The organism is Protofrankia sp. BMG5.30, assembly GCF_001983005.1.
In the GTDB taxonomy this organism is placed as follows: domain Bacteria; phylum Actinomycetota; class Actinomycetes; order Frankiales; family Frankiaceae; genus Protofrankia; species Protofrankia coriariae.
Map to the genome: position 1 here is coordinate 1 of NZ_MOME01000040.1, position 57,671 is coordinate 57,671.

Genomic DNA, 57,671 nt, shown 5'->3' on the forward strand with positions numbered 1-57,671 from the left:
CCAACCGAGTAACGACCAACTGTCTCATTTGACTTGACATCTACCGGGGTACGTCGCGCGAGGGCTGACGAGGATGGCAGGAGCGGAGCAACGGGAGACTGTYACGCTCCGTTCTGCGGGAGCCCAGGGGCGCGATTCTCCCGGGCCACCCGACCTGAGAAGCAGGGTGCTACAGATGGCGCGGCATTCCCGTGCACCGGATGGGAACAACCCGACCAAGCGATGTCATTATTGATTTGGTAACAATCCAGAGGAGGCCCTGTGTCGGCTCGGCGACGACGGCTGAAGGCTTATGACCGACGCCTGCTGGCGAACCAGCCCGTCAGTGAGAAACAACGCACCGACTACCCGGTCGGTTGGTACTTCGCCCGCTACGGTGAGGATCTCAAGCCGGGCGACGTCGTTCCGCTCGAGCTGATGTCACACCAGTGGGCGCTGTTTCGTACCAAGAGCGGCAAGGTCGGCATCATCGACTCCCTGTGCTGCCACGCCGGCGCTGACCTGGCCCGATCCGGCTGGGTGACCGAGGACCGGCTGGCCTGCGGATACCACGCCTGGGAGTTCGAGACCGACGGCCGCTGCACATCCATGCCGCGTGTGCCGACGGACAAGATTCCGGCCCGAGCGCGACAGCGCTCAATCCCGGTGATCGAACGGGCCGGGAACATCTACTTCTGGTACGGCCCGGAACCCGTCCGCGCGTTCGTCGACCTGTCACACTTCGAATCCGACCGGTTCGAGAACGTCAAGGGCCAGATATACATCGGCCGTGGCGATCCCGAGCGTATTTCGGAACACATTGTCGATTCCTATCACTTTCCGTACAGCCACAAAATCAAAGTGCCGGTCGAGTACTCCGTGCTGGCGAACGAGGGAAACCGGTTCGAGTTCCAGCTCCACCCACTGAGCAACGCCGGAGACGCCCGACTTCAGGCGATCAGCACCCACGCCTTTGGTGAGATGGCCGCCCCGTGTATCGGCGTCTATCGAACCCAGACCAGCACAAAAATCAACAGGAAGACCCCGCTGCTGACGGTGCTCACCGCCGCGACCCCGATCCGTGAGGGCCTGTTCACCTTCTCCTGGCGCATCGCCGTCCGCAAGATCGGTCCGGACCGCTACTTCCTGCCACTGAACAAGGCGTTCGCCCGCTTCATGTTCTTCCTGGTTCGCTGGAACTACTACTCCGACATGGAAGTCCTGAAGTGGATGCGCAATCCACCGGCCAAACCTCTGCTGGTCAAGCCAGACGGCCCGGCCATCCGTGAGTTCCGGCAGTTCTACCGACGCCACGTCATCCCCGGCTGGCGCTGGGGTGATCCGGCGCCGGAGGGTTGGACGGGCTCGAACGGCGGGGTGAAGAGCACCGCGCTTGCGGGGGTCTCGGTCAACGGCGAGACCGGCACCGTTCCGGCAACCAGGGCCGTCGCGCCGAACCCGACGGTGCCGGTGAACGGGACGGCCCCTGTCAACGGGGCCATCCCGACCCCCGAGACCCGGCCCGGTCCGATCTTTGCCGGGAAACAGGGAGGCCCCAGGTAGGGGCCTACTCGGGGCCTCGATGAGGGCGGTCTGGCGTCTGCGCCTGGCCGTGTACCGCTTCAGCGGCCCTGCGTGTCACGATCGAGATGGCCCCCGCCACACAGGCGGGGGCCACGTGGTGCGTGTAGCCCAGGCTGCGTCATGCCTGCCGCGTGGGCCAGCTCAGCCTGGCGCCAGCCGCGCCGCTGGCGCGGTTCCCGCACAGCCGGCCCAGCTCGAACGCCAGCTTGGCCGCCGGGTACGCCTCCCGCGCACCCGGCTCACCCATCCGCCGTTCCCCCAGCTCCACCCGTGTCTGTCGGTTGTTTTCGTGCGCATCCGACGAGCCCTCTCTTGACAACAAACACTTGTTTGTAAACGCTGACTGCACCTGACGAGCAGGCAGCCTCACCGCCTTGTTGTCCGTGGCCGGGGCCGGAGCGGGAGGCCAGAGCAGGAGAGGAGCCGCATGACCATCAACGTGGACCCGAGCGGTCCTTTACACACACAGTCACGACTTGAACGCTTCTGGAGCACGACGAACGTGGGGGAGGCACTCCCGGGCGTGGCAACACCCCTGGGTTGGTCGCTGTGGGGCCCCGCGGTCGACGTCGGGGTCCGTGACTGCTTCGCGCGTATGGGTGCGMTCGCGTCCGGTGATGTCCGTGTGCAGGACGATCCCAACGACGCCGTCGCCGCCGTCTTCTACGGCCGCGCCGCCCTGAACGTCAACTTCTTCTGTGAGATGGGCGGGCTGCTGCCCGGCTCGGGGCCGGACGCGATCGCGCGCCAGCTGCTCGGCGAGGTCCCGGCGGGCATCCCGTTGGCCCGCTCCAGGCGCCGCCTGCCGTTCGTCGCGGTCAGGATGCCCTACGCGCTGGCCACCATCCGCCGGGACGTGATCGCGCGGACCGGGCCGACGAAGGCCTGGTGGCAGGCCTGGGTACCGCGTTTCGACACCCTCGACGAGGCCGGCGCCCGGCACGCGCTGGCCGAGGGCCGGGACCGCTTCACGGAGATGATCCGGGTGCAGGCCGGTGGCGTGTTCATCGGGGTGCAGGCGGTGTACGACCAGCTGCTCACCCTCATCGAGAAGGCGGGCCTGGACCACGCGCAGGCCAACGCGCTCGTCGCCGGCCAGGGCTCGCACGCCGAGACCGACATCATCTTCGACCTGTGGCGGATGGGGCGTGGGGAGCTGGATCTCGACGCCTTTCTCACCGAGCACGGCTACCACGGACCCCGCGAGGGCGAGGTCTCCGGGCGGGTCTGGCGCGAGGACCCCACGCCGGTGCTCCRCCTCGCCGCGCAGTACGGCGAGCGCGACGACGCCCAGGACCCGGCGCTGGCCGCCGCGGAGCGGACCCGGGCGCGCGAGCGGGCCGAGCGTGAGCTGCTGGCCGGGCTGCCCGCCGCGCAGCGGCCGGGGGCGAAGCTCGTGCTGAAGCTGGCCGTGTCGCGGATCCCGCTGCGCGGGGTCGCCAAGGCCGCCTACCTGCAGGCTCTCGACGTCGCCCGCGGAGCCGCTCGGAGGCTGGGCACACTGCTGGCCACGGACGGGCGTCTCGACGATCCCGAGGACGTGTTCCTGTTCGAGGTCTCCGAGCTCGTCGACGGGCTGCCCGCCGGGGCGAAGGAGATCGCCGCCCGGCGGCGCGCCCAGCGCGCGGACTTCCTGCGTCACGATATCCCCACGCACTGGCAGGGCCGGCCCGCGCCCTTCGAGCTGGCGCCCGCGGACGACACGTCTGGTGCCTCGGACGCGCAGGACGCGCAGGCCACTGTCAGTGGCATCGGTGCCAGCGGCGGGATCGCCGAGGGCTTCGTACGCGTGGTCCACGACCCGACCTTCAACGACATCGAGCCCGACGAGGTGCTCGTGTGCGTGACCACCGACCCGAGCTGGGCGTCGGTGCTGTTCCTCTCCTCGGCTCTGGTGGTCGACATCGGCGGCCTGCTCAGCCACGCCGCCGTGGTCGCGCGCGAGGTCGGGGTGCCGTGCGTCATCGGTACGGGCAACGGCACCAGGGTGCTGCGCACCGGCGACCGCGTCCGGGTCGACGGCAACAAGGGAACGGTGGAGATCCTCAGGCGGGCCGCGGAAGGCGCGGACCGCGACGGCGTGACCCGTGGCAGCACAAAAAGTGACAGCACAAAAAGTGACAGTGTGATCCGTGACAGTGAACTGGAGAGCACCGCATGAGCACTCCCACGGCCACCAGTGCGACCACCGGCACGGCCACCGTGTCGTCCCGCGGCGTCCCGGCGGAATGGTTGCCCCGCCCCGAGGACGAGCTGTTACACAAGCCCTTCGGCGACGAGTCCTTACCGTGGAAGGAGACCTTCTTCATCACCGTCCGTGATGACATCCTCAACGCGAACATCAACATGCACATGACGGTCAGCGCCAATCGCTCGCCGAACACCCGGTGCGCCATCGGAGTCGCGCAGGGTAACAACTCGGTCATCCAGGTGCTGCGGACCGACGGGACGCACAACGACCGGCAGGTCGGCAACGAGCTCGCGCGGCTGGAGGTGGTCAACCTCTCCTGGGACTCCAATCACGAGCTGCGGTGGGTCGGCAGCCTCGACGAGGTCGAGTTCGACCTGACGCTGAAGGGGAGGCACTTCGCGCCCCTGTGGGACACCATGTTCAAGGGCTACTACGCCACCGGGGAGAGCGGGCAGGTCTACTGCCACACCGAACAGGTCGTCACGGCCAACGGGACGATGCGCTGGCGCGGCGGGYCGGAGCTTGCGTTCTCCGGCTTCGGCTGGCGCGACCGCGGCTGGGGCCGGCGCAAGACCCAGCTCATGTGGAACACCGGCTGGGACCTCCTGTCGGCGATCCTGCCGGACGACAGCGTCTTCTCGGTCATCGCGCTGCGCAGCCACGAACTGCCCGAGCCGGCTCCCATGCCGGTCGCCGGCTGGTGGTCGGACGCGCACACGCTCGTCCCCTGCGTGGGCGGCGTCTACCACAAGGAGGCGACCGCCTGCCCGAAGCACTACGAGCTCGAGTTCTCCAACGGGCACCGCATCGCCGGTGACCTGGTGCGTCCGACGGGGCGGGTCGCGGTGGCGATGCAGGAGTCCGAGGTCGGGCTGGACGCCCCCAACTGGGCCGCCACGATGCAGGACTACTACGCGATCTTCGTTGACCCCGAGGGGCGGGAGTTCCCGCTGTTCACCCAGAACGGCTACATCCACAAGGTCGACGTGTTCCGTGGCGCGCAGTTCGTCCACGCGGGCTCGCCGCCCCGCCGGGCATGATCGGGGCGGTCGTCTTCGACGTGGGCGGGGTCCTGTGCCCGAGCCCCGTCGGAGAGTTCGAGAAGGTCGACGCCGAGTACGGCCTGCCGGCGGGCACGGTGATGTCCTTCGTCCGCGGCGGCGAACTGTTCGCCCGCTGCGAGACGGGGCGGATGCCGATCGCCGAGTTCTACCGCCGGTGCTCCTCGGCGATTGCCGAGAAACATCATGTCGACGTGCCGGCACAGCGTCTGGACGCGATGCTGTGGGCGTGCATGGGCGACAGCGTCCGGCCCGAGATGGTCGCGCTGGTCGTCGAGGTCAAGGCGGCCGGCTACCAGACCGCGTTGCTGACGAACATCTTCGCCGAGCGGCGTGACTGGCTGCACACGCTGCTGCCCGCGGGCACGATCGACGCCTACGGCGACTCGTCGGAGCTGGGGCTGCGCAAGCCCGATCCCACGATCTACCGCAGGCTCCTGGCGATGCTCGGCCGCGGGCCACGGGAGGTGGCCTTCGTCGACGACTTCCCCGAGAACCTCGTGCCCGCGCGCGACCTGGGGATGGTCGGCGTCCTGTACGAAAGCTCGCGGCAGGTGCGCCGGGCGCTGGTAGAAGCCGGCGTGCGGATCACCCTCGATCCGCTGGACGGCCGCACGGGCGAGCCGGAAGCGCGTGAGCCGGGAGTACGTGAGTCGGAAGCGCGTGAGCCGGGAGTACGTGAGGTGGGAGCGCGTGAGGCGGGAGCGCGTGAGGCGGGTGGGAGCCCGCGAGGCCGGGCCGTGGCCCCGCCCGAGCGGGTCGGCGCTTCATTCGAGCGGCCCGGCGCCCCGTCCGAGCGGGCAGCAGTTCCATCCGAGGAGGTGGCCTGATGGATCTCGCGGTGTTGCAGGCGGTGCGGTTGAAGGGCGGGCTGGCGGACGCGTCCACGGTGATCTGGCTGGCCGGCGGCGACGAGGCCGCCGTGCGCCGCTCGCTTGGGTCGCTCGTCGCGGCCGGGCAGGTCCAGGAGCGCCGCGGCCGCTATCGGCTCATGCCCGGCGGGCGTGACATGCTGCGGGCGGCGCTGGCCGCCGAGCGCGCGGGCCTGGACGTGACCGCGCTCGACCTGGTCTGGGAGGAGTTCAGCGCGCACGACCACACGCTGAAGGTCATCCTGCGGGACTGGCAGCTGCGCGACGGGGAGCCCAACGACCACTCCGACGAGGCGTACGACGCCGTGGTCATCACCCGGGTCGAGGCGCTGCACGGCGACGTGAGCCGTCTCGCGACGCGGGCGGCCGCCATCATCCCCCGGCTGAGCCGCTATCCCGGCCGGCTGGAGATGGCGCTTGTCCGGCTGCGCGGCGGCGACCGGCGCTTCCTGACGCATCCGATGGTCGACAGCTATCACACCGTCTTCCACGAGCTGCACGAGGAGCTCTACGGCGCGACCGGACGCGACCGGGCGAGCGAGGAGGCCACGACCGGATGACCACGATCACCACCGCGGTGCGCCCGCTCGTCCCCGACCTCGACGGCGACCGCGCCTTGCTGGGCGGCAAGGCGTGGGGCATCCAGCGGATGCTCGCGCTCGGGGTGCCGGTGCCGCCGGCCTTCGTCGTGACCACCGAGGCGTGCGCGCGCCACCGCGCCGGCGGTGGCCGGCTGCCCGCCGACGTGCGCGCGGCGTTGCCCGCGGCGATCGCTCACCTCGAGGAGGTCACCGGCCGCACCTTCGGCCGCGGGCCCGCGCCGCTGCTGGTGTCGGTGCGTTCGGGCGCGGCCGTATCGATGCCCGGAATGATGGACACCGTCCTGAACCTGGGGATGACGCCGCGGGCGCAGGTGGCGCTGGCCGCGTCGACGGGCAACGCCCGGTTCGCGGCCGACACCGCCCGGCGTTTCACCCGCCAGTTCGAGGCGGTCGTCGGTGTCGCGCCGCCCACCGAGCCGGCCGCGCAGCTCGAAGCCGCGGTGAGCGCCGTGTTCGCCTCGTGGGACTCGCGCCGCGCCCTGGCCTACCGGCGCGAACGCGGGCTCGACGACAACGCGGGCACCGCGGTGACCGTGCAGGCCATGGTGTTCGGCAACCTCGACGACGCGTCCGGGACGGGCGTGCTGTTCACCCGCGACCCGCTCACCGGGGATCCCGAGCCGTTCGGGGAGTGGCTGCCGCGGGGGCAGGGGGAGGACGTGGTCGCGGGCACCCACGACCCGCTGCGCCTCGCCGAGCTGGCCCGGGCGCAGCCCGCCGTGCACGCCGAGCTCATGGCGCTCGCGGCGACGCTCGAGCGGGAGTGCCGTGACGTGCAGGACATCGAGTTCACCGTCGAGTCCGGGCGCCTGTGGCTGCTGCAGACCCGCGCCGCGAAACGCTCGCCGGTCGCCGCCGTGCGGCTGGCCGTCGCGCTCGCGGAGGAGGGGCTCATCGGCGAGCGCGAGGCCCTGGACCGGGTCTCTCCCGCACAGGTCGCCGCCGTGCTGCGCCCGCACATCGAGCCGCACGCGCGCGCGGCCGCACGCGTGCTGGCCTCGGGACGCCCCGCCTGCCCGGGGGTCGTCAGCGGCGTCGTGGTCTGCGACACCGAGGTGGCTCAGGATCGCGCCGACGCCGGTGAGGCCGTCGTGCTGGCCCGTCCGACCACCGACCCCGAGGACGTGCCGGCGATGTCGGCCGTCGCGGCGATCCTCACCGAGCTCGGTGGCGCGACGTCGCACGCCGCGGTGGTCAGCCGCGAGCTTGGCGTGCCCTGCGTGGTCGGCTGCGGCACCGGGACACTGATGGGCCTGGCGGGCACCGAGGTGACCGTGGACGCAGCCGCGGGCGAGGTGCTCGAGGGTGTGCTGCCCGTCGTGGCCCCGGCCGGGGCCGGGGACGAGCCTGACCTCGCGCGGCTGCTGGCCTGGGCCCGCGCCGAGCCCGGCGCAGATCCGGCCGCCTCACTGCCGGACCTGCTCACGGCACGCGACCGCACCAGGTAACGCGGCCGCACCAAGCGCCTTGAGCGCTGGCCAAGTAGCGCGAATCCCGTCCGCAACCATCCACACAGGTCATGATCGGCGTCCATCGACGCGACGCTGACCATTGCCGTCGGCCCGCTGGCCGCGCGGGTGCGCCGGGGGCCGGGTGGGCTGTGGACAACTCTCGCCGTACCGCGTGCCGCCGGCTGCCCCGGGAGCGCCTCACGGGCTGGTGCCCTGTGGGTCGGCGTCCACGGGTGTCCTACGAGCTGGCGTCTCACTGGCTGGTGTCACCGGTGCGGGAGTGCGCGAGAACGCCGTGGCGGGCGAACAGTGCACACCGATGGTCAGCGTCACGCGTGTCATACGGGTCATGCAGGTCGTACATTGCCAAGTCGCGCGCTGCCGGTTCGTGCGCCGCTGGGTGGTCGGTGTGAACGGTCGCGGTGATCAGCCGCGGCACGGCGTGGGTGAGGGCATGCTCGGCGGCCATGGCGATCGCGTGCGCGTCGACGACGGTGAGCTCCCCGGGGACGACGATGTCGGCCTCGGCGTGCAGGCGGTGGCCGATCCAGCGCAACCGGACCCGGCCGACGGCGCTGACACCCCGGGTGGCCCGTAGCGCGGCCTCGGCCGCGTCGATCAGATCCGGGTCGACGGCGTCCATCAGGCGTCGGTAGACCTCGCCGGCGGCGTCGCGGAGCACGGCGAGGATCGCGACGGTGATGACCAGGCCGATGACCGGGTCGGCGGTGTCCCAGCCCACGGCCACACCGGCGGCGCCCAGCAGCACGGCCAGCGAGGTGAACCCGTCGGTGCGGGCATGCAGCCCGTCCGCGACCAGCGCCGCCGACCCGATCCGCCGGCCGATGCGGATCCGGTGTCGAGCCACCAACTCGTTGCCGGCGAACCCGACCAGCCCGGCCGCGGCCACCGCCGGCAGATGGGTGACCACACGGGGATGCAGCAGCCGGTCGACGGCCTCGTAGGCGGCGAAGCCAGCGGACGCGGCGATCGTCGCGAGGACGGCGACGCCGGCCAGGTCCTCGGCGCGGCCGTAACCGTAGGTGTAACGGCGGGTGGGCGGCCGTCGGCCGAGGACGAACGCGATGCCGATGGGCAGCGTGGTCAGCGCGTCCGTCGCGTTGTGGATGGTGTCCCCGAGCAGCGCCACCGATCCGGACAGCATGACGATGACCATCTGAAGAGCAGCGGTCGTCCCGAGCACGGCCAGCGATATCCACAGCGCACGGATCCCCGCGGCGGACGTCTCCACCGCCGAATCCACCCGGTTCGCCAAATCATGGGAGTGCGGCACCAGCCAGTGAGGCAGTCGTCGCCGCCACCACACGTCATGCGTGTGCACCGTGCCGTCCCCGGCGCCACTGTCACCATGACCGTGATGGTGGTCATCGTGACGGCTGTTTCCACCTCCGCGGCCACCACCGCCATGCCCGTGGCCACCGCTGTCACCACCACCACCGCCGCCACCATCGTCATGACCACCGCCACCACCGTGGCCGTGGTCATGACGATGACCATGTCCATGGTCATCGTGGTACTGCTCGCGGTCACCGTGGGAACGGTCACCACGGTCCCTGTGGATGAAGCGGACGAAACGGTGACCATGGGCGGGGTGGTCGCTGTGGGCGGAACGGTGACCATGGGCGGAACGGTCATCGTTGGCGGCRTGGACGGCACGGTGACCATCAGCGTCATGTGGACGGTGACCACTGGCGTCATGAGGATGGCGAGCATCGCGAGAACGAGCATCGCGAGGATGAGCATCGTCAGGACGAGGGTGACCGCTGGGGTCCGGGACACGCTGTTCATGCGCCATACCCGTACGCTGCCACGAAAGGATCATTGCGGCGACGGCGCACCACACCGCCATACGCAGATACGGATTCCCCGTAGATGACCGTCCCCGCAGGTGCGACAGCGTCGCAGGCGGGGCGCGGCCGGCGGTGTCCGCGAACGGAGCCGTGACGTCGAGAACGMGGGGTGAGGGGGAGCGGAAACCGCGTCACCGCTCCGTTCGCGGGCTCTTCTTTCGCACCCTCGCTCCCGCTCGCCGGTCGGGAAACAGGATGTGTGGTCGGTCCGGTGGGGTTGGTGGGCGGGCGGCGGCCAAGGGTGTCGAGGGGAAGCCCGGGCGCCCTGRCCGGGGCGGTCCGGTGAGGAGCGGAAAAGCGCGCACAGCGGCGAACTTGTCCAGATCATGGTTTGTGTGGGTGGCCCCGCACGGGTATACGGCCAGGAGCGGGCAGGCCGACGGCCGTCGCGTCCGAGCCGGACCAGACAGCCATCGTCGGGGTGCGTGCGAACCGGTGGCCGATCGTCCTGACGGGTGTGCGGCTGGTCAGCCGGGTGCGGCCGTCGGGGGCCGGCCGTGCTGGAGGTAGGCGGTCTGGCCGGTGCGCAGGGCGTCAGCGCAGGCGTGGACGCGTCGGGCGATGTACGGCGCGAGAAGCTGATCGCGTTCCGCGGGGGTGCACAGCCGCCATGCGATCAGCTCGTCGGCCTGTAGGCGCAGGTGTCGCTCGGCGTCATCGAGGGTGAGCACCCCGCCGTCAAAGACGAAGTTGGCCAGCGCTGGCCGTCCGTCGTCCTGGGGCGGTATCCAGTCGATCGCCAACAGCCGTCCGAGCCGCAGGTCCAGCCCCAGCTCTTCCTTGATTTCCCGTCGTGCGGTCTCCCACGGGTACTCTCCCTCCTCCATGTGACCGCCGGGCAGGAGCCAGGAGTCGGTGCGGTAGGACGGCTGGACGAGCAGGATCCGACCATCGGGATCATGGAAGAGGGCGCTGGCCCCGGCGATCGAGCGCGGGAGCGTCGCATAGAACTCCGCTGGTGGCAGTGACATCTGCTTCAGATTAGCGGAAGGCGTAGGTGGCAACCGCCGCTATGACGGCGCTTTCCACCTACAGACGTGGAAGCCGTGGGTGGAAATAGTCGTTATGGCGACGGAAACCACCTACGCTCCCCATCCGTTGTTGGTGGGATGCTGGGCACGTGACCGACGGGGGCGCCGATGAGGGCCGCTGGGACTTCTTCGTCTCGTATGCCGAGGCGGATCGTGAATGGGCGGAGTGGCTCGCCTGGACGTTGGAGGAGAACGGGTACCGGGTTCTGATCAGGGCATGGGAGTCCGTCCCGGGGACTGTCTGGTCCGCTCTGGAACAGGAGGGCCTGCGCCGAGCGAGCCGGCTGCTGGCGGTGGTGACACCGGCCTATCTCGAGTCGGATGACGGCGGCGCGCAGTGGCAGGCGGTACGGGAATCGGACCTGAAAGGAGATGCCCGGCGGCTGGTCCCGATTATGATCGAAACCTGTGCTCCGGGCAGCCTCGGAATGCTGGGGACACGCGGACGGATCGACCTGACGGATCTGTCGGGGCCGGCTGATGAACGGGTGGCGCGGATCCGGCTGCTCGACGGGTTGCGGGACGCACAGGCTGGGCGGAGGAGGCCGGACAGCCCGCCCACGTTACCGGTCCGGAAACAGGCCACGGCAGGCCGCATGAGACCGGCAGGTCCGATGCCGTTCCCGGAACGGGTAGCCCGCGCGACCGAGCGGGGAGCTCCGGGGCCCGGGTCAGGGCTGTCGAACGATGCGGATATCGCCCCGGCGGGGACTGGAGGCGGGGCCGGAGGCGATGTGCCCTCGACCTTTCCGGGCATTCCGTCCTCGAAACCGGCCACATGTTCTGGCCGTACCCGGGTGGGGGCGCACACGGATCTCGACGGCGGCCGGGACGCCGACGAGCTCCGCCGCCTGGGAACCGAAAACCCCGGCGGTCCCGGCGAGCCGGCCAACTGGCCCGCATATGAGGCTCTGGTCTCTCGTGCCACGGCCCCCCACGTCCTGGCCGTTGCCGGCCGGCTTGCCGCGACGGCCGGCGAGCCGCCTGAATTCCGTCGTCTTCTTCTCGGCCTCTGCCGTTACCACTACGCGCGGGGGCGGTTCGGCGAGAGCCGTGACCTCGCCGAACGTGCCCGCCGCCACTGGCTACCGGTGCTCGGCCCCGACCATCTCGACACCCTGGCCGCGGGTCATCATCTGGCCCGTGCTCTCTTCGCCCTGAAGAGGGACGACCACCAGAGGGCCTACGAGCTGGACCAGGATATCCTGAGTCGGCGGCGGCGGATTCTTCCGGCCGACCATCCCGACATCCTGGCGTCAGCCAACAGCATTGTCATGGATCTGCGTGCCCTGGGCCGTTTCGACGAGGCGTACACGTTGGCTCTGGACACGTGGGAACGTCGGCAGCGGGTTCTCGGCGATGACCACCCGGACACCCTTTCCAGCGCGGCGAACCTTGCCGGATGCCATTACCTGCTCGGTGACCACCCGKAGTCGCTGCGCCTGAACAAGGATGTCTGGGAGCGCCGGCGCCGGGTTCTCGGTGACCATCATCCCGACACGCTTGCCTCCGCCATCAACACGGCGATGGACCTGTACGCCCTCGATGACCGGAGGCCGGCCCGAACGGCCGCCGAGAAGGCGTTTGTGCGCTGCCAGGAAGTTCTCGGCCATGACCATCCGTGGACGCGGACGGCTGCCGGCCTTCTCCGGGAGTGGCGTGAACAGTGATCCGGAGTATCCGTCATGGCCGTTCGTCCGGCCCTCGTTCGTCGTCCCGTGGGGCAGGAATTTCTGGAATATCAGGGAAAAGGTCGGCTGCCGAGCGCGTCGCCCGCATCCATTCTGACAGGTCCCGGTCCGGAGCGGGTGCCCGTTCCGAGGCGCGTTCCCGGATTCGGGTGACTACTGTCGCGGCCTCGCGTGGGGGGTATACCTCGTCGGCGTCCGGCAGTTCCTCGGCGGTGAGGACCGTGCCCCGGAGTTCGTCCCCGACCCGGGCCGTGACCAGCGGACCGATCACGAGCGAGATCGACTCCAGGGCGCGGGTGGCGGTGAAGAAGGCCCGGAAGGCCGTGGCATCGATGCCGTCCCTCCCGGGGAACGCGACTGGCGTTCCCGCCGCGCGGTTGGGCGCGATCGAGTCGAGAACGCCTCGGGCCCGCTCCCGGACGTCCTCGAAGGTGCTTTCCGCCGGTGGTACGAAGTAGAACGTCTTCTCCCAGGATCCGGACATTATCGGCCCGTCGTAGGTAATCTGTGTGCCCTGTCCTCCCACGGCGGCGGCCAGGGGGCTGGAGAGCGAGTCGARCAGATCGCTCAGCTCTGGTGAGATGTTTTCGGAGGTGTACACCGTTCCTTTCAGCTCCTCCTCGACCCTGTTCGCCCCGTAACGATGTGGCCATCGTCGCACCCGGCGAGCCCTGGGCTTTTTTGTCCCGGTTGTCCCGTGGCGACGACGCGGATCTCGTTTCGTCTGTCCGATGTTGTCACCGGTCACCCGACGATCCCGGGATGCCGAGTAGTGATGGCGCAGATCTCGTTTCGCCTGTTCGGCCCGCAGCCGGATCTCCATGAGATCGACGTCCTCGTCGGCCCTGGACGAGGCGAGCATGACCCGTAGCCGGGAACGGCTCGCGGCGGCGACGGAGATCTCGTAGGCGCTGTTGCGGCCGGCCAGCTTGATGAACAGCACCGCGAGGTCGAGAGCTATGAGCAGCAGAGAGATCATTACACAGACCAGAAGCGCGTGCAGGTTGTGGCGGAGTACGGTCAGCAACGCGTCCTGATGGTCGAGAACGCCGGCGGGCGGCGGTGCGCTGTCGTTGTTCTCCGCCGTCTGTCTCCTGGCGTCACCGTTGATCCGTTCGATGTTCGCCGACCTGTTCGACTGTGCGGTGGCAAGGGTTTCCGCGGCCTCGTTCTGCCGGGCGACCGCCTTTGCGTAGTTATCGTTGAGAAGCTTGAACACGGGGCCGTTTCCGGCCAGGCCGGTGGCTCCTCGGCCCTCGCGCTCGTCCGTGACCGCGGTGAATGCCTCCCTGACGGCCGTACTGGCGGCCTCGAGTTGGTTCTGGTCATTTTTGATCTCATCGTCGAGCGCGGCGAGCCGAGCGGTTCTGGCCTGCTCGACTGCGGCGTTGAGCGTGGCCGTCCGGTCGGTGTGCCGCCGGCCGAGTTCCGCCGTGATCTCGCTGTCGAACATCTTCAGGACCAGCGGGTCGGTCACGATGACCGCGATGAGCAGGGTGATCACGACTCTGATCGCGTAGCTGCCGATCCTCGGCCGGCCGCGCGGTCGCGCGTCCTCCTCGTGGAGGTCGGAGAAGTCGACGCTCACCTGGGACAGCAGGAATCTGTCGTAAACCACCACGGCCGCCGCGACCAGCAGGCCGACGAGCACTCCGGGGAAAATCCCGCCCCCGGTCGCAATCATCAGAAAGAACGTGCAGCCGGCCGTCGCATAGACGTAGTAGAGCGCCATGAACAGGGCGGCACAGGTGTACCGGGCCCGGTCGGTGAACACGGTGACGTGCGCCGGGTCGATCCCGGCAACGACGAGTAGACGGTTCACGTTTCACCGGCCGGCCGCGCGTTTCCGACGGCTGGCACGCGTCCCACGGCCACTGGATCAGGAAATTTCATACATGATCTTCGTAAATCCAGATGGACCTTCATTCAGAGCTCCCCGCCGTGCTCCATGACCGGGAACGACGCCTCCCGGGACGACAACTTTATACCTGTGTCCACACGGTGGCCGGATTCATCCGTGATGTCCGCCGGGGGCACGCTTCTGGATGCTTCGTCCGCGGGCCGTTCGTCGTCTTCCCGAAGCCACGACGGTGCGCGGGGACGGCGACGGCCGGTATCGGTCCAGCGGACGGAGAGCGGTGGACGGAGGACGGCGAGCTACAGGCCGTATTGTTCGAGGAGGCGTAGCCAGATTTCGCTGACGGTGGGGAATGACGGGACCGCGTGCCACAGGCGGTCCAGGGGTACCTCGCCGACGATGGCGACGGTCGCGGCGTGCAGCAGTTCCTGGACGTCCGGGCCGACGAACGTCGCTCCGACGATCACCGATCGTTCGGAGTCGATGACCAGTTTGCTRGTCCCGCTGGACGTGGTGCTGGCGCGGCCGCGCACCTGGGCGCCGGCCACGTCGCCCGTACCGTAGGTCACGCTCCGTACCGGCAGGCCGGCGTCCCGGGCCTGCTGTTCGGTCAGGCCCACCGCGCAGACCTGGGGATCGGTGAAGATCACCCGTGGTACCACGTCCGTGGCAGCCGGGACGTCGCGGCCGAGGATGACGTCGGCGGCGAGCCTGCCCTGGTACTTGCCCATGTGCGTCAGCAGCGCCCGGCCGTTGCAGTCACCGACGGCGTAGAGCCAGCCCCCGTCCACCCCGGTGGCCCGCATCCAGCCGTCGACGTCGACGAACCGGCCGGGGGTCAGCCCGACCACGTCCAGGCCCAGATCCGCCGTTGCCGGTCGGCGACCGACGGCGACGAGAATCTCCTCGGCGCTGATCCGGCTGCCGTCGGCCAGCGTCGTCACCACCGCCGAGTCGCCGTCCTGCCTGCGCGCGGACGCCAGCGGCACACCAGTGATCACTTCTATGCCCGTGGCCTGGAAAGCCGCGCGCAGTTCCTCCCCTGCGAACGGTTCCTCCCGCGCGAGCAGCCGCCCGGCGGCCTCGACGATGGTCACCCGTGGGCACCCGAGACGGTGGAACGCCTGTGCCATCTCCACCCCGGTCGCGCCGCCACCGACCACCAGCAGCCGGCGCGGCACGTAGGTTGCCGCGGTGGCGCTCCGGTTGTTCCATGGACGCGCGTCGCGCAGGCCGTCGACCGGCGGGACGACCGCGACCGTCCCGGTCGCGACAACCACCGCCCGTCTCGCGGTCAGCCTTCTGGCTCCGTCATCGCCGGTGATCTCGACTGTCCGGGTCCCGACCAACCGGCCGGCCCCGCGGAACAGCGTGATCTTCTTGCTGTCCAGCCAGGGCACCTGGCCGCCGTCGTCCCAGCCGCCGGTCATGTAGTCGCGCCACGCGAAGGCCGCGGCGGCGTCAACGGTACCGGTGACCGCCTGTGCGGCACCGGGAACACGGCTGGCCGCGGCGAGCACGTCGCCGGGGCGCAGCAGCGTCTTGCTCGGAATACATCCCCAGTACGAGCATTCCCCGCCGACCAGCTCGCGCTCCACGATCGAGACGGTGAGCCCGTTGTCCGCGCATCGGCCCGCGACGTTCTCCCCCGCCGGGCCGCCTCCGATCACGATCACATCGGCCTCGTGCGTGTCGACCTCGTGCATGCMGGCCCCCTTGTGCGCCTGCGGACTGTGCCCGGTAGACCAGGAGTACCCGCTGGATGGCCGGAGGCAGCGCGATCATGTTTTTCGCGCTCGGACGCGCGTCCAAAATTCGATCTTGGAAGTTCTGGGAAAAACTCGCTCCTCGGGCGCTTCGAGGGTGTACGGACGGGACGGGCCGCCACCGATCGCTGTCAGCGGGTCTCGGTCTCGGTCTCGGGCCAGGGGACGGGCACGGCGGTGCTGGTGGCGGACCGTGACCCGCGCGCGGACGCGAAGGCGTCGGCGCCGGCATCCCAGGTTCGTCGCAGGTCGGAGCCGGTGGGGAAACGCTGGTCCAGCTCAAGGATGACCATGCCGTGGGCGAAGGCGAACATGGCCTGCGCCACCTGCGGGTCGCCGGTCGCCAGGAAGAACGGTTCGCCGGACCACTCCTCCAGGCCGGGTGTTGTCGAGCCACGGGGCAGGCGGGAGCTGGTGGCCAGGCGGTACAGATTCGGGTGGGCAAGTGCGTACTCGCGGTAGGCGGTCAGGACGCTTGCGATGCTGCCCTCCGCTCCAGGGTGGCGCACCGCCTGATGCAGAGCCTGGCCGATCTCGGCCAGTGCTTCGTCGACCAGGGCCAGTTCGACGGCGTGCTTGCCCGGCAGGTGCTTGTAGATGGAGGGCGCCTGGATGCCGAGATCGGCGCCCAGCCGGCGCATGGTCAGGGCGTCGGCTCCTTCCGCCTCGAGCAGTCGCCTGCCCGCGGCGATGATTTCCGCGGCGCGGGGGCTGAGCGCACGCGACCGGGACGGTGCGCATGGGGCGGAATCGGCACGCTGGGAGGAGTCGGCRCACGGGGAGGGAACGGACCGCGTCATGCGAGCGGGTCGAGGACGAACACCGGATGCCTCGGCGCGATGCGGGCGAGCTCCTCGTCGGTCGAGTCCGCGCTGACGCCGTCGAAGAACACTCCGACCTCGGCTTTCCAGCGGCGGAGGTAGGCGCGCAGGATCGGCGCTTTGTCCGCGTCCGCCACCTCATGGGCACTCCGGTGCTCCCGGCGGCGCCCGAGCAGGATGTCGAGGTTGCCGTCGGCGGCGCGCAGGTTGCGTACCCACTGGGTCTCGCCTCGTGGCGCGACCAGGTACTGCCCGCCCTCATGGTTGAGGAGGTTGACCGGGACCCGGCGGGGCTGCCCGCTGGTCCGTCCCTTCACCTCCAGGACGCGGCTGCCCCAGATGCTGACACCGGCCCGGGTGAAGCCCGCGACCAGGTYGTTGAAGACATGTCGGGTGAACCGACCGGGCTTGCGATAGTAGATCTTGTCCGCTTCGGACATGACTGATCTCCTTCGGGCGCGGTGATGTCACCGCATGGTTGATGTTGGTGGCCACAGGTGTGGCTAACGGTGTTAGCCGATCCTATCGCGCAGATTCGGTTCGTCACGCGGTTCAACCGCGCATGCGCCTGCCTGCCCGGGTCGACCGGCAACGTCGCCGCGCCGGGGCGGAGCGCGGTGGGTGCGGCAGAGGTGTCGTACGCGGCCGGCGCGGATGTCCGCGCCGGCGTGACGAGACGTCACAGCGGGGTCGCGGCACCTCCCGTGGTCCCACTGGATACGCTGTCGGGCAGCCAAGCTTCGATCTGGTGAGCTGGCGGGCGGTCAGTAACGCGGACGGTCGTGACCGCGTTGCTCTTCGTCGGTCGGGCCAGCCGGGTCGGCGCTGGTCCGTTGTCACTTCGAGGAGTGCCCGGTCGAGGCGGGAACCGAATCGGCCGCCAGCCGCCTGGTATCCCGAGCCGCTTCCGGAGGCCCGCCATCGTGTTGACCGCGTCCACGCTTGCTTCGACGACCCTCGCGCTCGGCCCGAGCTTCCTGGACACGGAGCATCTGGCCAAGGCCGGTCTGTTCGTCATCCTGCTGATCGTCTTTGCGGAGTCCGGGCTGCTGATCGGCTTCTTCCTGCCCGGTGACTCGCTGTTGTTCACGGTGGGGCTGCTCGTCTCCAACGGCACGCTGTCGACCCCGCTGTGGCTGGCCTGCGCGCTGATCTCCGTTGCCGCGATCGCCGGTGACCAGACGGGCTTCCTGTTCGGGCGCAAGGTCGGCCCCACGCTCTTCCGGCGCCCGGATTCCAGGCTGTTCCGGCAGGAGAACGTGGAGAAGGCCCATGACTTCTTCGAGCGGTACGGCCCCCGCTCGGTGATCCTCGCCCGCTTCGTCCCGATCGTGCGGACGTTCACCCCGATCGTCGCCGGGGTCAGCGGCATGAACTACCGGCTGTTCGTCACGTTCAACATTGCCGGCGGGCTGCTGTGGGGTACCGGTGTGACGGTGATCGGCTACTTCCTCGGGAAGGTCGATTTCATCGCGCACAACGTCGAGAAGATCTTTATTGGGATCGTGCTGCTGTCGGTGATTCCGATCGGGTTCGAGCTGCTGCGGGCCCGGCGCCGGGGTGGGCGTTCCGGCCCGGGCGCGGCGCCGGTCGGGGCCCGGCACTCCGCCCGGTCCCGCCGGACCGCCGGAACCGACTGATCAGCAGGCCCCGCCGGATCACCGGAACCAGCTGATCACCGGAACCGGTTGATCCGGTGGCCCTCGCCGGATCAACCAGCCGGCGGGGCCACCGGATCAACCGGTCGGCGAACCAATCGGAAACCGACGGGGGAACGCGGGGAACGAATGATCGGCGATGGAATCGGCCGCAACAGGGGGAGCCGTCACAGCCCAGGTAGTTGGGCCGGGCCCGCGCCGGAAACAACCGGCCTGAAAACAAAGGGTCCCGATGGGTGGCCACCGACACGGGGGGAGTCGGTAGTCGCCCCACCGGGACGTACCCCACCTTAGCCGTCCAGGGTCCGCCGCGTCCCACCCCGGTGCCAAAAACCTGGCTGGGGCTTCCCAACGTGCTGTTGGGCCGCTGGTGCGTCCCGCCCTGGTGCGCAAAGTCGCAGCGTGGCCCGTCGCCTGTCGCGGCCAGGACGGACATCCACATATGGCCTGATTTTCTTTTCGGGAGGCCGCTTCAGGAGACCGCGTGGGAGGCTGCCACTCATCCCCTGCGTGTCCGGCCATGGTCGGTGGGTGGTAGACGGGTGACGGTATTTCCCGGGGCGGCCGGGGCGGACACGGGCGATCTCCGGTACCGGCCTGTCGGAGAACCACGACAACCACAGGAACCACAGGAATTACAAAAGTTCGGTTGGAGAACTACAAGAAGTGAGGTTGGCTGATGTCCCTGCTCGACCGCGGTACTCCCCCGGATCCGTTCGACGTTCTGCCCGTCGTACCGTCGTTCACCCTTACCAGTGACGACTTCGCGGACGGGGACGCGCTCACCAAGGAGTTCGCGCACACCTCGGCCGACGGCGCGAACGCCTCGCCACACCTGCGCTGGTCCGGGTTCCCGGCACAGACGCGCGGCTTCGTCGTCACCGCCTTCGACCCGGACGCCCCCACCGGCAGCGGCTTCTGRCACTGGCTCCTCGTCGACATCCCGGCCAGCGTGACCGAGCTGGCCCACGGGGTGGCAAACGGCGATCCAGCCGGCCTGCCGGCTGGGTCCTTCCACGTGCGCAACGACTACGGGACGGCCGATTTCGGAGGTGCCGCACCGCCTCCGGGGGACCGTCCACACCGTTACGTGTTCGCGGTGCACGCCGTCGACGTCCCCTCGCTCGGTGTCGACAGCTCCGTCACGCCCGCGGTCGTGGGGTTCAACCTGGCGTTCCACACCCTTGCCCGGGGCGTGCTGCGGACCACCTACCAGCGCTGACGCCACCAGCGCTGACCGGCAGCTCTGGACATGGCAGGGCTGGCATGGCAGGGCTGGCACGGCAGCCGTCGACGCCGCCGGCGCTGACGGCTGCCGGTCACAGCCGGCTGTGGGCTTCCGGCATCACGGCGGTGGGCAGGATGGCCGGACGCGGGTAGGTTGACGGACATGCTGCGTAAGCTCGCCGTTCTCGCGGTTGTCGCCGGTGCCGGTGCGGTGGCGACCGTTGTCCGTCGCAGGCGGGGCAGGGACGAGGTCGACCTCTGGCACGAGGCGACCACCGCCATCAACGCGAGCTGATCCGAAGGTTCTCGCCCCTGATCCCTGATGCCGTGACGGGCCGGGTCCGGTGTGACCCGGCCACGCGGTTTTGTGGTGCTCGGGAACGGCACCGCCGCGACGCGGTCACGGGCGGCTGGTGAGGTATCCACCCATGGTGCGGAAGTACTCGGTGGCGGGGTATTCGGCGCCGTCGTCGGTGCGTATTCGGCGGATCACCAGGCCGTGGTTGTGCCCACGGCGGGCGTCCGCGCCGGCCACGATCACGATGCCGTCGCCTTCGCGGATGAAGATGCGGCCCGGCGTGCCGCCGTAGCGTCCCTGCGACACCGCCGCCGACAGGATCCGGATGCGCTCGCCGCGGTGGAACGTGAAGGCGTTCGGGTACGGGTCGGACTGCGCGCGGACCAGGCGTTCGATGTCCTCGGCCGGCCAGGTCCAGTCGATGCGGCTGTCCTCGATCGACCGCTTGTGGAAGAAGCTGGCTCTGGAGCGGTCCTGCCTGACCCAGTCGGTGTGGCCGGAGGCGATGAGCGCCAGCCCGTCGACGGTGATCGGCCCGAACAGGGCCAGCGTCTTGTGGAACAGGTCGGTGGCGGTGTCGGTCGGCTCGACGGACACAGCCCGCTGCAGCACGATGTCGCCGGCGTCGAGCTCGTCGTCCATCATGTGCGCGGTCACGCCGACCTCCCGCTCGCCGTTGATCAGAGCCCAGATCAGCGGGGCGAAGCCGGCGTACGCGGGCAGCAGCGAATCGTGCACGTTGAGYGTGCCGTGCCGGGGCAGGGTGAAGACCTCCGGGGGGATCCAGGTGCGCCAGTTCGTGGCCACGATGATGTCCGGTTCGACCTTCTCCAGCTGGCGTACCAGGTCCTCGTCGGGGCGGCTGCGGATCAGCATGGGAACCCCGTGCTCCTCGGCCAGGTCGGCCACGGAGTCGTCCCAGATCTTCTCGTAGGCGTGGTCGCTGCGGGGATGCGTGACGGCGAGGGCCACCTMGTGCTCGGAGTCCAGCAGGGCTCGCAGAGTGCGATGTCCCCAGGTCTGGTAGCCGAACGTGACGACCCGCATGGGGCTCCTCCTTGACGTGGACAGCCGCTTGGCGCCCTTCGTGGGCGGGAAATTCGATAGAAAATTCTTAAGGTAACCTTACCTAAGCTTTATCGACATGTCTGCTTGAGTCCCGGACATCCCGCCGGCGCCCGCTCGGTACCCATCCGTCATCCGTCGGCTGTCATCCGCTCGGGGCCGGAGCGGCCGCGGGCCTCAGGACTTCAGGGCGGCGGCCGGCCGCGGGCTGTGGTGGCGTCCCATCGGGATGACCAGCGGGGTGCCGCTGACCGGGTCGGCCACCACCTGGCAACGCAGGCCGAACACCTCCTCCACCAGCTCGGCGGTCACCACCTCGGCGGGTGGCCCCTGGGTGACGATGCGGCCGGAGCGCATCGCGATCATGTGGTCGGCGTAGCGGCACGCCTGGTTCAGGTCGTGCAGGACCATCACCACCGTGCGCTTCTCCCGCCGGTTCAGGTCGACGACCAGGTCGAGGACGTCGATCTGATGGGCGAGGTCCAGGAAGGTCGTCGGTTCGTCCAACAGCAGCACGGGGGTGCCCTGGGCCACCGCCATCGCGATCCACGCCCGCTGGCGCTGGCCGCCGGAGAGCTCGTCCACCGGCCGGCCGGCCAGCTCCAGCATGGCCGTCGCCCGCAGCGCCTCGGTGACGGCCTGTTCGTCCGCAGCGGACCACTGGCGCCACCAGGTCTGGTGCGGGGAACGGCCGCGGCCGACCAGGTCGACCACGGTCAGCCCCGCGGGCGCGACCGGGGACTGCGGGAGGATCCCCAACTGCCGGGCGACCTGCCTGGTCGGCATCGAGTGGATGGACCGCCCGTCCAGGTGCACCGCGCCCGCCCGCGGGCGCAGCAGCCGGGCCAGCGCACGCAGCAGCGTGGACTTGCCGCAGGCGTTGGCGCCGACGATCACACTGATCCGGCCGGCGGGGACGAYCAGGTCGAGGTCGTCGACGACCACTGTGCTGTCGTAGGCCAGCCGCAGCCCGCTCGCCCGCAGCTCGGGCAGGCCCGGGCCACGCTCGCCCGTGGGGCTGCCGTCCGTGGCGGTGCCGCTCGTGGAGCGGCTGCTCGTGGGGCAGCTGCTCGTGGAGCCCGTGTCGGGGAGGTCAGCCGGTGCCGTCGGCCAGGATGGTGGCTGGAGCGTCACGGGATCAGCCTCCGGAGTCGGCGCGGTTCGCCCGGCCGAGCAGCCAGAGCAGGAACGGTGCGCCCAGCACGCCGGTCACCACGCCGACCGGCAGTTCGGTTTCGGGCAGGAGCTGGCGTCCGATCAGGTCGGCGGACAGCACGATCAGTGCTCCGGCGAGACCGGAGGCGAGCGGGGGCGGCCAGGCGAGGTTCGCCAGCCGCTGCGCGATCTGCGGGGCGGCCAGCGCCACGAAGACGATCGGCCCGGCCGCGGCGGTCGCGAAGGCGACCAGCCCGACCGCTGTGATCATAAGTGCCAGCCTGGTGCGCTGGACCGGGACCCCCAGCCCGGACGCGACCTCGTCGCCGAGCTGGAGGGTGCGGGTGACCCGGCCGAGCGCCAGCGCGACCGGGACGAGCACGGCCATGGCCAGTGCCAACGGGCGGGCCTGGTCGAAGCTCCTGCCGTTGAGGTTGCCGACCAACCARCCCAGGGCCTGCCCGGCCTCGGCGAGGYGGGCCCTGGCCAGCAGGTAGTCGGTGGCGCTGCTGCACAGCCAGGACACCCCGATGCCCACCAGGATGATCCGGTATCCGGAGGTGCCGCCCTTCCAGGCCAGCAGATAGATCACCAGCGCCGTGGCGAGGCCGCCGATCAGGCCGAGCAACTGGCTGCCGAGGCCGGCACCGAAGCCGAGCACGATGCCCGCGACGACCGCGGTCTGCGCGCCGGCGGTTATCCCGATCATGTCGGGGCTGGCGAGCGGGTTACGGGTCATGGTCTGGAACACCGCACCGGAGATGCCGAAGGCGACACCGACGAGAAGCCCGACCAGGGCCCGGGGCAGCCGGAGCTCACGCACGACGAACAGCGCTCCGGGGTCCCCTGACCCCCACAGCGCCGGGACGACCTCGGCGATGCCGATCGGATAGTCACCGAACGCGATCCCCAGGCAGAAGACGGCGAACGTGGCGGCGGCCAGGACGGCACAGACCGTCACCAGCCGTGGCCGCAGCACGGCGGACGCGGCGGGCCGGGCCAGCCGCACGGCGGTGCGGCCGCCGACACGGCTCAGGCTGAGCGGACCGTAGGTCGTGGTCACGGCTGTGCTGGCCGCGGCCGTGGAGGCAGCCGCAGCCGCAGCCGCGGAGGTGGCCGTGGCCGCGGACGCTGGCCTGCTCGTGCTCGTGGTCGGGGTGGCCATCGGCTAGAGCTCCGCGAGACGCCGGCGGCGGACCAACATGACGAAGAACGGCGCGCCGAGGAAGGCGACGATGATGCCGACGTTGATCTCCTGTGGGCGGGCGACCACCCGTCCGACCACGTCGGCCGCCAGGATCAGGCAGGAGGCCAGCGCCATCGAGGTCGGCAGCAGCCACCGGTGGTCGGTCCCCGCGATCATCCGGGTGGCGTGCGGGACGACCAGCCCGATGAAGACCAGCGGCCCGGCCACGGCCACGGCACCCCCGGTGAGCACCGTCACGGCGACGGCGCCCTGCAACCGGATGAGGCCGACCCGCCGGCCGAGGGCGGCGGCGACGTCGTCGCCGAGCGCGAGGCTGTTCAGCCCGGGCGCGAGCATGAGCGCGAGCACCACCCCGGTCAGGACGAACGGCGCGGCCTGCGCCACGAGCGTGCCGTCGCGGCCCGCGATGGATCCCGCGGACCAGTACCGGTAGCGGTTCAGCGCCTCCGGGTTGGTCAGCGCGATGGCGCTGGTCAGCGAGCCGAGCAGGGCGGTCACCCCGACCCCGGCCAGGGCGAGTTTGACGGGGGTCGGGCCGGAGCGCCCGGCGGCGCCCAGCAGGTACACGAGCACGCTGGCGGCCAGTGCGCCGGCGAAGGCGAACCAGATGTAGCCGTAGAGCGAGGTCAGCCCGAACGCTGACACGGACAGGACGACCGCCAGCGTGGCGCCGGCGCTCACCCCGAGCAGCCCGGGATCCGCCAGCGGGTTGCGGGTCAGCGTCTGCATGATCGTGCCGGCGAGACCGAGGGCGGCGCCGACGAGCAGGCCGAGCAGGGTGCGTGGGACGCGCAGCCCCCACACGATGGCCTCGACGTCCCCGTCGTCACGATGGATCAGTACTCGCAGGACCTGGTCCAGTGGTACCGGTCGGCTACCGATGGCGATCGACAGGGCGCACAGGAGCGCCAGGACGCAGAGGGAGGCCCCCAACAGGACCGGTCGCCGTGCCGGGTGCAACCCCCGCCGTCCCGAAGCGGCCCGGGGAGCGGGCCTTCCTGTGACCGGCCCGTCCGCCGGCGCGGCACTCGTCGGAGCAGGGCTCGTCGGAACGGAGTTGGGCGGGGCGGTTGTCCCCGTTGATGCGACCCGGAGCCTGTTGGTCACGCGGTCCTCATGGTCACAGAATCTTAGGGCAGGTATACCTAAATAATCAATCGGCGGGAAGTCCTTGTTATTTAGGTAAGCATAACTTTAGTATGCGCTCCGCCAGGTGTCGGACCCGTGGCCTTCGGGTCACGGATCCGGCTGAACCCGAAGAGGAGCAGATGTTCACTACGCAGCCGCGTGTCGCGCGTGTTCCCACCGTTTCCCGCTTGCTACGGTGCGTCGTTGTCTTTGTGGCGATCGCGCTGGGACTCGCCGCCTGTGGCAGCGACGATACGGATACCACGAGTCCCCAGCCGTCGTCCGTCCAGAGCGGCCAAAGTGCGTTTCCGGTCACAATCGCTCACAAATACGGCTCGATCCGGATCAACGCCCAACCCGCCCGGGTCGTCGCGGTCGGCCTGACCGACTCCGAGCCGTTGCTCGCGCTCGGCGTGAAGCCGGTGGGCGTCGTCGACTGGTTCGGGGAGCGTCCCTACGGCAACTGGCCGTGGAGCGAGAAGCTGTGGGCCGGGACGGCCCCGGAGATCGTCGGTGAGCGCAACGAACTCAACTTCGAGAAGATCGCGGCACTCCGGCCGGACCTGATCCTCGCGCTGTACTCCGACATCACCCAGGAGCAGTACGACACCCTCTCCAAGATCGCTCCCACCGTCGCCCAGTCGAAGGAGCATGACGACTTCGCCACCCCGTGGAAGGAGATGACCCGCACCGCCGGCCAGGCGGTCGGCCTGGAGGGCAGGGCCAACGACCTGATCGCCGCCATCGACAAGAAGTTCGCGGACGTGCGCCAGGGCAACCCGGACTTCGCGGGCAGGACCACGGCCATCGTGGACCCGTACGAGCCGGGTCAGTACGCGGTGTTCGCTCCCAGCGACCCCCGGTCGGTGTTCATGTCGGAGATCGGTTTCAAGGTGCCCGACCAGATCGGCCAGCTCGCCGGGTCGGAGTTCGCCGCCGAGATCAGCTCCGAGCAGCTGAACATCGTCGACGTCGACCGCCTGCTGTTCGTCACGGACGCGTCCGACGCCGAGGCGCGGGTGAAGGCGGATCCCGTCTACAGCCGGCTGAAGGTTGCCACGGAGGGCCGGGCGCTGTTCGTGCCGTACGAGGATCCGCCGGTGGGCACCGCGCTGACCTTCAACACCGTGCTCAGCATCCCCTACGCCATCGACCAGTTGGTGCCGCTGCTGAAGACGCCCGGCTCGGCCGGGTAGCGACCCCGCGGGCCCGCCGGCTCGGCTCCCGCGCCTGCCGGATCGACGTCGTCGGTCCGCGGCGGAGGCCGATCCGGCGGTACCCCCGGGAAGCCGGGAGCCGGGTATGGCGGGCCAGCCGTCCAATGGCCTTGCCGATCGACTGACGGTGACCGATAAAGACTGACGGTGACCGACAAGGTCAAAAGTTGGGATATGCGAACTGTTTCATCCTGGGTCGGGAAAGTTCGGTCGGACTTCTCTTTAAGTAAGGATTACTTTAGTATCTGCTCTCGTGCGTCTGGGGTTACAGCCTGAACAGGGCCCGTCTCCCGGACGCGGGTGCCATTGAAGATCAGACAGTAAAGATCAGAAAGGCAGGCCCTGGCGGTCCTGTGTCCGTCAGGGCCGCTGGTCGTGTGCCAGGAACGCCGATCGCGTGCTCGGAAGCTCACGATCGGCGGTCGATGCTGTTCGACGGCTACTGCTGCCGGACGGTCAGTGCTGTCGGGACTGCTGTGGAGGCGTGGTTATCGGTGTCCGGTAACGAAGTGGTGACCGACGTGCGGACCGCCGATGGTGGGTACGAGGAGACGGGCCAGCCGCTCTCCGGGGCGCCGGCGGGGGACGACCTGAGGGACGGGCCGGGGAGCGAGCCGGGAGGCGGACTGTCGCCGCGGGAGCGGCGGCGAATCCTCGTCGAGTGGAACGACACCGCGTGCCCGGTCCCGCCGGGGACGCTGCCCGAGATGTTCGAGGCGCAGGTGCGCCGCGACCCCGCCGCCGTGGCCCTGGTGTTCGGCACGGCCGCGCCCACCGGCACTGACAGCGGCGGCGGCACTGACACCGGCGGCGGCGCCGAGACGTCCGCCGGTGACGACACGTCCGCCGGTACCGGCACGTCCACTGTTACGAGGCTGACCTATGCGGAGCTCAACGCGCGGGCGAACCGCCTGGCCCATGCGCTGGTCGCGCGTGGCGTCGGCCCCGAGCGGGTGGTCGCGCTGGCGCTGCCCCGGTCGGCGGAGATGATCGTGGCCGAGCTCGCGGTGCTCAAGGCCGGCGGTGCCTACCTGCCGCTGGACACCGACTACCCGGCCGAACGCGTCGCCTACATGCTCGGCGACGCCGGGCCCGTCTGCCTCGTCACCACCGCGTCGCTGGAGCCCCTGGTCCCCGACGCCCCGGGCATGTCACGGCTGGTGCTCGACGACCCGGCGACCGCCGCGGCCGTGGCAGGCGCGTCCGCGGCGAATCCCACCGATGCCGACCGGCACGGGCCGCTGCACGTCCTCAACACCGCGTATGTGATCTATACCTCCGGCTCGACCGGCCGGCCCAAGGGAGTGGTGCTCTCCCACTCCGGCGTCGCCAAACTGGTCGCCACCCAGCGTGACCGGCTCGGTGTCGGCCCGCACAGCCGGGTCCTGCAGTTCGCCTCGCCCAGCTTCGACGTCGCCTTCTGGGACCTGTGCCTGGGCCTGCTCTCGGGCGGGCGGCTGGTCGTCGTCCCGGCCGAGCTGCGGGTGCCGGGCGCGCCGCTCGCGGACTACGCCCGCGAGCACGAGGTCACCTTCATGATCCTGCCGCCGGCGCTGCTGGCGGCGATGCCGGCGGACGCGGCGCTCCCGCCCGGCGCGACCCTGCTCGCCGGCACCGAGCGGGTCTCGCCGGAGCTGGTCAGGCGCTACGGCCGGGGCCGGCGGATGCTCAACGCCTACGGCCYGACCGAGGCGACGGTGAACTCCACCCTCGGTGAGTGCGATCCCGACGGCCCGTCGGAATCCACCGTGCCGATCGGGCGGCCCGACCCGGGCACCCGCGCGTACGTGCTCGACGCCCGCCTCGGCCCGATCGCGCCCGGGGCCGTCGGCGAGCTCTACCTCGGCGGCTCGGGGCTGGCCCGCGGCTACCTCGGCCGGCCGGACCTGACCGCGCAGCGGTTTGTCGCCGACCCGTTCTCCGCCGCGGGTGAACGCCTCTACCGCACCGGTGACCTGGTGCGCTGGCGCCCGGACGGCCGGCTGGACTTCGTCGGACGCGCCGACGACCAGGTGAAGATCCGCGGCTACCGGATCGAGCTCGGCGAGATCGAGTCGGTGCTGGCCAGGCACGCGTCCGTCGCGCAGGTGGCCGTCGTCGTGCGGGAGGACACCCCCGGCGTCCCCAGGCTCGCGGCGTACGTCGTCCCCTCCGTGCCGGTGGCCGCCGCGTCGGAGCCGTCGCAGCCGCCGAAGTCGTCGGAGCCAGCGCTGTCCGTGCCGGCGCCGCTGGCCCCGTCCGACGACCGGCCGGCGTGTTCGTGGGACGTGGCCACGCTGGTGAGGTCCCTACGGTCGCACGCGCGGCAGTGGCTGCCCGACCACATGGTGCCGACCGCGTTCGTGCCGCTCGAGCGCCTGCCGGTGCTGCCGAGCGGGAAGCTGGACCGCCGGGCCCTGCCGGTCCCGGACAGCCCCGTGCCGGTCTCCGGACGGCGCCCGGGCAGCGCGCGCGAGGAACTGCTGTGCGCCCTGTACGCCGAGGTGCTCGGCCTGCCGGAGGTCGGCGTCGACGACGACTTCTTCGCCCTCGGCGGCGACAGCATCGTCTCGATCCAACTGGTGGTCCGGGCCCGCCGCGGCGGCCTTGTCATCACACCGCGGCAGGTCTTCACCCACCGGACGGTCGCGGAGCTCGCGTCGGTGGCCACCGTCGCCGAGAACGTGGCCGTGGAGGCGCCGGGCGCGGGCGTGGGCGAGGTGCCGTTCACACCCATCGTCAGATGGCTGGACGAGTGCGGCGGCCCGATCGACGGCTTCAGCCAGTGGATGCTGATCACCCTGCCGGTCGGGGCGGACGGGGRGCGGATCGCCGCCGTGCTGCAGGCGCTGGCCGACCGGCACGACCTGCTGCGTTCCAGGCTGCTGCGGGCCGGGCCCGGTGCCGACGGGACGCTGCGGGTGGCGCCCGTGGGCTCGGTGCGGGCCGGCGAGTGGCTGCGCCGGGTGACCGTGGGCGAGGCGGCCGGCGACCGGCTACAGGAGATCGTCGAAGCCGCGGCCGATGACGCGTGCGCGCGGCTCGCCCCCACCGACGGGGTGATGGCGCAGGCGGTGTGGTTCGACGCGGGGGAGACCCGTCCGGGGTCGTTGCTGCTCGCGGCGCACCACGCGGTCGTCGACGGGGTGTCGTGGCGGATCCTGCTGCCGGACCTGGCCGCCGCCTGGGAGGCCGTGGCCGCCGGCCGCACCCCCGGCCCGGAGGACCTGGAGGCTGTCGGGACGTCGTTCCGCCGCTGGGCGCACCTGCTCGTGGACGAGGCGCGCCGGCCCGGGCGGGTCGCCGAGCTGCCGCTGTGGACCGACATCCTCACCGGCCCCGACCCCGCGCTCACGGCGCGGCCGCTGGACCCCGTCGGCGACCTGGCCGGCGTCGAGCGGTTGACCCTGAGGTTTCCCGTGGAACACACGCTCGCGCTGCTGACCAGCGTGCCGGCGGCGTTCCACGCCGGAGTCAACGACGTGCTGCTGACCGCGTTGGCGCTGGCGGTGCGCCAGTGGCGGCGGGACCACGGCATCGAGGACACCCGGTCGGTGCTGATCGCGCTCGAGGGGCACGGGCGGGAGGAGGAGATCGTCGAGGGTGCCGATCTCTCCCGGACGCTGGGCTGGTTCACCAGCATCTTCCCCGTCCGGCTCGACCCCGGGCCGGCCGTGCTCGACGACCTGCTCGGCGACGTCGCCGGCGACGGCCTCGGCCGGGCGCTCAAGCGGGTCAAGGAGCAGGTGCACGCCCTGCCCGACCACGGTGTCGGGTTCGGCCTGCTGCGCTACCTCAACCCCGAGACGGCCGAGGCGCTGCGGGACCTGCCCGGGCCGCAGATCAGCTTCAACTATCTCGGCCGTTTCCAGACCGACGGCGCCACAGATGTGCCCGGGACGGCCGCGCCCTGGACGGCCCTGCCCGGGTTCGGCGTGCTCGCCGGAGGCTACGACGCGGCGATGCCCGTCGCCCCGTACCCACTGGAGATCAACGCCTTTACAGAGGACCACGCCGACGGGCCGCGGCTCGGCGTCACCTGGGCCTGGCCGCGGGCGCTACTGGCCGGCACGGCGGTGCGCACGCTCGCCGAACGCTGGTTCGCCGCGCTCGGCGCGCTGGTCGCCCACGCCGCCACACCGGGGGCCGGCGGCTGGACACCGTCGGACTTCCCGCTGGTCGAGCTGACGCAGGACGACGTCGACGAGCTGGCGGCCGACGTCCCGGGCCTGGCCGACGTCCTCCCGCTGTCACCGTTGCAGCAGGGCTTCTTCTTCCACACCCTGCTCGACGAGACCTCGGCTGTGGACCGGACCTTGCCTGTGGACGGGACCTTGCCCGTGGACCGGGCCGCGCCTGTGGACACCACGCCTGTGGACAGAGCCCCTGTGGGCAGAGCGTCCGTGGACGCGGCCGTGTCGGTGGACGGGAGCGTGCTGGGGGACCGGACCGGCGACCCCGAAGACGCCGATCCGGACGTCTACATCGTCCAGGTGGTGGCCGAGCTCGCCGGCGACGTCGACGCGGACGCCCTGCGCGTGGCGGCACAGGACCTGCTGGACCGGCACGCCCCGCTGCGCGCGTCCTTCCACCAGCGGCCCGACGGGCAGGTCGTGCAGGTGATCGCCGACGGGCTGAGCATGCCCTGGCAGGTCGTCGACCTGTCACAGGTGGACGCGGCGGAACGCGCCGAGCGGGCGCGGGCGGTGGCCGCGGCCGAGTTCGCCCATCGCTTCGACCTCGCCCGGCCGCCGTTGGTACACGCCACGCTGCTGCATCTCGGCGACGGGCGCCACCGGCTACTGATCACCCACCATCACATCGTGGCCGACGGCTGGTCCGTCCCGGTCATGCTGCGTGACCTGCTCGCGCTCTACGACCCGCACCGCGGCCGGGACGCCATCGCCGGGGTGTCGGAGCGGGCGGCGCGGCTGCCCGCCGTCACCCGTTACCGCCAGTACCTGCGCTGGCTGTCCGGCCTCGAGCGGACGCAGGCCAGGCAGGCCTGGCGGGAAGCCCTCGCGGGCCTCGGCGAACCGACCCGGCTGATCGCCGACGACCAGCCGCCCGCCCGGTTCCGGGCCGGCCGGCGCGGCCTGGAGCTCCCCGAGGACGTCACCGCGGCGCTGCTCGCGCGGGCCCGCGACAACGGCCTGACCCTCGCGACGGTCGTGCAGGGCGCCTGGGGCCTGGTGCTCGGCCGGCTGCGCCGCCGCACGGACGTGGTCTTCGGCACCACCGTCTCCGGCCGGGGCGCCGACGTCGCCGGGATGGACGCGATGGTCGGCCTGTTCATCAACACCCTGCCGGTGCGGATGCGCTGGCGCGCGGACCAGCCGCTCGCGCAGGCGCTGGCCCGGCTGCAGGCCGAGCAGTCCGACCTGCTCGACCATCAGCATCTCGGCCTCGGGGAGATCCAGCGGCTGGCCGGGCTCGGTGACCTGTTCGACACCGTCGTCGTGCTGCAGAACTGCCCGATGGACGCGGACGCCACCGACCCGACGGGCACCCCGCGGGTCACCGACGTCGCCGACTTCGGTGTCGGGCACTTCCCGCTGGCCGTTCTGGTGACCCCGGGCCGGCGGCTGGACGTCCAGTTCAAGTACGACGCGGCCCGGCTCGACGACGCGACCGTCGACCGGATCGCGCGGCGGTTCGCCCAGGCGCTGCACACCCTGGCCGACGATCCCGAGCTGCCGGTGGGACGGGCCACGGTGGTGGCCCCCGACACCAGGGCCCGGGCCCTCGCGGCCCTGGCCGGTGGTGCGCTTGCCGGGGACGCGCTCGCTGGGGACGCCGGCAAGGTGTGGAGGATTCGTTCTCCACAGGTCCCGGGGGACGCGCTTGCTGTGGACACGTTCCCTGTGGACACCCCGGCCGGAGATGTGCTGACCGGGGAGGACCGCGCCCGGCCATATCCGACGCTGGTGGACGCGTTCGCGGCGAACGTCGCCCGCACCCCCGAGGCGACCGCGCTCGTGTTCGAGACGGACGCGCCCTCCTACGCCGAGCTCGACCGACGCACGACGGCGCTGGCGGCACGGCTGCGGACGCTGGGCGCGGGCCCCGAGCGGGTTGTCGCTGTCGCGGCCGCCCGGTCGGTGGAGCTGGTGGTCGCCGTCTTCGGTGTGCTGAAGACCGGCGCGGCCTATCTGCCCGTCGACGTGGACTACCCGGCGGAACGGGCGATGTTCATGGTCGCCGACTCGGGTGTGCGGGTCGTGGTGACGACCGCGGACCGGTATGCGGAGCTGCGCGACCGGCTCGCCCCGGTCGACGGCCTGCGCTGGGTCGTCCTCAGCTCCGGCGGCACTGGCGGCACCGGCGAGCCGACAATCGAGATCCTGGACGCGGATCCGGCTTCGGCCACGGCCGGGGATCCGGCCACGGCCGGGGATCCGGTTACAGCCAAGGATTCAGCCGCCGCCCTGGGGACGGCCGAGGCGTTGGCGACGGCCGAGGCGCTGGCGGCGGAGCCCCCGGAAGCCGACGTCCGAGGGCCCGGGCACGCCGGCCCGGCCGCGCCGGGAGCGGACCATCCCGCCTATCTGATCTACACGTCCGGGTCGACCGGGCGGCCCAAGGGCGTCGTGGTCAGCCACGGCGCCGTCCTCGGCCTTGTCGCGTCCCTGCAGAGCGCGTTCACCCTCGGCGGGGACGACCGGATGCTCCAGCAGACCTCCACGAGCTTCGACCCCTCCGTCATGGAGATCTTCTGGCCGCTGTGCTCCGGCGCCGCCGTGGTGCTGCCGCGTCCGGACGGCCACCGTGACCCGCGCTACCTCGCCGAGCTCGTCCATGACCAGCGGGTCACCACGCTCGCGTTCGTGGCCTCGACGCTGGCGGCGTACCTGGAGTACGCCGAGATGACCGGCGACCGGCGCGGGGTCGACGGCCTGCGCCGGGTCATCACCGGTGGGGAGGTGCTGACCACCGACCTGGCCACCCGGTGGTACGAGCTGACTGGCGTGCCGCTGTCGAACGTCTACGGGCCGACCGAGACGACCGTGCTGGTCACCCGCTGGGAGTTCGGCGCCGCCCGGACGGGCACCGCGGCGGCACCCGCCGCCGTCCCAGGAGACACCGCTGCGGCACCTGCCACGCGAGCAGACACCGCGGCGGCGAGTGCCGCGGCGGCGCTCGTCGGCGGGCCCGCGGTGCCGATCGGACGGCCGGTGCCGGGCACCCGCCTGTACGTGCTGGACGCCGGGCTCGAGCCGGTCGACGTCGGGGTGCCGGGCGAGCTCTACGTCGCCGGGGCGCAGCTCGCCCGCGGCTATCATGATCGCCCGGGTCTCACCGCTGAGCGGTTCGCCGCCGACCCGTTCGGCCCGCCCGGGTCGCGGATGTACCGCACCGGTGACCTCGTCGTCCGGCGGGCCGACGGCGCGCTCGTCTACGTGGGTCGCTCCGACCGCCAGGTCAAGATCCGTGGTAACCGGGTGGAGCTCGCGGAGATCGAGGCCCGGCTTGCCGCCGAGCCCGGCGTCGGGCGGGCAGCGGTGGTCGTCCGCCAGGACGGCCCGGGTGCCGCCCGGCTCGTCGCCTACGTCGTACCAGCTGTCGTACCAGCCCCCGGCCGGCTGGGCGGGCCGGCCCGTCCCACCGGCTCGCCCAGCCCCGGCCCCGACTCAGGCCGTGGCTCTGGCTCAGGCCGTGGCTCCGACTCCCGCGGCCGCGGACTCGATCCGGACGCGCTGCGGGCGTCGGTGGCCGCCGCGCTGCCGTCTCCGATGGTGCCCGACGCGTTCGTGGTGCTCGACGCGCTGCCGCTGACCCCCAACGGCAAGCTCGACCGGGACGCGCTGCCGGCGCCCGCCGTCCACCGGGCGCCGGTGCGGGGCCCGCGCGACGACCGGGAGCGCACGCTCTGCGAGATCTTCGCGGCCGTGCTCAGGGTCGACCAGGTCGGGGTGGACGAGGACTTCTTCGCGCTCGGCGGCGACAGCATCCTGTCGATCGCGGTGGCCAGCCGGGCCCGCCGCGAGGGCATGGAGATCAGCGCCCGGGACGTCTTCGCCCACCGGACCCCGGCCGCGCTGGCGGCGTTCGTCGGACCGTCGGGCACAAGCACGGGTGCTGGGCCGGCGGACGGCGGCGAGCCGGATGATCCGGCGGCGGCCGCGGCCGCCGGCGATCCTGGCGGCGTCGGTGACGTGCCGCTGTTGCCGATCATGCATCGGCTGCGGGAGGCCGGCGGCCCGATCCGGCGGTTCAACCTCTCGATGCTGGTCAACACCCCGGCGGCGGCAACCACGGAGACGATCACTGCTGTGCTCGCCGCCGTGATCGAACGCCACGACGCCCTGCGGCTGCGGCTGACCCACATCGGCGGTCCCCGGGCCGCCGGCCGACAGTACAGCGGCGGTCTGCCGACCGCCGGCCAGCAGCACAGCGGCGGCCCTCTGGCCGCCGGCCAGCAGCCGGGTGGCGGCCCGTTCGCCGGTGGCCTGCAGCCGGGTGGCTGGGCGCTGCCGGCGCTGTGGTCACTGGAGACGCTGCCGGCCACCGCGGTGACAGCCGCGGACCTGCTCCACCGCGTCGACGTGGCCGGCTTCGACGCCGACCGGCTGCGCGCGGCCATCGCCGCGGAGTCCGACGCGGCCGTCGGACGGCTCGATCCCGAAGCCGGGACGGTAGTGCAGGCGGTCTGGTTCGACGCCGGCCCGGGGCGGCCCGGCCAGCTGCTGCTCGCCGTCCACCATCTGGGGATCGACGGCGTGTCCTGGCGCGTCCTCTTCAGCGATCTTGCTGCCGCGTGGGAGGCGGTGGTGGCCGGGCGGCGTCCCGTCATCGAACCGGTCGCGACGTCGCTGCGCACGTTCGCGCGCGTGCTCACCGAACAGGCGCAGTCCCCGGCGCGCCTGGCCGAGCTCGCGCACTGGGGCGAGACGCTGCGGCCCGGCGGGGAGCTGCTGCCCGGTGCCGGCGGCCCGTTCGGGACGGTCGGTGGGACGGTCGGYGCCACCTCCCGGCACGTCGTCGGCCTGGACGTCGATGACACCGTGCCGCTGCTGACGTCGGTGCCGGCCGCGGTCAACGGTGACGTCACCGATGTGCTGCTCGCCGCGCTGCGGCTGGCGGTCACCCGCTGGCATGCCCGGGGCGGCCGGGACGGCTCTGCCGACCTGCTCGTCGACCTGGAGCGGCACGGCCGGGAGGAGATCGCGTCCGGCCTGGACCTCTCGCGCACGGTCGGCTGGTTCACCAGCGTCACGCCCGTGCGCCTGCCGGCTGTGGACGCGGACGCTGAACCCGCACGGTCATCGTCCGAGGAACGGGGACGGCGGCAGAGCGAGGCGGCGACGCGGYACAATCGTGCGGGCTTGCGGCCGTCGGAGGCGGTCGCCACGCTCAAGGAGGTCAAGGAGCGGCTGCGGGCCAGCGCCGACGGCGGTCTCGGCCACGGGTTGCTGCGCTACCTCAATCCGCAGGTCGGGCCCTTGTTCGCGCGGGCCGCCGTGCCCCAGGTGTTGTTCAACTACTTCGGCCGCTTCCCGTCCGGGCAGCGGGGCCAGGGGCAGGACTGGCTGCCCGCCGCGGACTCCGACGCGCTCGCCGTCGCCTTCGACGCCGACCACGCCCTGCCGTACCTGCTGCAGATCGACGCGATCTGCCAGGAGACGCCGCACGGGCCGCGGCTGACCGCGACCTGGGCCTGGACCGCGGGCGGGCTGTCCGAACACGACGTCCGCGAGCTCGCCGAGGCATGGGCGGACGCGCTGCGGGAGCTGACCGCGGCCGTCGTCGGCACCGGAACCGGCACCAGCGCCGGTACTGGCGGCAGCGCCGGCGGCGCCGGCGGCCTGACCCCGTCCGATCTGACCGTGATCGCGCTCACCCAGACCGAGATCGACGTTGTCGAGCGGATCGCCCCGGGACCGGTCGGCGACATCTGGCCGCTGTCGCCGCTACAGGAGGGGCTGTACTTCCACGCCAGCTACGACATGGGCGAGCTGGACGTCTACACCGCGCAGGTCGCCTTCGACCTCGACCACCGGGTCGACGCCGACCGGCTGCGCCTGGCTGCGGCCACGCTGCTGGCCCGCAACCCCAGCCTGCGGGCGGGTTTCACCAGCGACGGGCTCAGCCGCCCGGTGCAGTTCATCTGCGCGGACCGGGCGGCCCGGCTGACCGAGGTCGACCTGAGCGGGCTGGACGCGTCCGAACGGGACGCGCGGATCACCGAGCTGATGACGGACGACCGCACCCGGCGGTTCGACCTGGCCGACCCGCCGCTGTTCCGGCTGCTGCTGCTGCGCCTGGGCGACGGCCGCGACCGGCTCGCGATCACCCACCATGTGCTGCTGTGGGACGGCTGGTCCGGGCAGGTGCTCGTCGACGAGCTGTTCACTCTGTACGAGCGGGCCGGCGACGACCGGGGGCTGCCCCGGCCGGGCTCCTACCGGGACTACCTGCGCTGGCTCGCCGAGCAGGACGTCGAGCTGGCCAGCCAGTCCTGGCGGGACGCGCTCGCCGGCCTCGCCGAGCCGACACTGCTCGGCCCGGCCGGCCAGAGCCCCACCCCGGCGTTGCCGGACCGGCACGCCGTCGAGCTGTCCGCCGAGCTGAGCGAGCTGCTGCGGGCGCGGGCCCGTCGGCACGCGGTGCCCGTCAACACGCTGCTGAGCGTGGCCTGGGCGCTGGTGCTGTCGAACGCGGTGGGCCGGGACGACGTGGTCTTCGGCACCACGGTCGCGGGCCGGCCGGCGGACATCCCGGACGTCGAGCGCGTGATCGGGCTGTTCCTCAACACCGTGCCGGTGCGGGTCGCCCTCGACCCGTCGGAGCCGGTCGGTGACCTGCTGCGCCGGTTCTCCGCCGAGCGCACCACGCTGATGCCCCACGAGTACCTGGGCCTGGCCGACATGCAGCGCGGTAGTGGCCACAACCAGCTGTTCGACACCCTGTACGTGCTGCAGAACTTCGGCGGCGGGGCGGGCGGCGACTCCGCCCGGCTGCGGGAGCGGCTCGGTGTCCACGACGCCGGCTACGTCGACTCCACCCACTACCCGTTGACCCTGGTCATCTTCCCGGGCCAGCGGCTGCGGATCACCCTGCACTACCGGCCGGACGTCATCGACTCCGCGTTCGCGGGTGCCCTGCTGGCCCGCTACACCACCGCGCTCGACAGCCTGACCGGCGACCCGGCCACCAGAGCCGGCGGCCTCCAGCTGATCCCCCCGCGGGAGCTTCGGCTCCTGGCCGAAAGCCCGACGGCGGACGGGCGTCCGCTGCCCGGCACGCTGTCGCCCGACGAGCCGCCGCGGGCCGGCGGGTCGTTGCCGTCCGGTGATGTGCCGGTGCCCGACGACACGGTCGCCGACATGCTCGGCGCGCAGGCGGCACATACACCGCGGGAAGTAGCGCTCGTCTTCGGTGAGCAGCGTCTGACCTATGCCGAGCTCGACACCCGGGTCAACCGGATGGCCYGCCTGCTGCTCGCCGAGGGCGCCGGGCCCGAACGGGTCGTGGCGCTGGCCCTGCCGCGTTCGATCGACATGGTCGTGGCGCTGTTCGCGGTGCTGCGGACGGGCGCGGCCTACCTGCCGCTGGACCTGGACTACCCGGCCGACCGGCTGGCATTCATGATCGCCGAAGCGGCCCCGATACGCGTGCTCACCACGTCCACGGTCGAGTCACTGTTGGTCACCCCCGACGCGGCCACGGCGGACGCGGCCGGAACCGGCGCGGGCGGGACCGGCGCGGGCGCAGGCGGGACGGACACGGCTGGGCGCGGGCGCGACGAGGTGGGCGCGACACCCACCCGCGTCCTGCTCGACGACCCGGCGGTGGCCGAACGGCTCGCCGCGCTGCCCGGTGACGGCCTGGCCGACGACGAGCGGCCCGGGTTCGCTCCCGGCCGGCCGCACCGGCTGGACCACCCCGCCTACATCATCTACACCTCCGGCTCCACCGGCCGTCCCAAGGGCGTGGTCACCCCGTACCGGGGGCTGACGAACATGCAGCTCAATCACAGGGAGGTCATTTTCGGGCCGGCGGTCGCCTCCGCCGGCGGGCGGCGGCTGCGGATCGCGCACACCGTCTCCTTCGCGTTCGACATGTCCTGGGAGGAGTTGCTCTGGCTCGTCGAGGGGCACGAGGTGCACGTCTGCGACGAGGAGCTGCGCCGCGACGCCCAGGCCCTGGTGGCCTACTGCGACACGCACCGCGTCGACGTGGTCAACGTGACGCCGACCTACGCCGGGCTGCTGTTCGAGCACGGGCTGCTGGACGGCCCCGACGATCCGGAGCAGGCGCCGAGCACGGCTAGCACGGCGGACCTGGCGGGCCCGGCGGAGCCGGGGTGGGGCGCTCCGACCGGGGGGCACCGGCCGGTGCTGGTGCTGCTGGGCGGCGAAGCGGTCTCCGACGCGGTCTGGTCACGCCTGCGCGACACCAAGGGTACATATGGTTACAACCTGTACGGGCCGACCGAGTACACCATCAACACTCTCGGCGGAGGAACTACCGACAGTGACACCCCGACCGTCGGACGGCCGATCCGTGACACCAGCGTGTACCTGCTGGACGGTTGGCTACGGCCGGTGCCCGACGGCGCCGTCGGCGAACTGCACATCAGCGGTGCGGGCCTGGCCCGCGGCTACCTCGACCGTCCCGGGCTGACCGCCGGGCGGTTCGTCGCCGACCCGTTCGGCCCGCCCGGGTCGCGGATGTACCGCACCGGCGACCTCGCCCGCCGCCGTCCCGACGGCAACTTGGACTTCCTCGGCCGCACCGACGACCAGGTGAAGGTCCGTGGCTACCGGGTCGAGCTCGGTGAGATCTCCGCCGCGCTGGCCCGTCATCCACAGGTCGCCCAGGCCGCCGTGGCCGTCCGCACGGACCCGGCCGTGCCCGGCCTGAACCGGCTGGTCGGCTACGTCGTGCCTGCCGAGCTGACCGGGGACGCCCGTGACCAGGCCGAACGCGAGCAGATCGGCGAATGGCAGCAGATCTACGACGCCGAGTACACCGAGATCGACACCGCTGTCTTCCGGGAGGACTTCGCCGGCTGGGACAGCAGCTACGACGGCCAGCCCATCCCGCTGGCGCACATGCGCGAGTGGCGGGAGGCCACCGTCAGCCGCATCCGCGAGCTGCGGCCCCGGCGGGTGCTGGAGATCGGGGTCGGCAGCGGGCTGCTGCTGTCCCGGCTTGCGCCGGACTGCGAGGCCTACTGGGGCACCGACATCGCCGCGCCCGTCATCGACAAGCTGCGGGCCGACGTGGCGGCCCATCCCGCCCTGGCCGGCCGCGTCGAGCTGCGCGCGCAGCCGGCGCACGTGTTCGACGGGCTGCCGGCCGGCTTCTTCGACACCGTCGTCGTCAACTCGGTGGTGCAGTACTTCCCGAGCGTCGACCACCTCACCGGCGTGCTGGCGGCGGCGGTGGACCTGCTCGTCCCCGGTGGGGCGCTGTTCGTCGGTGACGTGCGCAACCTGCGGCTGGCCCGTGCCTTCCACACCGCGGTCGCGGTGACTCGCGCGGACGAGCGGACCGAGCCGGCACGGCTGCGCCGCGCCGTCGAGCGTGGCGTCACCCTCGACAAGGAACTGCTCGTCGACCCGGACTACTTCGCCGCGCTGCCGCGGGCGATCCCGGGCATCACGGTGACCGTGCGCGTCAAGCGTGGTCATCACCACAACGAGCTCACCCGCCACCGGTACGACACGGTGATCCACCGGTCACCGGTGTCCACCCTCTCCCTCGCGGACACGCCGACGCTGCCCTGGCAGAACTGGATCTCGACCGTCGACACCACCGGACCTGTGGGCACCGGACCTGTGGGCACCGGACCTGTGGATGCCGGCGCTGTGGATGCCGGGCCTGTGGACGGCGTGGCAGCGGACGCGGTTGCCGAGGCCCTGGCCGAACTGCGCGCATATCTGCGGGATCACCGTCCGGACAGGCTGCGGGTCAGCGGCATCCCGAACGCGCGCCTCGCGGGCGAGCTCGCGGCCGTGCGCGCGCTGGTGGGTCAGGCGTCCGCGCTGAACAGCGCTGACGGACAACCGGACAGCGTCGTCGAGCGCCCGCGGGGCGCGTCCGGGCGACCGGACGGCGGGCGCACGGTGACCGACATCCAGGCACTGCTTGCCACGACCGGTGCCGGGGTGGAACCGGAGGTGCTGCATGACCTGGGTGACCAGCTCGGCTACACCGTCCTCACCACCTGGTCCGGCGCCGCGCCGGACACCATGTCCCGGTCCGGCGCTGTGCCGGATGCGGCGCCGTGGGACGGCGCTGTGCCGGATGCGGCGCCGTGGGACGGCGCTGTGCCGGATGCGGCGCCGTGGGACGGCGCTGTGCCGGATGCCGCAGCGCGGGACGGACAGGGCGGATCCGCGGTCGCCCACGGGTGCTTCGACGCCGTGTTCGTCGCCGCCGACCAGCTCGCCGGCCGGACCGCCGTCGACGTCTACCGCCCGACCGACACAGCCGTCCAGGCATCGGGAACACCGGCGTCACCAGCGGCATCGGGAGCAGCGGAGACAGTGGAGGCAGCGGAGGCAGCGGAGGCAGCGGAGGCAGCGAGGACATCGGATGCGTCGGGGGTGTCGCTGGCGGCCTACGCCAACGACCCGACCGCCGCGCGCGGCAACGGCGCGCTGATCGCCCGGCTGCGCGACCACCTGCGCGCGCAGCTACCCGACTACATGGTCCCGGCGGGGATCCTCACCCTGGACGCGCTGCCCCGGACCATCAACGGCAAGCTGGATCTCGCGGCCCTGCCGGACGCCGAGCCCAGCGCCGTCCAGACCCCCGGCCGAGCCCCGGCCTCCGCCGAAGAAGAACGCCTGTGCTCCCTGTTCGCGCAGGTCCTGGGCCTGTCCGAGGTCGGGGTCACCGACAGCTTCTTCGATCTCGGCGGCCATTCCCTGCTCGCCATCCGGCTGATCAGCCAGGCCCGCGCCGAGTTCGGCGCCGAGCTGGCCATCCGCGACCTGTTCGAGGCGCCCACCCCGGCGCTGCTCGCCGTACGGGTCGGTGGCGGGCGGCCGCCGCGGCCGGCGGTGGTGCCCATACCCCGTCCGCAGCGGATCCCGCTCTCGCCGGCTCAACAGCGGCTCTGGCTGGTCGATCGGCTCGCGGAGGGAGGGATTCCCGTTGGCCGCGAGCGCGGCGGGCGATCCGCGAGGCATACCGCCACCGCCTACAACTACCCGATGGTGTTCCGGCTCCGTGGTGATCTCGACCTGGACGCGCTGCGCGCCGCCGCCGTGGACGTGATGGATCGGCACGAGTCCCTGCGCACCGTCGTCGAGGAACATCAGGGCGCCGGGTTCCAGCGGATCCTCGACATCGGCTCCGCCCGGCCGGAGGTCATGGTCGTCGAATGCGCGTCGGACGAGCTGGCCGAGTGCGTGGCCGAGGCCGCGGCCAAGCCGTTCGACCTGCGTACCGATCCGCCGCTGCGGCTGGCGGTGTTCCGGCTCGGCACGGCCGACCACGTGCTGGCGGTCGTCCTGCACCACATCGCCACGGACGAGTGGTCCGACAGCCCGTTCCTACGTGACCTGGACGCCGCCTACATCGCCCGCCGAAATGGTTCGACGCCCGGATGGGCGCCACTGCCGGTGCAGTATGCCGACTACACGCTGTGGCAACAGCGGTTCCTGGGTGAYCCGGCGGATTCGGACAGCATGGCCGCCCGGCAACTGACCTTCTGGGCGGACGCGCTGCGCGACATGCCCGAGGAGATCCCGCTGCCGCTGGACCGGCCGCGGCCCGCGGCCCGTGACGGCGTCGGTGCCCGGGTGCGGTTCGAGGTGCCCGATATGACGGCGCAGGCGCTGCGTGCCCTGTGTACGCGGACCGGTACGAGCATGTCGATGCTGGCCCATGCCGCCGTCGCGGCCTTGCTGCACCGGCTGGGAGCGGGTGAGGACATTCCGCTCGGCGTTCCAGTCGCCGGCCGTACCGACGAGGCACTGGATGACCTGGTCGGCTTCTTCGTCAACACCCTCGTCCTGCGTTCCGACCTGTCCGGTGACCCGGCCTTCACCGAGCTGCTGGCCAGGACCCGTCAGACCGATCTTGCCGCCTTCGACCACCAGGACATCCCGTTCGAGCAGGTGGTCGCGGCGTTGAACCCGCCCCGGGCCGCTGGCCGGAACCCGCTGTTCCAGGTGATGACCGGTTACCACCGTCGTAGCGACGACAGCGGCACCCTGTTCGGGCAGGCGGTGGACTGGTACCCCACCGAAGTCGTGACCGCGAAGTTCGACCTGCACTTCACCCTCGTGGAGCGGGTTGGGGAAAGCGCCGCGGCAGGCCGGATCAGCCTCCTGTTGGAGTACGCGACCGACCGTCTCGCCCACACCGCCGCGGAGCATCTGGCCCGACGGATGATCCGGCTCCTTGAGCAGGTCGCCGCCGACCCGGACCGGCCGCTCGCCGCGATCGACATTCTTGATCCGGACGAACGCCGCCGGCTCCTGGCCGACGGGACCGGTGCCACCCGCGTGGTGCCGGCCCGGACGCTGCCGCGCTTGTTCGAGGAGCAGGTGGACCGCAGCCCTGACACGGTCGCGCTGGTCACCGAGAACATGACACTGCGTTATGCGGAGCTGGACGTTCTGGCGAACCGGTGGGCCAGGCTGCTCACCGCACACGGGATCGGCTCCGGCTCGGTGGTGGGGGTGGCCATCCCGCGGTCGGCGGAGCTCGTCGTCGCGCTCTACGCCGTGCACAAGGCCGGAGCGGCCTACCTGCCGTTGGACACCGACTACCCGCCTGACCGGCTCGCGTTCATGATGGCCGATGCCGCTCCCGTGAGGGTGCTGACCACGTCCGCGGCCACCGCACGCCTGCCGGTCACCGAGGTGCCGCTGTCAGTGGTGGACTCGGCCGAGTTCCGCGCACAGGTCGACGCCCAGCCGGGCACGCGGCTTGACAGCGAGGAGGTTCCGCAGCCCGCCGGCGGCGAGCTGCCGGCTTACGTGATCTACACCTCGGGTTCGACCGGACGGCCGAAAGGTGTCATGGTCTCGCATGCCGGCATCGTCAACCGGCTGTGCTGGATGCAGCACGAGTACCGGCTCGACGCGGGTGACCGCGTCCTGCAGAAGACCCCCTCGAGTTTTGACGTGTCGGTGTGGGAGTTCTTCTGGCCACTGCTCGCCGGGGCGACGCTGGTGGTGGCGGCGCCCGACGGGCATCGGGACCCCGGCTACCTGGCAGCGCTGATCGACCGCGAGCGGATCACGACCGTGCACTTCGTGCCGTCGATGTTGGCGGAATTCCTGGCGGAGCCGGCGGCGGCCGGCTGCACCGGGCTGCGTCGGGCGCTCTGTAGCGGGGAGGCGCTGCCGGCCGACCTCGCTCACCGGTTCCACCGGGTCCTGCCGCATGCGCGGCTGGACAACCTGTACGGGCCGACAGAGGCATCGGTGGACGTGACCTGGTTCCGGGCTGGGCCCGGCGCCGCTGGCGGGATGACGGACGGAGCCGGAACTGGTCCGGGGTCGGTACCGATCGGCCGGCCGGTGTGGAACACCCGCGTGTCGGTGCTCGACTCCGCGCTGCGTCCGGTACCCGCCGGAGTCCCCGGTGAGCTGTACCTCGCGGGCGTGCAGCTCGCCCACGGGTACCTGGGACGGTCCGCGCAGACCGCGGAGCGGTTCGTCGCGGACCCGTACGGCGGCCCGGGCGAGCGGATGTACCGCACCGGCGACCTCGTCCGCTGGACGCCCAGCGGTGAGCTGGAGTTCCTCGGCCGGGCGGACGACCAGGTGAAACTGCGGGGGGTCCGCATCGAGCTGGGCGAGATCTCCTCCGCGCTGCTCGCCGACGGCGCGGTGGCGCAGGCGGCGGCTGCCGTCCGCGAGGACCGCCCCGGTGACCAGCGGCTGGTCGGGTATGTGGTGGCCGCTCCCGGGCAGGACGTGGATACCGCGGCGCTGCGAGCCCGGCTGGCCGCGACGTTGCCCGAGTATCTGGTCCCGGCGGCACTGCTTGTGCTCGACTCGCTGCCGGTCACCCCGAACGGCAAGCTGGACCGCCGCGCCCTGCCGGCGCCGGACCCGTCCACGCGGATGTCAGGGGCCTCGCCGCGTACCGCGCGCGAGCATCTGCTCTGCGGGCTGTTCGCGGATGTTCTCGGCCTGGAACGGGTCGGGACCGACGACAACTTCTTCGCTCTTGGTGGCCACTCGCTGCTGGCGGCCCGTCTGGTGGCGCGGATCGGCACCGCCCTGGGGGTGCGGCTTTCGCTGCGTACCGTCTTCGAGGCACCGACCGTGGCGGGGCTCGTCAGGCGATTGGAGCACACCGGCGCGGCCGGGCCGGTGCTGGAACGGGTGGCGCCTACCGCGCGACCTGAACGGCTGCCGTTGTCATTCGCCCAACAGCGGTTGTGGGTCCTCTACCAGGTTGACGGTCCGAGCCCCACCTACAACATTCCGCTGCTCTGGCGGCTTTTCGGGCACCTTGACATGGCCGCGCTGCGGGCGGCCGTGGGCGACCTGGCGGAGCGGCACGAAACCCTGCGGACGATCTTCCCGCAGCGCGACGGCCGGGCGTACCAGCAGGTGCTGGAGCCGCGCGACACCGGAGTCCGGATCGACGTCGAACGGGTCGGGGAGGCCGGGCTCGCGGCGCGCCTGTCCGCCGCGGTGAGCTACGGCTTCGCGCTCGAGCAGGAACCGCCGATGCGGGTGTGGGTCTTCGAGCTGGCGCCGGAAGAGCACGTCCTGCTGTTCCTGGTGCATCACATCGCCGTCGACGAATGGTCGGAGCGGCCCTTCGTCGACGACCTGACCGCCGCCTACCGGGCCCGGCTGGCCGGGTCGCCACCGGCGTGGGCTCCGCTACCGGTGCAGTACGCCGACTACGCGCTGTGGCAGCGTGCTGTCCTCGGCGACGCCACCGACCCGGACAGCCTGCTGGCCCGCCAGCTCGCCTTCTGGCGGCAGGCGCTMGCCGGCGCGCCGAGCGAGCTGACGCTGCCGCTGGACCGACCGCGTCCGGCCGAGCCGACCTCCCGCGGGGGAGTGGTCGACTTCGCGCTGGACGCGGAGCTCTCGCGCGGTCTGCGCGAGCTCGCCCGGTCGTGCGACGTCAGCATGTTCATGGTGTTGCAGGCCGCGGTCGCGGTGCTGCTCACCCGCCTCGGGGCAGGGAGCGACATCCCGCTGGGCACCCCGGCCGCCGGCCGCGGTGACGAGGCGCTCGACGATCTGGTGGGCTTCTTCCTCAACACGCTGGTGCTACGGACCGACACGTCGGGCGATCCCACCTTCCGCGAGCTGCTGGCCCGGGTGCGCGAGACCGACCTGGCCGCCTTCGACCACCAGGACCTGCCGTTCGAGCAGGTGGTGGATACGGTCAACCCGGCCCGGTCGCTCTCGCGCCATCCGCTCTTCCAGATCATGATCGTCTATCTGGTCGGTGCCGGGGACGGGCCGGCGCTGCTGGGCCTGCCGTCCCGGCCGGAGCCGCTCGGCCAGCACACGGCCAAGTTCGACCTGTCCTTCGCCTTTGTCGAGCCGGCGGACGGCGACGGGATCGTCGGCGGGATCGAGTACAGCGCCGACCTGTTCGACCGCGCCACCGTCGAGCGGATCGGGGCCCGGCTCACCGCGCTGCTCGGCCAGGTGGCGGCCGGTGCCGACGAGCCGATCGGCCTGCTGGACGTGTTCACCCCGCTCGAGCGGGATCGGGTCCTGCGGGACTGGAACGACACCGCCCACCCGGTTGACGAGTCGACAACCCTGCTGGATCTGGTCCGTGCGCAGGCCGCGCGCACTCCGAACGCGATCGCGCTGATCTGTGACGACATACCGCTGTCCGGCTCACAGTCGTCCGGCTCACAGCCGTCCGACACACAACTGTCCGGTGCGCAGGCGGACGGTGCGCAGGCGGACGGTGCGCAGGCGGACGGTGCGCAGAGGGACGGTGCGCAGAGGGAGGGTGCGCAGGCACCCTACAGGCAGTCGTCCGACGGGCAGCCGCCCCACGGGGGGCCGTCAGACGGGCATTCACCCCACGCTCGGCCGTTCCGCACGGAGCTGACCTACGCGGAGCTGGACGCGCGGGCGCGGCGGCTGGCGCGGGTGCTGGCCCAGCGGGGTGCCGGGCCGGAACGGATCGTCGCGCTGGCGGTGCCGCGCTCGGCGGAACTCGTCGTCACCCTGCTCGCGATACATCGGACGGGCGCCGCCTACCTGCCGGTCGACCCGGACTACCCGGCCGACCGGATCGCGTTCATGCTCGCCGACGCCCACCCGACCTGCCTGGTGACCACGTCGGCGGTCCGCTCCGCCCTGCCGGAGACGGCCGTGCCCGTCCTGGAACTCGACGATCCCGCCGTCATAGCGGCCGTGAACGGCTCCGCCGCCGGCCTGGCTGTGAACGGTTCCGCCGCGAACAGCTCGGCTGTGGACGGTCCCGCTGTGGACGGCCTCGCGGTGGGTGACTCGGTTGTGAACGGTCTCCCTGTGAACGGCGCCGGTGTGGACAGCGCCGGTGTGGACAGGCTCGATGCGGGTGGGCTCGGCGTCGGCGGCCTGGAGCGGGGCGAGCCGGACGGTCCGGACGGCCTGCCGGGGCGTGGCGCGGTCGATCCCCGGTCGGCGGCGTATGTGATCTACACCTCCGGTTCGACCGGACAGCCCAAGGGAGTCGTCGTCCCGCACGCGGGCATCGTCAACCGGCTGCTGTGGATGCAGGACGAGTACCGGCTGACCGCCGACGACCGGGTGCTGCAGAAGACCCCGGCCAGTTTCGACGTGTCGGTCTGGGAGTTCTTCTGGCCGCTGATCGTCGGCGCGACGCTGGTCATGGCCCGCCCCGAGGGACACCACGATCCGCTGTACCTGGCGGAAGTGATCAAATCGCAGCGGGTGACGACCGTGCACTTCGTGCCGTCCATGCTGGAGGCGTTCCTCGCCGAGCCGGCGGCTGCCGGGTGCACCGGCCTGCGGCGGGTGCTGTGCAGCGGCGAGGCCCTGCCCGCGGAGCTCGCCACCCGTCTGCGTCGCGTCCTGGACATCCGGCTGGACAACCTGTACGGCCCGACCRAGGCCTCCGTCGACGTCACGTCCACCCGCTTCACCGGACCGCTGCCAACCGGCCCGCTACCACCCGGTTCGGTGCCGATCGGCCGTCCGGTGTGGAACACCCAGGCGTACGCGCTCGACGCCGCCATGCGCCCGGTGCCGCCGGGCGTCCCCGGAGAGCTCTACCTCGCCGGCGTCCAGCTCGGACGCGGCTATCTGGGCCGGCCGGGCCTGACCGCGCAGCGGTTCGTCGCCAACCCGTTCGGGGCGGCGAGCAGCCGGCTGTACCGCACCGGCGACCTGGTCCGGTGGACCGACGACGGTGAGCTCGCCTTCCTCGGCCGGGTCGACGACCAGGTGAAGATCAGAGGTTTGCGGGTCGAGCTCGGCGAGATCGAGTCGGTGCTGTCCCAGGCCCCGAGGGTCGCCCGCGCGGTGGTCGTCGTCCGCGAGGACGACCACCGGCAACGCCACCTGGTGGCCTACCTGGTACCGAACGCAACGGATGCACCGGGCGGCGTGACTGCTGTGCACCCGGCCAGCGCCGACGCGCACGGTGCCGGCGCGGGCGGTGTGGACGTCGACGTTGTGCGGGCCCGGGCGGTCGAGGCGCTGCCCGAGTACATGGTTCCGGCGGCCTTTGTCGTGCTCGACGCGCTGCCGGTCACCCCCAACGGCAAGCTCGACCGGGCCGCGCTGCCGGCCCCGGACTTCGCCGGGCTGGTCTCCGACTCCGCGCCGGCCAGCCCGCGCGAGGCGCTGCTGGCCGAGCTCGTCGCCGGGGTGCTGGGCCTGGCGCGCGTCGGCGTCGACGACGACTTCTTCACCCTCGGTGGCGACAGCATCCTCGCGATGCAGGTGGTCGGCCGGGCCCGCGCGGCGGGGCTGGCGATCAGCCCACGGGACGTGTTCCGCTACCGGACGGTGGCGGCGCTCGCGTCGGCCGCCGGGATCCTGCCCGACGCCGCGGATCCAGCGGCCCTCGCGGAGCACGCCGACACCGGCGCGCCCCCGCTGGCGCTCGACGCGGCCGAGGCCGCGGAGCTCGCCGGGCTGCGTCCCCAGCCGGCGGAGATCCTCCCGCTGTCACCGCTACAGGCGGGCCTGCTCTTCCACGCCTCGTTCGATCCGGACACCGACCCGGACGCCGACACCGATCCGGCCGCGGCCGATGCGCTGAACCCGGTTGCTGGCCGGCCGGCCGCCGTTTCCGACGGCGATCCCGGCGTGGGCGATCCCGGCGTCGGCCCCGACGCGGGGGAACTGGACGTCTACACCGTCCAGGTGTCCTTCCAGCTGGACGGCCCGCTGGACCCGGCCCGGCTGCGGCGGTCCTCGCAGGCGCTGCTGGAGCGGCACGCGAACCTGCGGGCCGGCTTCCGCTACCTCGCCTCGGGACGCCCGGTCGCACTGGTCGCGCGGAACGTGACGCTGCCCTGGCGGCAGGTCGACGTCTCGGCGTTGGACGAGGCGGGCCGGCACATCGCGTGGGAGCGGTACCTGGCCCAGGAGCGGCGCCGTTTCGACCTGGCCGCCGCGCCGCTGCTGCGGCTGCTGCTGGTGCGTTTCGGCGACCAGCAACACCGGCTGGTCATCTCCCACCAGCACCTGGTGATGGACGGCTGGTCGGTGCCCCTGCTGATGGCCGAGCTGTCCGAGATCTACCGCCGGGGCGGTGACGCGGCCGGCCTCGCCCCGGCCGTCCCCTACCGTGACTACCTGGGCTGGCTCGCCCGGCAGGACCAGCGGGCGGCGCGGGCCGAGTGGGCGCGCTCGCTCGACGGCCTCGCAGAGCCGACCCTGCTGGTGCCGGCCGACCCGGACCGGCCGCCGCTGGTGCCGGACCTGCGTACGGTGGAGCTGTCCACAGAGCTGACCGCGGCCCTGACGGCGGTGGCCCGCCAGCGTGGCCTCACGCTCAACACCCTGGTGCAGGGCGCCTGGGGCATCCTGCTGTCCCGGCTGACCGGGCGGGACGACGTCGTCTTCGGCGCCACCGTCTCCGGCCGCCCGCCGGAGCTCGCCGGCGTCGAGTCCATGATCGGGCTGTTCATCAACACGGTCCCGGTCCGGGTCCGGTCCCGGCCCGGCGACACCGTGGCCGGCCTGCTCGAACGCCTCCAGGACGCCCAGGCCGGGCTGATCGCCCACCAGCACCTGGGGCTGGCCGACATCCAGCGGGCCGCGGGGCTCGGGGAGCTGTTCGACACGCTGATCGTGTTCGAGAGCTACCCCGTCGCCGACGGCCCGGAGCTCGGCGAGGAGGACGGGCTGCGCACCGCGGCGGTGGGGCATCAGGACGCCACGCACTACCCGTTCGCCTGGGCGGTCGAGCCCGGCGAACGGCTGAGCCTGACCGCGGAGTACCGCGGTGACCTGTTCGACCAGGACGCCGCAGAGCGGATTGTCACCGCCATGGTGGGCCTGCTCGAGGCGATGGCCACCGACATCGACCAGCCGGCCGCCCGGCTGGACGTCCTCTCGCCGCGGGAGCGGCACCGGATGCTGGTGGAGTGGAACGGCACGCTGCTGGCGGTGCCGTCCACGACCGTGCCGGCGCTGTTCGAGGCACAGGCCGAACGCGCTCCGGACGCCGTCGCCGTCGTCTCCGGTACCACCCGGTGGACGTTCGCCGAGCTCAACGACCGGGCGAACCGGCTGGCCAGGCTGCTCGTCGAGCACGGGGTGGCGCCGGAGCGGACGGTGGCGCTGGCGCTGCCACGGTCGGCCGGCTACGTCCAGGCGATCCTGGCTGTGCACAAGGCCGGCGGTGCCTACCTGCCGGTGGATCTGGACAACCCCGCGGACCGGCTTGCGGACATCGTGGCCGACGCCGCCCCGCACCTGCTCGTGACGACACGTCAGATCGCCGCGAGCCTGCCGGTCRCCGGCGTCGCGACGCTGCCGCTCGACGATCCGGCCGTCGTCGCCCGCCTCGCCGCCGTCGACGGCGGGAACCTCACCGACGACGACCGGGCGCTGCCCCTGCTGCCGGCGCACCCGGCCTATGTGATCTACACCTCCGGTTCGACCGGACGACCCAAGGGGGTCGTCGTGCCCCATCAGGGTGTGGTGAACCTTTTCCACAGCCACCGCGCGACCCTGTACGCACCGGCGGTGGCGGCGACCGGCCGGGAGCGGCTGCGGGTGGCGCACGCCTGGTCGTTCTCGTTCGACGCGTCCTGGCAGCCGCAGCTGTGGCTGCTCGACGGCCACGCCCTGCACGTGGCGTCGGATGAGGCCCGCCGGGACCCGGAGCTGCTGGCCCAGATGATCGCAACGGAGGGCATCGACTTCATCGAGGTGACACCGTCGCTGCTCGCCCAGATGGTCGACGTCGGGCTGGTCACGGGGGACCGCTGCCCGCTCGCGGCGGTGGGGTTCGGCGGCGAGGCCGTCCCGGAGCCGCTGTGGAACCGGTTGCGCGCGCTGACCGGCACCGAGAGCTTCAACCTGTACGGCCCGACCGAGTCCACCGTGGACGCGCTCGTCGCCCGGGTCGCTGACAGTGACCGTCCCGTGGTCGGCCGCCCGGTGGCCAACACCCGGGCGTACGTGCTGGACGCGTACCTGCGCCCGGTCCCGCCCGGGGTCACCGGTGAGCTGTACCTGGCCGGGGCTGGCCTGGCCCGCGGCTACCTGGGACGGGCCGCGCTCACCGCGGAGCGGTTCGTCGCGAACCCCTTCGAGCCGGCGGGCGCCCGGATGTATCGGACCGGCGATCTCGCCCGCTGGAACGCGGACGGCCAACTGGAATACGGCGGCCGCTCCGACGACCAGGTCAAGATCCGCGGCTTCCGGATCGAGCTCGCCGAGATCGAGACGACGATCGCCGGGCTGCCCGGCGTCAACCAGGTAGTGGTCACCGTCCGCGAGGACCGCCCGGGCGTCCGGCAACTGGTGGCCTACGTGGTCACCGGTCCCCCGGCGACCGGCCCGGAAACGAACGAAGCGGACCAGCCCGAAGCGGGGACAACTGGGCTGGGGACGGTCGGGCTGGGGACGGCCGGAACGGACAGCGTGTCGCGGCCCGCGGCGTTGTCGGCGCCGGACGTGGCAACGTTGCGTGATCACGCTGTCCGTACGCTGCCCGACTACATGGTGCCGGCGGCGTTCGTGCCGCTCCCACAGCTGCCGACGCTGCCCAACGGGAAGCTGGACCGCAACGCGCTGCCGGCTCCCAACTTCACCGCCACCGTCTCCGGGCGGGCCCCCGGCAACCCCACGGAGCAGGCGCTGCGGGACGCGTTCGCCGCGGTACTGGGCGTCCCCGAACTCGGTGTGGACGACGACTTCTTCACTCTCGGTGGGGACAGCATCGTCGCGATGGAGCTGGTCAGCCAGGCCCGCGCGGCCGGTTTCCGGATCACCCCGCGCCAGGTCTTCCGCCACCGCACGGTGGCGGCGCTGGCCACGGTAGCCACCGCCCTCGCCCCGGTGTCGGAGCGGGCCGGCGGCGACGACGGGACGGGAACCGTCCCGCTGACCCCGATCATGCACGCGCTGCGTGAGCTGGGCGGCCCGATCAGCGGCTATCACCAGTCGGCGCTGGTACAGACACCGGCCGAACTGGACTGGACGACCCTGCTGGCCATCCTGCAAGCGCTGGTGGACCGGCACGACATGCTGCGGGCCCGCCTCGTCCGCGCGTCCGGCCCGAACGGTGACCACTGGACGTTCACCGTGCCGCCTCCCGGGACGCTGGACGTCGCGACGCTGCTCGAACGGGTCGACATCCGCACCAGCGGGCCCGGCGGCGGCGAGCCGGACAGCGGTGGTGGGCAGGGCAGCGGTGGGCTTGGCGTCGAGGAGCCCGACGCCAGCGGGCCCGGCGGCGTTCTCACCGGGGACGCGCTGACCAGGACGATCTCCGCTGCGGCGCTGGCCGCCCGGGACCGGCTGGACCCGGACGCCGGCGTCATGCTCCAGGCGGTGTGGTTCGACGCGGGCGGGTCCGCGCCGGGCCGGCTGCTGCTGATGGTGCACCACCTGTCGATCGACGGCGTCTCCTGGCGCGTCCTGCTGCCGGACCTCGCGACCGCCTGGGAGAGCATCTCCGCGGGACGCCCCGCCGGCCTGCCGCCCGTCGGCACGTCGTTCCGGCGCTGGTCCCGCCTGCTGACCGAACGGGCGTCCGATCCCGCCCGCGAGGACGAGCTGCCGCTGTGGGTGGGCATCCTCGCCGGCGGTGACCCGCTGCCGCTGATCCGGGAGCTCGACCCGGCCCGGGACGTCGTCAGCACGGTGCGCACCCTGGCGCTGCGGCTGCCGGTCGAGCGGACGTCGCCGCTGCTGACCGTGGTGCCGTCCACGCTCGGCGCGACCGTCAACGACGTGCTGCTGACCGCGCTGGCGCTGGCCGTCGCCGACTGGCGCCGCCGCCGGTTGGACGGCGTGGGCAATGACGGCGTGGGTGACACGGACAGCGTCGGCAACGCGGTCCTGGTGGATCTTGAGGGGCACGGCCGCGAGGAGGAGCTCGCCGGGGACGTGGACCTCTCCCGCACCGTGGGCTGGTTCACCAGCGTCATCCCGGTCTGCCTGGACCCCGGCCCGGTCGATCTGGCCGAGGCGCTGGCCGGCGGGCCGGCCGCCGGGCAGGCGCTTGAGCGCGTCCGGGAGCATCTGGCCGGCCTGCCGTCCGGCGGAATCGGCTACGGGCTGCTGCGCCATCTCAACCCGCGGACGGGGCCGGAGCTGGCGCGGCTGGGCGCCCCGCGGATCGAGTTCAACTACATGGGCAGGTTCGGCGTCCCGGAGGCGACGGACTGGTCCTACTCCGCCGAGTCGGACGCGGTGGACCTCGACGCCGACGGTGACATGCCGGAGGAGCACTGCCTGGTGGTGAACTCGCTGACCGAGGACCGTCCGGGCGGGCCGGAGCTGGCTGTGTTCTGGTCCTGGCCGTCCGGTGTGCTGGCCGAGGACGCCGTCCGCGAGCTGGCCGAGACCTGGTTCCAGGCCCTGGACGCGCTGGTGACCCACGCCACCGGCCGGCCGGAGCGCGCATGATCACGATTCCCGCCGCGCGCCCGGCGGCCACCGAGAAAACCAGGCACCGGCAAAACCCGCAGTGGCCAGGAGAGATATCGGAAAATCCTGAAAGAAGCCGTGGCAATATTGTGGGCAATGGCGTGGCCCATGATGATTCCCGTCGACCGTGATCGAGAACTGACTGTGATCGAGAACTGAGTTTCGGCAGGGCCCCGGGAGAACCGGTCGGGAGAACCGGGCCCAGGAGAACAGCGGAACAGCAGAGCCGGAGAAGGGGGACACCCATGACCAACCCGTTCGAGGATCCCGACGGCGTCTACACCGTCCTGGTCAACGCCGAGGGGCAGTACAGCCTGTGGCCGGACTTCATCGACGTCCCGGCCGGCTGGACGGTCGAGCACGGGCCGGGCCCGCGCCAGGAGTGCCTGGACTACATCGAGACACACTGGACGGACATGCGCCCCAAGAGCCTGATCGAGGCAATGGAAGCCGCCCCCCGCGACTGACCCACCGCCGCCCCGGCCGGCGCCGGCTTCGGTGCCGGCTTTGGCGCCGACGAACTCGGCGACGGCTACCAGCGATCCCAACGGGGTGCCGAGGGCCAACGAGTTACCAGTGCCTGGAAGGGGGTCGTTGAGGTCTGGAGGGGCCATGGGCTCTTATCTCCGGGGGGCTCTTATCTCCGGGGGAACAGTTGGAAGCCCGCGGTGGAGGCGATCCGGGTGATGACCGTCTCCCAGTTGCCGCCGGGTGGGACCACGATCCGCCAGTCCCCACGCTCCCAGCGCAGTTCGATGYGCATGGCGGCGTACCCGGTGGTGCCGGTGGAATCCACGGCGTCCGTGGCCACATACAGCACGACCCGGTCGGGGGCGGCCACATCGAACCGGACTCCGGCGTAGCGGAAGATCGGGTCGGAGAACCGTCCGGTGAGCCGGTCGGGAATGGTATATCGCGCCGCGGCTATCCGGGTCCGTGTCAGCAGGGCGGGCTGGTCGGCACCGGTCGCCTGCTCGGCGATGGTGGGTTCGAAGATGTAGGCGCCGACAATGGCGTCCGTACGGAAGACAACGTGGATCGCGGCGAGGGCGGCGCCCAGCGGGGTGTGGGCGAACCCGGACGCCCGGTCGTCGGCCAGGATGCGCGGGCCCGCGGCCGGCGAGACCGGCAGAGCGAAGCCATGGAAGTCCAGCCAGGTCAGGTCGGAGAAGTCCAGGACGGGCAGGCCCGAATCCGGGAGCACCGGCCCGCCGGGCACCGGGACCGCGCCGGCCGTACCCGTGGGCGGTGCCGGCGCCGGTGTCGGGGAGCCGCCCCGGCCGCTGACGAGTACCAGCCCGACGGCGATCCCGACCGCGACCAGCCCGGCGGCGGCCAGCAGCCCCACACCCGTGGAGAAACGACGCTCGCCAGCCATATCCGTGCCCTTACGCCGCTCGACCATCACCTGGATCGCGCGGATCGACAGGACGATCACCCCTTGCGCTAGCTATGACACGTATTGTCAGAATAGGGGGTCGCGCAGTAAGGCGGTGGCCATAGCCCAGCGTGACGCGGGACAGCCCGCGGGCCGCGAGCAGCCGGACGAAGGTGTTCTACTGGTTGACGGTGTTCTACTGGTTGACGGGAGCGTCCTGTGGCGCGCGGGTGTCGGACCATGCCTCCCACAGCGCGGCGTAGCGCCCGCCGGCGGCGATGAGCTCGTCGTGCGTACCGGTTTCGACGATCCGCCCGTCGTCCATGACGACGACGAGGTCCGCGCCTGCCGACTGGGTGAGACGGTGCGCGACGACCAGCCCGGTCCGGCCCGCCAGCGCCTGCTCGGCGGCGGCCTCCAGGATGCGGGCACCGGCGCTGCCGGCGTCCGCGGTGGCCTCGTCGAGGATCGCCACCGGCGGATCGGTGAGGACCAGGCGGGCGAGCGCGAGCTGCTGGGCCTGCGTGACGGTCAGCCGGTGCCCGCCATCCCCCACCACGGTGGCCAGCCCCTCGGGCAGCGCCTTCGCCCACCCGGCCGCGCCGACGCGGTCGAGCGCCGCGAGCAGCTCGTCGTCGCTGGCGTCCGGGCGGGCCAGGCGCAGGTCGTCGGCGAGCGGCCCGGCGAAGACGTGCACGTCCTGGGAGATCAGGACGACTGTCCGGCGGACCGCGGCCGGGCCGAGTTCGTCCAGCCCCACGCCGCCGAGCGCGATCGACCCGCTGGTGGGGCGGTGGATGCCCGCGATGAGCCTGGCCAGGGTCGTCTTGCCCGCGCCGCTGGCGCCGACGAGCGCGACCCGTTCGCCCGGCTCGATGTCGAGGTCGACGTCACGCAGCACCTCGTGACCGGGCCGGTAGGCGTGGCCGATACCGGCGGCCCTGACCGAGGCGTCCACCGGCACGGCGACCGGCGCGACCACCGGCCTGCTGACCGACCCCCTGACCGGCGTGGTGACTGCGGTGGCGGCCGAGACCGCGGACGACACGGTGCCCGACGCGTCGGCCGTCGCGGCATCCGGTGTGCTGGTCAACACGTTGGCCGGCACACCGGCCGGCACGTTGGCTGGCACACTGGCCGGCTGGGCGGGCCGGTGTGGTTCCGGCGTCGTCGGGATGTCGGCGACGCCCACCATCCGGGCCAGGCTCGCGGTCGCGGCCTGGGCCTCGTCGACGAGCGCCAGCGCCACGTTGATCGGGTTGAACAGGTTGTGGAAGTACAGGGCCGCCGCGGTCGCCGTGCCGATCGTCACCGATCCGTTGCGTACCAGCAGGAAGCCGACCGTGAGGACGGCGGCGAGACCGATGAACTCGGCGAGGTTCAGCCGGGCGTAGAACCGCGTGATCAGATGGATTCCCCGCAGGGCCAGGTCGACGGTGGTCCAGGAGCGCTGGGTGACCCGGCCGATGTGTTCGTCGTCGCGGCGGAACGCCCGGACGGTGGCCGCGCCGCCGATGGTGTCGAGGAGCTGCTGCTGCTGGGCGCCGGCGGCGATACGTTGCCTGGCGTAGAGGGGGATGCTGCTCCCGGCGTACCAGCGGACCGCCTGGAACTGGACGGGCGCGGCGAGCAGGGCCGCGAGCGTGAAACGCCAGTCGAGGACCGCGAGCCCCACCAGGGTGAATCCGATGGTCAGAGCGGCGTGGGCCATCTCCGGCAGCGCTCCGCGGACCGCTTCGGTGATCCGCGTGACATCGTTGGTCACGCGTGAGGTCAGGTCGCCGGTGCCGGCGCGTTCCACCTGTTCCAGCGGCAGGGTGAGCGCGCGTGCCACGAAGCGTTCGCGCAGGACGGCCAGCACGCCCTCGCCGAGCCGGGCGACGAGGGTGACCCCGACCGCTGTCAGCACGCCCTGCGCGGCCGCGACGACCACGAGCAGCACGACCGGAGTGATGATCGCGTCGGTCGACCGGCCGTCGGCCACGAGGTCGACGATGTGGCCGAGCAGCGGCGCGGTGAACAGACCGACCACCGTTGACAGGGCCAGCACACCGAACGCGGCGATGGTCAGCGCCCGCCGCTCACGCAGCAGCCCGCCGACCGTGGCACGGATGCGCGCGCTGGTCGCGGTGGGCAGCAGTTCCCGGCCGTCGTCCGTCCGCGCGGAGACCTCAGGGCTGGCCGCGGACGCCTCAGGCCTGCTCGCGGACGCCTCGGGGCTGGCCGCAGACGCTTCGGGCCTGCTCACGGACGCTTCGGGCCTGGCCGCGGATGCCTCGGGGCTGGTCATCGTCGGTTCTCCCGCGTRGTCATCGTGCCAGGACGAGTACTCAGGGCCACCCGCCTGGCCCGCGCGCCAGTTCTCGCGCGGACACTTGTCATCACATGGACACCGTCCGCCACATGAACGCCGTCCGCCGTGCGGACACTGCCCACTATGTGGACACCACTCGTCCCGTGGACAGCGCTTACCGTGTTGACGGCGTCCGTCCCGCGAACAGCGCCTACCGCATGGGCAGCGTTCTCCATACGGACGGTGACCATCAGATGGACACTGTCCGCAGCGTGGACACTGCTCGCTGTGGGGACGGTGGCCATCAGAGGGGCGGTGGCCGTCATGTGAGCACGGTCGCCCGGTAGTCCGCGTGGCCGTGGACGAGTTCGCCATGGGTGCCATCGGCGGTCACCGTGCCCCCGTCGATGACCACCACGCGGTCGGTCACCGCGAGCAGGGCCGGGCTTGTTGTGATCAGGATGGTGGTCCGGCCACGGCGGATGTCGCGTATACCGGCCGCGATCCGCGCCTCGGTGACCGCGTCCACCGCTGTGGTGGGGTCGTGCACGGCCAGCACGGGGGAGCCGACGGCGAGTGCGCGGGCGAGCGCGATACGTTGCCGCTGCCCGCCCGACAGTGACCGTCCACGTTCAGCGAGTATTTCGTCGATACCGTTCGGGAGGCTGCTCGCGACCTCGTCGGCCCCCGCCGCCACCAGCGCCCGTCCAACCACACCCCCGGTACGGGCCTCCACCACGTCACCGGCATCGGCACCGACCGGGCTCCCGGCACCGACCGGGCTCCCGGCACCGATGCCGATCGCGGCCGAGCCGTTTCCGGGGCCATGCCCGGTGAGACCGCCCCCGACAGCAACAGGCTGACGTCCGGCGGGCTCATCTTCAGCCGGGCCACCGTGGGGCGTGGGCACCACGACGTTCTCGATCAGGGTTCCCTCGAACAGTTCCGCGTCGTGCGCGGCCACCAGGACCGCGGCGCGGACCGCCGCCGGGTACACCCCGGACAGCGGCACCCCGTCGAGTTCGACCGAACCGCTGTCCGGATCCGCCTCGCGTCCCAGACACCGCAGGACGGCGGTGGCCGCCGCCGGATCAGCCACGACAATCCCCAGCAGCTCGCCGGGGGCGGCGGTGAACGTCAGGCCCCGCAGCGGCCCGTAGGTCACGTCATGGAAGCGGACCTGGCCCCGCACCGGCTCGGGAAGGCTCCTCGTCCCGGCCCCGACCGCTGGGGACGTCGCCAGCACCGAG

At 71.8% G+C, this 57,671-nt stretch carries 28 protein-coding genes (1 of these 28 running past the window's edge); 14 read left to right on the plus strand and 14 right to left on the minus strand.

Going from position 1 to position 57,671, the window contains the following annotated elements; all coding sequences use genetic code 11:
• Nucleotides 1-261 precede the first annotated feature (261 nt).
• Nucleotides 262-1,542 carry a Rieske (2Fe-2S) protein gene (locus BL254_RS19405; protein WP_047223647.1) on the plus strand — a complete coding sequence of 427 codons (1,281 nt, stop codon included), beginning with the start codon at nucleotides 262-264 and terminating at the stop codon, nucleotides 1,540-1,542.
• A gap of 139 nt (nucleotides 1,543-1,681) precedes the next feature.
• On the opposite strand, the gene BL254_RS29010 is transcribed toward BL254_RS19405, so the two are convergent.
• The gene (locus BL254_RS29010) at nucleotides 1,682-1,810 is read right to left on the minus strand and encodes a hypothetical protein (RefSeq protein ID WP_256386265.1); all 129 of its coding nucleotides are present in this window, start codon (nucleotides 1,808-1,810) and stop codon (nucleotides 1,682-1,684) included.
• A 180-nt stretch (nucleotides 1,811-1,990) separates the two neighbouring features.
• Here BL254_RS29010 and BL254_RS19415 point away from each other — a divergent pair, with 180 nt between their 5' ends.
• From BL254_RS19415 to BL254_RS19435, 5 genes are read left to right on the plus strand one after another with little or no spacing between them, the layout of a single operon-like run.
• On the plus strand, nucleotides 1,991-3,724 hold the full coding sequence (locus tag BL254_RS19415) for a PEP-utilizing enzyme (protein ID WP_076844439.1): 1,734 nt from the start codon (nucleotides 1,991-1,993) through the stop codon (nucleotides 3,722-3,724).
• Entirely contained in the window at nucleotides 3,721-4,794 is a 1,074-nt protein-coding gene (locus tag BL254_RS19420; RefSeq protein ID WP_076844441.1) for a hypothetical protein, read from the plus strand. The genes BL254_RS19415 and BL254_RS19420 overlap by 4 nt, the downstream gene beginning before the upstream one ends.
• A complete protein-coding gene (locus tag BL254_RS19425; RefSeq protein ID WP_076844443.1) occupies nucleotides 4,791-5,645 on the plus strand; it encodes an HAD family phosphatase in 855 nt (284 codons plus the stop codon). The genes BL254_RS19420 and BL254_RS19425 overlap by 4 nt, the downstream gene beginning before the upstream one ends.
• Nucleotides 5,645-6,247 carry a hypothetical protein gene (locus tag BL254_RS19430; protein ID WP_052914689.1) on the plus strand — a complete coding sequence of 201 codons (603 nt, stop codon included), beginning with the start codon at nucleotides 5,645-5,647 and terminating at the stop codon, nucleotides 6,245-6,247. Before BL254_RS19425 ends, BL254_RS19430 begins: the two co-directional genes overlap by 1 nt.
• Nucleotides 6,244-7,737: a pyruvate, phosphate dikinase gene (locus tag BL254_RS19435; protein WP_052914690.1), complete on the plus strand. Its 1,494-nt coding sequence runs from the start codon at nucleotides 6,244-6,246 to the stop codon at nucleotides 7,735-7,737. The genes BL254_RS19430 and BL254_RS19435 overlap by 4 nt, the downstream gene beginning before the upstream one ends.
• Nucleotides 7,738-7,993: 256 nt before the next feature.
• Here BL254_RS19435 and BL254_RS28630 read toward each other — a convergent pair whose 3' ends face one another.
• Nucleotides 7,994-9,082, minus strand: a complete 1,089-nt coding sequence (locus BL254_RS28630) for a cation diffusion facilitator family transporter (protein ID WP_371390974.1) — start codon at nucleotides 9,080-9,082, stop codon at nucleotides 7,994-7,996.
• Nucleotides 9,083-9,130: 48 nt separating this feature from the next.
• Here BL254_RS28630 and BL254_RS28635 point away from each other — a divergent pair, with 48 nt between their 5' ends.
• Complete coding sequence (locus tag BL254_RS28635; protein ID WP_175648422.1) at nucleotides 9,131-9,637, plus strand: hypothetical protein; 507 nt, start codon at nucleotides 9,131-9,133, stop codon at nucleotides 9,635-9,637.
• Nucleotides 9,638-10,078: 441 nt separating this feature from the next.
• On the opposite strand, the gene BL254_RS19450 is transcribed toward BL254_RS28635, so the two are convergent.
• Nucleotides 10,079-10,582: an NUDIX hydrolase gene (locus BL254_RS19450; RefSeq protein ID WP_047223652.1), complete on the minus strand. Its 504-nt coding sequence runs from the start codon at nucleotides 10,580-10,582 to the stop codon at nucleotides 10,079-10,081.
• 149 nt (nucleotides 10,583-10,731) lie between these two features.
• Between BL254_RS19450 and BL254_RS19455 the strand changes: the two genes are divergently transcribed.
• A complete protein-coding gene (locus BL254_RS19455) occupies nucleotides 10,732-12,312 on the plus strand; it encodes a toll/interleukin-1 receptor domain-containing protein (RefSeq protein ID WP_076844447.1) in 1,581 nt (526 codons plus the stop codon).
• A gap of 13 nt (nucleotides 12,313-12,325) precedes the next feature.
• Here the strand turns inward: BL254_RS19455 and BL254_RS19460 are convergent, their stop codons facing one another.
• From BL254_RS19460 to BL254_RS19475, 4 genes are all read right to left on the minus strand, one after another.
• Nucleotides 12,326-14,155 carry a DUF4407 domain-containing protein gene (locus BL254_RS19460; RefSeq protein ID WP_076844449.1) on the minus strand — a complete coding sequence of 610 codons (1,830 nt, stop codon included), beginning with the start codon at nucleotides 14,153-14,155 and terminating at the stop codon, nucleotides 12,326-12,328.
• A 335-nt stretch (nucleotides 14,156-14,490) separates the two neighbouring features.
• Nucleotides 14,491-15,897 carry an NAD(P)/FAD-dependent oxidoreductase gene (locus tag BL254_RS19465; RefSeq protein ID WP_047223654.1) on the minus strand — a complete coding sequence of 469 codons (1,407 nt, stop codon included), beginning with the start codon at nucleotides 15,895-15,897 and terminating at the stop codon, nucleotides 14,491-14,493.
• A gap of 191 nt (nucleotides 15,898-16,088) precedes the next feature.
• Nucleotides 16,089-16,757, minus strand: a complete 669-nt coding sequence (locus BL254_RS19470; RefSeq protein WP_047223655.1) for a TetR/AcrR family transcriptional regulator — start codon at nucleotides 16,755-16,757, stop codon at nucleotides 16,089-16,091.
• Nucleotides 16,754-17,218 (minus strand): nitroreductase family deazaflavin-dependent oxidoreductase, encoded by a 465-nt coding sequence (locus tag BL254_RS19475; protein WP_076844451.1) that lies wholly within the window; start codon nucleotides 17,216-17,218, stop codon nucleotides 16,754-16,756. The genes BL254_RS19470 and BL254_RS19475 overlap by 4 nt, the downstream gene beginning before the upstream one ends.
• 483 nt (nucleotides 17,219-17,701) lie before the next feature.
• On the opposite strand from BL254_RS19475, the gene BL254_RS19480 reads away from it, so the two are divergent.
• From BL254_RS19480 to BL254_RS19490, 3 genes are all read left to right on the plus strand, one after another.
• On the plus strand, nucleotides 17,702-18,418 hold the full coding sequence (locus BL254_RS19480) for a DedA family protein (protein WP_047223657.1): 717 nt from the start codon (nucleotides 17,702-17,704) through the stop codon (nucleotides 18,416-18,418).
• A gap of 697 nt (nucleotides 18,419-19,115) precedes the next feature.
• On the plus strand, nucleotides 19,116-19,658 hold the full coding sequence (locus BL254_RS19485) for a YbhB/YbcL family Raf kinase inhibitor-like protein (protein ID WP_076844453.1): 543 nt from the start codon (nucleotides 19,116-19,118) through the stop codon (nucleotides 19,656-19,658).
• Between the two features lie 168 nt (nucleotides 19,659-19,826).
• A complete protein-coding gene (locus tag BL254_RS19490; RefSeq protein ID WP_047223659.1) occupies nucleotides 19,827-19,958 on the plus strand; it encodes a DLW-39 family protein in 132 nt (43 codons plus the stop codon).
• A 105-nt stretch (nucleotides 19,959-20,063) separates the two neighbouring features.
• Here BL254_RS19490 and BL254_RS19495 read toward each other — a convergent pair whose 3' ends face one another.
• From BL254_RS19495 to BL254_RS19510, 4 genes are all read right to left on the minus strand, one after another.
• Nucleotides 20,064-21,008: a methionyl-tRNA formyltransferase gene (locus tag BL254_RS19495; RefSeq protein WP_076844455.1), complete on the minus strand. Its 945-nt coding sequence runs from the start codon at nucleotides 21,006-21,008 to the stop codon at nucleotides 20,064-20,066.
• Nucleotides 21,009-21,203: 195 nt separating this feature from the next.
• Nucleotides 21,204-22,019: an ABC transporter ATP-binding protein gene (locus tag BL254_RS19500; protein WP_076844479.1), complete on the minus strand. Its 816-nt coding sequence runs from the start codon at nucleotides 22,017-22,019 to the stop codon at nucleotides 21,204-21,206.
• Nucleotides 22,020-22,164: 145 nt separating this feature from the next.
• The gene (locus BL254_RS19505; protein ID WP_076844456.1) at nucleotides 22,165-23,244 is read right to left on the minus strand and encodes an iron chelate uptake ABC transporter family permease subunit; all 1,080 of its coding nucleotides are present in this window, start codon (nucleotides 23,242-23,244) and stop codon (nucleotides 22,165-22,167) included.
• Nucleotides 23,245-23,349: 105 nt separating this feature from the next.
• Nucleotides 23,350-24,348 (minus strand): iron ABC transporter permease, encoded by a 999-nt coding sequence (locus tag BL254_RS19510; protein WP_047223660.1) that lies wholly within the window; start codon nucleotides 24,346-24,348, stop codon nucleotides 23,350-23,352.
• A gap of 380 nt (nucleotides 24,349-24,728) precedes the next feature.
• Here BL254_RS19510 and BL254_RS19515 point away from each other — a divergent pair, with 380 nt between their 5' ends.
• The 3 genes from BL254_RS19515 (at nucleotide 24,729) to BL254_RS19525 (ending at nucleotide 53,217) form a co-directional block, all read left to right on the plus strand.
• Nucleotides 24,729-25,712 (plus strand): iron-siderophore ABC transporter substrate-binding protein, encoded by a 984-nt coding sequence (locus tag BL254_RS19515; RefSeq protein WP_235433593.1) that lies wholly within the window; start codon nucleotides 24,729-24,731, stop codon nucleotides 25,710-25,712.
• Between the two features lie 515 nt (nucleotides 25,713-26,227).
• Nucleotides 26,228-52,729: a non-ribosomal peptide synthase/polyketide synthase gene (locus BL254_RS29120; RefSeq protein WP_139342405.1), complete on the plus strand. Its 26,502-nt coding sequence runs from the start codon at nucleotides 26,228-26,230 to the stop codon at nucleotides 52,727-52,729.
• A gap of 266 nt (nucleotides 52,730-52,995) precedes the next feature.
• Complete coding sequence (locus BL254_RS19525) at nucleotides 52,996-53,217, plus strand: MbtH family protein (RefSeq protein WP_047223662.1); 222 nt, start codon at nucleotides 52,996-52,998, stop codon at nucleotides 53,215-53,217.
• A gap of 170 nt (nucleotides 53,218-53,387) precedes the next feature.
• On the opposite strand, the gene BL254_RS19530 is transcribed toward BL254_RS19525, so the two are convergent.
• The 3 genes from BL254_RS19530 to BL254_RS19545 form a co-directional block, all read right to left on the minus strand.
• On the minus strand, nucleotides 53,388-54,188 hold the full coding sequence (locus tag BL254_RS19530) for a hypothetical protein (protein ID WP_076844460.1): 801 nt from the start codon (nucleotides 54,186-54,188) through the stop codon (nucleotides 53,388-53,390).
• Between the two features lie 136 nt (nucleotides 54,189-54,324).
• On the minus strand, nucleotides 54,325-56,418 hold the full coding sequence (locus BL254_RS25330; protein ID WP_083731219.1) for an ABC transporter ATP-binding protein: 2,094 nt from the start codon (nucleotides 56,416-56,418) through the stop codon (nucleotides 54,325-54,327).
• 325 nt (nucleotides 56,419-56,743) lie between these two features.
• Nucleotides 56,744-57,671, minus strand: partial view of an ABC transporter ATP-binding protein gene (locus BL254_RS19545; RefSeq protein WP_076844462.1) — the 3' portion only. It continues 941 nt past the right edge of the window; the window shows 928 of its 1,869 coding nt (coding positions 942-1,869); its start codon lies beyond the right edge, outside the window; its stop codon occupies nucleotides 56,744-56,746.

Bases quoted from the DNA above. Each gene is read 5' to 3' on its own strand.
- BL254_RS19425 (WP_076844443.1), top strand. From the start codon at position 4,791: ATGATCGGGGCGGTCGTCTTCGACGTGGGCGGGGTCCTGTGCCCGAGC.
- BL254_RS25330 (WP_083731219.1), bottom strand. From the start codon at position 56,418: ATGACCAGCCCCGAGGCATCCGCGGCCAGGCCCGAAGCGTCCGTGAGC.
- BL254_RS19430 (WP_052914689.1), top strand. From the start codon at position 5,645: ATGGATCTCGCGGTGTTGCAGGCGGTGCGGTTGAAGGGCGGGCTGGCG.
- BL254_RS19490 (WP_047223659.1), top strand. From the start codon at position 19,827: ATGCTGCGTAAGCTCGCCGTTCTCGCGGTTGTCGCCGGTGCCGGTGCG.
- BL254_RS19450 (WP_047223652.1), bottom strand. From the start codon at position 10,582: ATGTCACTGCCACCAGCGGAGTTCTATGCGACGCTCCCGCGCTCGATC.
- BL254_RS19525 (WP_047223662.1), top strand. From the start codon at position 52,996: ATGACCAACCCGTTCGAGGATCCCGACGGCGTCTACACCGTCCTGGTC.
- BL254_RS19435 (WP_052914690.1), top strand. From the start codon at position 6,244: ATGACCACGATCACCACCGCGGTGCGCCCGCTCGTCCCCGACCTCGAC.
- BL254_RS29010 (WP_256386265.1), bottom strand. From the start codon at position 1,810: ATGGGTGAGCCGGGTGCGCGGGAGGCGTACCCGGCGGCCAAGCTGGCG.